At 64.9% G+C, this 55,518-nt stretch carries 56 protein-coding genes, 1 tRNA gene and 1 pseudogene (1 of these 58 only partly in view); 32 read left to right on the forward strand and 26 right to left on the reverse strand.

Features of this window, described 5'->3' with window-relative positions:
• From CAG29_RS28535 to hutC, 3 genes are all read right to left on the reverse strand, one after another.
• Positions 1–126 (reverse strand): hypothetical protein (locus tag CAG29_RS28535; RefSeq protein WP_170930287.1); only part of this gene is annotated, 126 nt, incomplete at its 3' end.
• A 474-nt stretch (positions 127–600) separates the two neighbouring features.
• A complete protein-coding gene (locus CAG29_RS17570) occupies positions 601–1,170 on the reverse strand; it encodes a HutD family protein (protein ID WP_085694881.1) in 570 nt (189 codons plus the stop codon).
• Positions 1,167–1,877 (reverse strand): histidine utilization repressor, encoded by a 711-nt coding sequence (hutC, locus tag CAG29_RS17575; RefSeq protein WP_170930015.1) that lies wholly within the window; start codon positions 1,875–1,877, stop codon positions 1,167–1,169. Before hutC ends, CAG29_RS17570 begins: the two co-directional genes overlap by 4 nt.
• A 146-nt stretch (positions 1,878–2,023) precedes the next feature.
• Between hutC and CAG29_RS17580 the strand changes: the two genes are divergently transcribed.
• A complete protein-coding gene (locus tag CAG29_RS17580) occupies positions 2,024–3,388 on the forward strand; it encodes a formimidoylglutamate deiminase (RefSeq protein ID WP_085657126.1) in 1,365 nt (454 codons plus the stop codon).
• 59 nt (positions 3,389–3,447) lie between these two features.
• On the opposite strand, the gene CAG29_RS17585 is transcribed toward CAG29_RS17580, so the two are convergent.
• Together CAG29_RS17585 and CAG29_RS17590 are read right to left on the reverse strand one after the other, a co-directional pair.
• On the reverse strand, positions 3,448–4,017 hold the full coding sequence (locus CAG29_RS17585; RefSeq protein ID WP_085631998.1) for a lipocalin family protein: 570 nt from the start codon (positions 4,015–4,017) through the stop codon (positions 3,448–3,450).
• Positions 4,018–4,048: 31 nt separating this feature from the next.
• Entirely contained in the window at positions 4,049–4,303 is a 255-nt protein-coding gene (locus CAG29_RS17590) for a hypothetical protein (protein ID WP_085581774.1), read from the reverse strand.
• 292 nt (positions 4,304–4,595) lie between these two features.
• Here CAG29_RS17590 and CAG29_RS29060 point away from each other — a divergent pair.
• Both CAG29_RS29060 and CAG29_RS29065 read left to right on the forward strand, forming a co-directional pair.
• Positions 4,596–5,618: pseudogene (locus CAG29_RS29060) on the forward strand (cache domain-containing protein); the annotation flags it as partial.
• Positions 5,619–5,711: 93 nt separating this feature from the next.
• Entirely contained in the window at positions 5,712–6,476 is a 765-nt protein-coding gene (locus CAG29_RS29065; RefSeq protein ID WP_371856106.1) for a methyl-accepting chemotaxis protein, read from the forward strand.
• Positions 6,477–6,616: 140 nt separating this feature from the next.
• On the opposite strand, the gene CAG29_RS17600 is transcribed toward CAG29_RS29065, so the two are convergent.
• From CAG29_RS17600 to CAG29_RS17620, 5 genes are all read right to left on the reverse strand, one after another.
• Positions 6,617–7,219: a DUF924 family protein gene (locus tag CAG29_RS17600; RefSeq protein WP_085694882.1), complete on the reverse strand. Its 603-nt coding sequence runs from the start codon at positions 7,217–7,219 to the stop codon at positions 6,617–6,619.
• A gap of 4 nt (positions 7,220–7,223) precedes the next feature.
• On the reverse strand, positions 7,224–8,234 hold the full coding sequence (locus CAG29_RS17605; protein WP_085581780.1) for a class 1 fructose-bisphosphatase: 1,011 nt from the start codon (positions 8,232–8,234) through the stop codon (positions 7,224–7,226).
• A 342-nt stretch (positions 8,235–8,576) separates the two neighbouring features.
• Positions 8,577–9,941, reverse strand: coding sequence for a DUF3999 domain-containing protein (locus CAG29_RS17610; RefSeq protein ID WP_085694883.1), 1,365 nt, complete (start codon positions 9,939–9,941; stop codon positions 8,577–8,579).
• Positions 9,938–13,570 carry a DUF2339 domain-containing protein gene (locus CAG29_RS17615; RefSeq protein WP_085694884.1) on the reverse strand — a complete coding sequence of 1,211 codons (3,633 nt, stop codon included), beginning with the start codon at positions 13,568–13,570 and terminating at the stop codon, positions 9,938–9,940. The genes CAG29_RS17610 and CAG29_RS17615 overlap by 4 nt, the downstream gene beginning before the upstream one ends.
• 175 nt (positions 13,571–13,745) lie before the next feature.
• On the reverse strand, positions 13,746–16,196 hold the full coding sequence (locus tag CAG29_RS17620; RefSeq protein ID WP_085581786.1) for a glycogen/starch/alpha-glucan phosphorylase: 2,451 nt from the start codon (positions 16,194–16,196) through the stop codon (positions 13,746–13,748).
• Positions 16,197–16,440: 244 nt separating this feature from the next.
• Here CAG29_RS17620 and CAG29_RS17625 point away from each other — a divergent pair, with 244 nt between their 5' ends.
• On the forward strand, positions 16,441–16,878 hold the full coding sequence (locus CAG29_RS17625; protein WP_085581788.1) for a YkgJ family cysteine cluster protein: 438 nt from the start codon (positions 16,441–16,443) through the stop codon (positions 16,876–16,878).
• A gap of 210 nt (positions 16,879–17,088) precedes the next feature.
• Here CAG29_RS17625 and typA read toward each other — a convergent pair whose 3' ends face one another.
• Together typA and thiI are read right to left on the reverse strand one after the other, a co-directional pair.
• Entirely contained in the window at positions 17,089–18,909 is a 1,821-nt protein-coding gene (typA, locus tag CAG29_RS17630; protein ID WP_085581790.1) for a translational GTPase TypA, read from the reverse strand.
• Positions 18,910–19,048: 139 nt separating this feature from the next.
• Complete coding sequence (gene thiI, locus CAG29_RS17635) at positions 19,049–20,503, reverse strand: tRNA uracil 4-sulfurtransferase ThiI (RefSeq protein ID WP_085581792.1); 1,455 nt, start codon at positions 20,501–20,503, stop codon at positions 19,049–19,051.
• Between the two features lie 328 nt (positions 20,504–20,831).
• On the opposite strand from thiI, the gene glnA reads away from it, so the two are divergent.
• The 6 genes from glnA to CAG29_RS28540 all read left to right on the forward strand — a co-directional run bounded on the left by glnA (position 20,832) and on the right by CAG29_RS28540 (position 26,600).
• Entirely contained in the window at positions 20,832–22,238 is a 1,407-nt protein-coding gene (gene glnA / locus CAG29_RS17645) for a glutamate--ammonia ligase (protein ID WP_085581796.1), read from the forward strand.
• 189 nt (positions 22,239–22,427) lie between these two features.
• Positions 22,428–22,937, forward strand: coding sequence for a DUF4124 domain-containing protein (locus tag CAG29_RS17650; protein WP_085639379.1), 510 nt, complete (start codon positions 22,428–22,430; stop codon positions 22,935–22,937).
• Positions 22,934–23,557, forward strand: a complete 624-nt coding sequence (locus tag CAG29_RS17655) for a DUF4124 domain-containing protein (RefSeq protein WP_085694885.1) — start codon at positions 22,934–22,936, stop codon at positions 23,555–23,557. Before CAG29_RS17650 ends, CAG29_RS17655 begins: the two co-directional genes overlap by 4 nt.
• Positions 23,558–23,787: 230 nt before the next feature.
• Entirely contained in the window at positions 23,788–24,873 is a 1,086-nt protein-coding gene (glnL, locus tag CAG29_RS17660) for a nitrogen regulation protein NR(II) (RefSeq protein ID WP_085581802.1), read from the forward strand.
• On the forward strand, positions 24,870–26,306 hold the full coding sequence (ntrC, locus tag CAG29_RS17665; RefSeq protein ID WP_085581804.1) for a nitrogen regulation protein NR(I): 1,437 nt from the start codon (positions 24,870–24,872) through the stop codon (positions 26,304–26,306). The genes glnL and ntrC overlap by 4 nt, the downstream gene beginning before the upstream one ends.
• A 69-nt stretch (positions 26,307–26,375) precedes the next feature.
• On the forward strand, positions 26,376–26,600 hold the full coding sequence (locus CAG29_RS28540; protein ID WP_170930286.1) for a hypothetical protein: 225 nt from the start codon (positions 26,376–26,378) through the stop codon (positions 26,598–26,600).
• A gap of 231 nt (positions 26,601–26,831) precedes the next feature.
• On the opposite strand, the gene CAG29_RS17675 is transcribed toward CAG29_RS28540, so the two are convergent.
• A complete protein-coding gene (locus tag CAG29_RS17675; protein ID WP_085581805.1) occupies positions 26,832–27,272 on the reverse strand; it encodes a hypothetical protein in 441 nt (146 codons plus the stop codon).
• On the opposite strand from CAG29_RS17675, the gene CAG29_RS17680 reads away from it, so the two are divergent.
• Positions 27,271–27,726 (forward strand): tRNA (cytidine(34)-2'-O)-methyltransferase, encoded by a 456-nt coding sequence (locus CAG29_RS17680; RefSeq protein ID WP_085581807.1) that lies wholly within the window; start codon positions 27,271–27,273, stop codon positions 27,724–27,726. The genes CAG29_RS17675 and CAG29_RS17680 overlap by 2 nt on opposite strands.
• Positions 27,727–27,911: 185 nt before the next feature.
• On the opposite strand, the gene secB is transcribed toward CAG29_RS17680, so the two are convergent.
• From secB to CAG29_RS17695, 3 genes are all read right to left on the reverse strand, one after another.
• A complete protein-coding gene (gene secB / locus CAG29_RS17685) occupies positions 27,912–28,397 on the reverse strand; it encodes a protein-export chaperone SecB (RefSeq protein ID WP_085581809.1) in 486 nt (161 codons plus the stop codon).
• Positions 28,398–28,458: 61 nt separating this feature from the next.
• Positions 28,459–28,713 carry a glutaredoxin 3 gene (grxC, locus tag CAG29_RS17690; protein WP_085581811.1) on the reverse strand — a complete coding sequence of 85 codons (255 nt, stop codon included), beginning with the start codon at positions 28,711–28,713 and terminating at the stop codon, positions 28,459–28,461.
• A gap of 1 nt (position 28,714) precedes the next feature.
• Positions 28,715–29,128 (reverse strand): rhodanese-like domain-containing protein, encoded by a 414-nt coding sequence (locus tag CAG29_RS17695; protein WP_085631986.1) that lies wholly within the window; start codon positions 29,126–29,128, stop codon positions 28,715–28,717.
• A gap of 152 nt (positions 29,129–29,280) precedes the next feature.
• On the opposite strand from CAG29_RS17695, the gene gpmI reads away from it, so the two are divergent.
• The 5 genes from gpmI (at position 29,281) to CAG29_RS17720 (ending at position 35,980) form a co-directional block, all read left to right on the forward strand.
• Entirely contained in the window at positions 29,281–30,810 is a 1,530-nt protein-coding gene (gpmI, locus tag CAG29_RS17700) for a 2,3-bisphosphoglycerate-independent phosphoglycerate mutase (protein ID WP_085581815.1), read from the forward strand.
• A 252-nt stretch (positions 30,811–31,062) separates the two neighbouring features.
• The gene (locus CAG29_RS17705) at positions 31,063–32,355 is read left to right on the forward strand and encodes a murein hydrolase activator EnvC (protein WP_085694886.1); all 1,293 of its coding nucleotides are present in this window, start codon (positions 31,063–31,065) and stop codon (positions 32,353–32,355) included.
• Positions 32,356–32,386: 31 nt separating this feature from the next.
• Positions 32,387–33,706 (forward strand): S41 family peptidase, encoded by a 1,320-nt coding sequence (locus CAG29_RS17710; RefSeq protein WP_085581819.1) that lies wholly within the window; start codon positions 32,387–32,389, stop codon positions 33,704–33,706.
• Positions 33,707–33,708: 2 nt separating this feature from the next.
• Complete coding sequence (locus CAG29_RS17715) at positions 33,709–34,485, forward strand: divergent polysaccharide deacetylase family protein (RefSeq protein WP_085694887.1); 777 nt, start codon at positions 33,709–33,711, stop codon at positions 34,483–34,485.
• A gap of 115 nt (positions 34,486–34,600) precedes the next feature.
• Positions 34,601–35,980, forward strand: a complete 1,380-nt coding sequence (locus CAG29_RS17720; protein ID WP_085694888.1) for a Vps62-related protein — start codon at positions 34,601–34,603, stop codon at positions 35,978–35,980.
• On the opposite strand, the gene CAG29_RS17725 is transcribed toward CAG29_RS17720, so the two are convergent.
• The 7 genes from CAG29_RS17725 to CAG29_RS17755 form a co-directional block, all read right to left on the reverse strand.
• Entirely contained in the window at positions 35,961–36,716 is a 756-nt protein-coding gene (locus CAG29_RS17725) for an ABC transporter substrate-binding protein (RefSeq protein WP_085581826.1), read from the reverse strand. The two genes, CAG29_RS17720 and CAG29_RS17725, sit on opposite strands and share 20 nt — an antisense overlap.
• A gap of 73 nt (positions 36,717–36,789) precedes the next feature.
• Entirely contained in the window at positions 36,790–37,560 is a 771-nt protein-coding gene (gene hisF / locus CAG29_RS17730; protein ID WP_085581828.1) for an imidazole glycerol phosphate synthase subunit HisF, read from the reverse strand.
• A 9-nt stretch (positions 37,561–37,569) separates the two neighbouring features.
• Positions 37,570–38,307 (reverse strand): 1-(5-phosphoribosyl)-5-[(5-phosphoribosylamino)methylideneamino]imidazole-4-carboxamide isomerase, encoded by a 738-nt coding sequence (gene hisA / locus CAG29_RS17735; protein ID WP_085581830.1) that lies wholly within the window; start codon positions 38,305–38,307, stop codon positions 37,570–37,572.
• A 42-nt stretch (positions 38,308–38,349) separates the two neighbouring features.
• Positions 38,350–38,607: a DUF2164 domain-containing protein gene (locus CAG29_RS17740; protein ID WP_085581832.1), complete on the reverse strand. Its 258-nt coding sequence runs from the start codon at positions 38,605–38,607 to the stop codon at positions 38,350–38,352.
• Positions 38,608–39,246: an imidazole glycerol phosphate synthase subunit HisH gene (gene hisH, locus CAG29_RS17745; RefSeq protein ID WP_085581846.1), complete on the reverse strand. Its 639-nt coding sequence runs from the start codon at positions 39,244–39,246 to the stop codon at positions 38,608–38,610.
• Positions 39,246–39,839 (reverse strand): imidazoleglycerol-phosphate dehydratase HisB, encoded by a 594-nt coding sequence (hisB, locus tag CAG29_RS17750; RefSeq protein ID WP_085581847.1) that lies wholly within the window; start codon positions 39,837–39,839, stop codon positions 39,246–39,248. Before hisB ends, hisH begins: the two co-directional genes overlap by 1 nt.
• Positions 39,840–40,111: 272 nt before the next feature.
• On the reverse strand, positions 40,112–41,776 hold the full coding sequence (locus CAG29_RS17755; RefSeq protein ID WP_085581848.1) for an OFA family MFS transporter: 1,665 nt from the start codon (positions 41,774–41,776) through the stop codon (positions 40,112–40,114).
• A 225-nt stretch (positions 41,777–42,001) separates the two neighbouring features.
• Here CAG29_RS17755 and CAG29_RS17760 point away from each other — a divergent pair, with 225 nt between their 5' ends.
• The 6 genes from CAG29_RS17760 to CAG29_RS17785 all read left to right on the forward strand — a co-directional run bounded on the left by CAG29_RS17760 (position 42,002) and on the right by CAG29_RS17785 (position 46,686).
• The gene (locus CAG29_RS17760) at positions 42,002–42,406 is read left to right on the forward strand and encodes an acetyl-CoA sensor PanZ family protein (protein ID WP_085581849.1); all 405 of its coding nucleotides are present in this window, start codon (positions 42,002–42,004) and stop codon (positions 42,404–42,406) included.
• 77 nt (positions 42,407–42,483) lie between these two features.
• Positions 42,484–44,706 carry an AsmA family protein gene (locus CAG29_RS17765; RefSeq protein ID WP_085694889.1) on the forward strand — a complete coding sequence of 741 codons (2,223 nt, stop codon included), beginning with the start codon at positions 42,484–42,486 and terminating at the stop codon, positions 44,704–44,706.
• On the forward strand, positions 44,703–45,770 hold the full coding sequence (mutY, locus tag CAG29_RS17770) for an A/G-specific adenine glycosylase (protein WP_085694890.1): 1,068 nt from the start codon (positions 44,703–44,705) through the stop codon (positions 45,768–45,770). The genes CAG29_RS17765 and mutY overlap by 4 nt, the downstream gene beginning before the upstream one ends.
• Positions 45,767–46,039, forward strand: coding sequence for an oxidative damage protection protein (locus tag CAG29_RS17775; protein ID WP_085631971.1), 273 nt, complete (start codon positions 45,767–45,769; stop codon positions 46,037–46,039). Before mutY ends, CAG29_RS17775 begins: the two co-directional genes overlap by 4 nt.
• A gap of 101 nt (positions 46,040–46,140) precedes the next feature.
• Positions 46,141–46,216, forward strand: a tRNA-Phe gene (locus tag CAG29_RS17780).
• A gap of 125 nt (positions 46,217–46,341) precedes the next feature.
• Entirely contained in the window at positions 46,342–46,686 is a 345-nt protein-coding gene (locus tag CAG29_RS17785; protein WP_085694891.1) for a hypothetical protein, read from the forward strand.
• A gap of 2 nt (positions 46,687–46,688) precedes the next feature.
• On the opposite strand, the gene CAG29_RS17790 is transcribed toward CAG29_RS17785, so the two are convergent.
• Both CAG29_RS17790 and CAG29_RS17795 read right to left on the reverse strand, forming a co-directional pair.
• Positions 46,689–46,964, reverse strand: a complete 276-nt coding sequence (locus tag CAG29_RS17790; protein WP_170930019.1) for a YceK/YidQ family lipoprotein — start codon at positions 46,962–46,964, stop codon at positions 46,689–46,691.
• 93 nt (positions 46,965–47,057) lie between these two features.
• Positions 47,058–47,513, reverse strand: coding sequence for a hypothetical protein (locus tag CAG29_RS17795; protein WP_085631967.1), 456 nt, complete (start codon positions 47,511–47,513; stop codon positions 47,058–47,060).
• Between the two features lie 197 nt (positions 47,514–47,710).
• Here CAG29_RS17795 and CAG29_RS17800 point away from each other — a divergent pair, with 197 nt between their 5' ends.
• From CAG29_RS17800 to vapC, 5 genes are all read left to right on the forward strand, one after another.
• Positions 47,711–48,676 (forward strand): alpha/beta fold hydrolase, encoded by a 966-nt coding sequence (locus CAG29_RS17800; RefSeq protein WP_139831508.1) that lies wholly within the window; start codon positions 47,711–47,713, stop codon positions 48,674–48,676.
• Positions 48,677–48,695: 19 nt separating this feature from the next.
• A complete protein-coding gene (locus tag CAG29_RS17805; protein WP_085581864.1) occupies positions 48,696–49,109 on the forward strand; it encodes a hypothetical protein in 414 nt (137 codons plus the stop codon).
• A gap of 6 nt (positions 49,110–49,115) precedes the next feature.
• Positions 49,116–49,568, forward strand: coding sequence for a hypothetical protein (locus tag CAG29_RS17810; protein WP_085694893.1), 453 nt, complete (start codon positions 49,116–49,118; stop codon positions 49,566–49,568).
• Between the two features lie 158 nt (positions 49,569–49,726).
• On the forward strand, positions 49,727–49,957 hold the full coding sequence (gene vapB / locus CAG29_RS17815) for a type II toxin-antitoxin system VapB family antitoxin (protein ID WP_085582217.1): 231 nt from the start codon (positions 49,727–49,729) through the stop codon (positions 49,955–49,957).
• A complete protein-coding gene (vapC, locus tag CAG29_RS17820; protein WP_085694894.1) occupies positions 49,957–50,364 on the forward strand; it encodes a tRNA(fMet)-specific endonuclease VapC in 408 nt (135 codons plus the stop codon). Before vapB ends, vapC begins: the two co-directional genes overlap by 1 nt.
• A 73-nt stretch (positions 50,365–50,437) precedes the next feature.
• On the opposite strand, the gene gabP is transcribed toward vapC, so the two are convergent.
• Positions 50,438–51,829 (reverse strand): GABA permease, encoded by a 1,392-nt coding sequence (gene gabP, locus CAG29_RS17825; protein WP_085694895.1) that lies wholly within the window; start codon positions 51,827–51,829, stop codon positions 50,438–50,440.
• A 551-nt stretch (positions 51,830–52,380) separates the two neighbouring features.
• Here gabP and CAG29_RS17830 point away from each other — a divergent pair.
• The 5 genes from CAG29_RS17830 to CAG29_RS17850 all read left to right on the forward strand — a co-directional run.
• A complete protein-coding gene (locus tag CAG29_RS17830) occupies positions 52,381–53,154 on the forward strand; it encodes an ABC transporter ATP-binding protein (protein ID WP_007939465.1) in 774 nt (257 codons plus the stop codon).
• Between the two features lie 13 nt (positions 53,155–53,167).
• Positions 53,168–53,914 carry an ABC transporter substrate-binding protein gene (locus tag CAG29_RS17835; RefSeq protein ID WP_085694896.1) on the forward strand — a complete coding sequence of 249 codons (747 nt, stop codon included), beginning with the start codon at positions 53,168–53,170 and terminating at the stop codon, positions 53,912–53,914.
• Positions 53,915–53,992: 78 nt separating this feature from the next.
• The gene (locus tag CAG29_RS17840) at positions 53,993–54,688 is read left to right on the forward strand and encodes an ABC transporter permease (protein ID WP_085581874.1); all 696 of its coding nucleotides are present in this window, start codon (positions 53,993–53,995) and stop codon (positions 54,686–54,688) included.
• A complete protein-coding gene (locus tag CAG29_RS17845) occupies positions 54,685–55,374 on the forward strand; it encodes an ABC transporter permease (protein ID WP_085581876.1) in 690 nt (229 codons plus the stop codon). Before CAG29_RS17840 ends, CAG29_RS17845 begins: the two co-directional genes overlap by 4 nt.
• On the forward strand, positions 55,355–55,518 hold the beginning of the coding sequence (locus CAG29_RS17850) for a methyltransferase (protein ID WP_085694897.1). Its footprint extends 1,072 nt past the window's final position; the window shows 164 of its 1,236 coding nt (coding positions 1–164); it begins with the start codon at positions 55,355–55,357; its stop codon lies off the right edge, out of view. The genes CAG29_RS17845 and CAG29_RS17850 overlap by 20 nt, the downstream gene beginning before the upstream one ends.

The raw sequence follows: 55,518 nt of genomic DNA on the forward strand, positions 1-55,518 counted from the left end.
CGGGTCGAGGTTGTTCATCAGCATGCGCAGCGGCGCTTCGGTCAGCCAGCTCTTGGCGGTCAGCTGGTTGCCGCGGGGGGCGCGGATTTCGACGTCGCGGAACTTGGTAGGCTTTTTGTCAGTCACGAAAAACACTCCTCAGCATTCAATTCAAACCAACCCTGGCGGTGGGCAAGCGGGCCTGTGCGCTTCACTGCACGACAAGCGAATCAGTGGACGCTGCGGAGAGTTTCCTTCAACTCATACGCATACGTCTTTACTTGTACATACAAGCATATGCAATCAAGCGGCCAACTTGTTGAAGGGACGTTCAAGAAAACCTTCGCGCAGAGCTGGAGAGCGCCTGGATCAAGGGCTGCGGCGTGAATGAAATTTTTCGGGAGTGGGGTTTGCGTGCAGGTCGGAGGCTGTTACGTGAGCGGGACATTGCGCCACGCTGGGGCGTTCGGTAACAAATGGGTGCGCCGCAGGAAACAGGAACACCGAAACAAAAATGGCGAGGGAGCCGGCTCCCGCTGGAGGCCGAAGGGTTCCCGACCGATTCGGGAAACGCTTCGCGGACCAGCGGGAGCAAGCTCCCTCGCCACCGTTGTTAAAGGATCAACGTGCGGTCAGTTCAATCACGCAGCACGCGGCATTGACGCTGACTTCCGCCAGCCCGGCGTTACCGTCCAGCTGCAGGCAATCGTGCCGACCCAGTTGCTCGGTGCGGCCATCGACCTGCACCTGCAAAAGCTCGCTGACGTTGAACACCAGCACCGTGCCCGCCGAGCTGAAGAAGCGTTGCTCGCCGTCCAGCCATTGCAGGCGTGCGCTGTAGCGCTGCGGCGCATAGATCAGGTTGAAGTCGCGGATCGCCCCGCCGAGCAGGGTGCAGGACACCTGGCTCTCGCCGCTGAAGGCGAACGGATCGAGGGGTCGCAGCGGGCGGGTGTCGTCACCGTCGACGCACAGGGTCATGCCGTCGCCCTGCAGCACGGTGATCACCCGCTGGTAGCCGGCGAAGGTGGAGAAACCGCCCGACTCGGCGATGTCGGCGATCGACAGGCGCCAGCCGAAGCCGTCGAGGCCGGCGCCGGCGTCGCGGGTGATTTCCTCGGTGCTGCCGCCGCCGTTCTTCCAGGGCATGCGCGGGTAGCCTTCGGCACGTAAAACCTTGATCTGACTCATTTGTGGAACCGACCTTCCAGACTGTGACGGGAACCGGGATGGATCAGGCGCGCCGCCGTCACCGGCTGACGGCCCGACCAGGTGCGGCGGCGGATCAGCAGGCAGGGTTCGCCCTTCTCGATCTGCAGCAGCTTGCATTCGGACGGCTCGGCCAGGATCGCCTCGACCACGTGCTCGCCTTCGGTCAGCGGCGCGACCTGGTTCAGGTAGGCGTAAGGCGTCTGCTGGGTGAAGTCCTGCTTGAGGTACTCCGGCGCCACCAGCGCGTTGACGAAACGGTCCTCGATCTGCACCGGGATGTCGTTTTCGTAATGCACGATCAGCGAGTGGAACACCTTCTGCCCTTCGCGCATGTCCAGGGCCAGCGCCCGCTCGGAGCCGGCGGCCTCCTCTTCGAGGACGATGACCTGGCACGTGTGGCGGTGGCCGCGGGACGCGATCTCGTCGGCGATGTTGTGCACTTCGAACAGCGCGGACTGACTCTTGGGCTCGGCGACGAACGTGCCGACGCCTTGCATGCGCACCAGCAGGCCGTCGGCGGTCATCTCGCGCAGGGCGCGGTTGATGGTCATGCGGCTGAAGCCCAGCTGGCTGACCAGCTCGCTTTCCGACGGCACGCGGTAGTGCGGCGGCCAGTTACCGCTGTCGATCTGCTGGGTGATCATCTGTTTGACGCGGGCGTACAAGGGCGCCGGACTGTCGCCCATGTTCGCGGCCAACGGAGAGACGGGTGGCGGAGTCGGCACGGTGGATCCCTGTTCGTCTGGTGAAAGTTGCTAGCTTGCCGGAGTTTACCGGGCAGGCAAACGTCTGTATATGTATATACAAATAACACACGATGGGGTGCTGAACCATGTCCGCCTTCTTTGCCGAACGCGCGCTGCTGCCTAGTGGATGGGCCAACAATGTACGTCTTGAGGTCAACGCCGATGGCGTGCTGACCAGTGTCCAGGCCGATTCCACCGCAGACGGCGCCGAAAGGCTGGGCGGTCCGCTGCTGCCGGGCATGCCGAACCTGCACTCCCACGCCTTCCAGCGGGCGATGGCCGGCCTGGCGGAAGTGGCCGGCAATCCGAACGACAGTTTCTGGACCTGGCGCGACCTGATGTACCGGCTCGTCGGAAAAATCACGCCGGAGCAACTCGGCGTCATCGCCCGCCAGCTGTACATCGAAATGCTCAAGGCCGGCTACACCTCGGTGGCCGAATTCCATTACGTGCACCACGACACCAGCGGCCGACCTTACGCCGACCCGGCCGAACTGGCCTTGCGCATCAGCCAGGCCGCCGGCGCCGCCGGCATCGGCCTGACCCTGCTGCCGGTGCTCTACAGCCATTCCGGCTTCGGCGGCCAGGCCCCGAACGACGGCCAGCGCCGCTTCATCAACGGCACCGACGCCTACCTCGACCTGCAGGCGCGCCTGCAACCGGTGCTGGCCCAGCAGAAGGCGCAGTCGCTGGGCCTGTGTTTCCACTCGTTGCGCGCGGTCACCCCGCAGCAGATCAGCGACGTGCTGGCGGCCAGCGACAAACAGTGTCCGGTGCACATCCACATCGCCGAACAGCAGAAGGAAGTCGACGACTGCCTGAGCTGGAGCGGCCGCCGCCCGTTGCAGTGGCTGTACGAGAACGTCGAGGTCGACTCGCGCTGGTGCCTGGTGCATGCGACCCACGCCGATCCGGACGAAGTCACGCTGATGGCCAAGAGCCGCGCCATCGCCGGCCTGTGCCTGACCACCGAAGCCAACCTCGGCGACGGGATCTTCCCGGCAGTGGATTTCCTCGCCCAGGGCGGGCGCATGGGCATCGGTTCCGACAGCCATGTGTCGTTGAGCGTGGTGGAAGAGCTGCGTTGGCTGGAATACGGCCAGCGCCTGCGCGACCAGCGGCGCAACCGCCTGTACGGCGCGGATCAGCCGATGGTCGGCCGCACCCTGTACGACGCGGCGCTGGACGGCGGCGCCCAGGCGCTGGGCCAGCCGATCGGCGCGCTGGAGGTCGGCAAGCGCGCCGACTGGATCACCCTCGACGGCAACGATCCGTACCTGGCGACCGCCCAGGGCGACGGCATCCTCAACCGTTGGCTGTTCGCCGGCGGCGACCGTCAGGTGCGCGACGTCATGGTGAACGGCCAGTGGGTGGTACGCGGCGGGCGGCATGCCGCAGAAGAGGACAGCGCCCGGGCGTTCACCCAGGTGCTGCGCGAGCTCCTGGGCTGACGCCGATCAAAATTGTGGGAGCCAGCAAGCTGGCTCCCACAACGGTTTTGCGGTGACGGTCAGTTGGAAGTCTTGGCCATCTGCCGGTCCGAGGTGCGCCAGATCAGCCTTGTAGTGTCGTAACCCTGCTGGCGCGCCTTGCTCAGCAACTCTTCGCGCACCACGCCGTTGACCGTCGGCGTGCGGGACAGCAGCCACAGGTAACGCCGGCTCGGGTCGCCGACGATGGCAGTCTTGTAGTCATCGCTGACGTACAGCACCCAGTACTGGCCCTTGGCGGTGCCCGGGATCAGCCGCGAGAACCACGTATCGAACTCGACCCACAGCTTGTCGGTCTTGCCCGGCACCTGGGGATAGGCCGTGCCCTTGGCCTCTTCCCACTGCCAGTCTTCCGTCAGGCAGCGGTTGAGCACCGCGAGGTTGCCGTCGGGCTGGAGGGTGTAATGGGCTTCGGACTGTGCGCAGTTGCGCTGGAAGTACATCGGCAGACGCGCCAGCTCGTACCAGGTGCCCTGGTAGCGCTTGAGGTTGACGCTGTGGACTGTCTTGGGCGCCAGCGGATCTTCACCGGTGGTGGCGCAGCCGGCCAATACCAGGCCGGCGAAAAGGACAAGCAATAACCGCTTCATTGTTTTTCTCCCGTGGGCGCGCGGCCCCGGTTCACTTCAGGCCTTGGCCGGAAAACATCAACACTTTGTCACCGGCGTACTGCACGCTGATAAAGCTCTTTTCGTCGCCCCAGGTGCAACTGGACATGCCGAGCGCACCCGCGCAATCGGTGGGTTTGCCGAGCAGGGTCTCCACCTCGGCCTTGGCCATCCCGGTCGAAAGCTTCGAGTAGTTTTCCTGATTGATCTTGCTGCAGGCGGCCAACAGCACGCAAAACGACAGCAAGGCGATAGAACGCAGCGACATGTGTAACTCCTGGAGCGGAAGGGGGATGGCCTGGCGCCAACCAGAAGCTTAGAAGAGAAAACCCCTGTCGGGTTCCCTCCCGGACAGGCTATTTGTTGCCCCGCCCGTCTGCCTTTTGCCGATAAATCAGACACTTTGTAAGGCCATTGGGCCTTTCGTCGCCTTTCGCCAAAACGGCCTAATCTTTGGCGCGCAGCAGTCGAAATAAGAGCAGCGCAAAGCCCGAGACTGTGGCAAATTGCCGCCCCTTCTTGACCAGCCCTCCGCGGTAGCTCATTTAATGACCAGAAACATGAAATTCAGCCACAAGATCTTGTTGGCTGCCGCCCTCGTGGTGGCCGTTGCGTTCGCCTGTTTCATTTTGTTCAACGACTATCGCCAGCGCGAAACCCTGCGCAGCAGCACCGAAGCGTCGATGCAGGAACTGGGCAGCCTGACCACCAGCAACATCCAGACCTGGCTGGAGAGCCGCATCCAGCTGCTGCAATCGCTGTCCCAGCAGATCGTCGCCGACGGCAACGCCCCGGCCAGCCTCAAGCGCATCATCGACCTGCCCGCCTACACCGGCAATTTCCAGCTCAGCTACTTCGGCGGCGCCGACGGCGTGATGTTCTCGGTGCCCGCCGGCAACCGCGCACCGGACTACGACCCCCGCGCCCGCGGCTGGTACAAGGCGGCCAACGCCGCACAGCAGACCATCGTCACCGAGCCCTACATCGCCGCCTCGTCGGGCAAGCTGGTGATCACCGTCGCCACCCCGGTGCAGCGCCAGGGCCAGATGATCGGTGTAGCCGGCGCCGACATCGACCTGTCCAGCATCAGCGCGATCATCAACTCGCTGAACTTCGGCGGCCACGGCCACGCGTTCATCGTCAGCCGCGAAGGCAAGATCCTGATCCACCCGGACAGCAAACTGGTGCTCAAGAGCCTGTCCGACGCCTATCCCGACGGCGCGCCGAGCGTCAGCCCCGGCCTGAAGGAAGTCGAGGCGGACGGCAAGACCCAGCTGATCTCGTTCACCCACGTCAACGGCGTGCCGTCGGCCGACTGGTACGTGGCGCTGGTGCTGGACAAGGACACCGCGTTCTCGATGCTCAGCGAATTCCGCACCTCGGCGCTGATCGCCATGGTGATCGCGGTGGTGATCATCATCGCCCTGCTCGGCATGCTGATCCGCGTCCTGATGCAGCCGCTGCTGACCATGGGCCGCGCCATGCACGACATCGCCGAAGGCGAAGGCGACCTGACCAAGCGCCTGACCATCCACGGCCACGACGAGTTCGGCGCCCTGGGCCTGTCGTTCAACCGTTTCGTGGAGCGCATCCACACCTCGATCCGTGAAGTGTCGTCGGCCACCGGCCAAGTCAACGAAGTCGCCCTGCGGGTGGTCGCGGCCTCCAACTCGTCGATGCACAACTCCGACCAGCAGGCCTCGCGCACCAACAGCGTGGCCGCGGCGATCAACCAACTGGGCGCCGCCGCCCAGGAGATCGCCCAGAACGCCGCCCTCGCCTCGCAGCACTCCAGCGAAGCGCGCAGCCAGGCCGAAGACGGCCAGCAAGTGGTGGACAAGACCATCCACGCGATGCAGCAGCTGTCGGCGCAGATCAGCGATTCCTGCGGCAACATCGAGACCCTGAACAGCCACACGGTGAACATCGGCCAGATCCTGGAAGTGATCACCAGCATCTCCCAGCAGACCAACCTGCTGGCCCTCAACGCCGCCATCGAAGCCGCCCGGGCCGGCGAAGCGGGCCGCGGTTTCGCCGTGGTGGCCGACGAAGTGCGCAACCTGGCGCACCGCACCCAGGACTCGGCGCAGCAAGTGCAGAAGATGATCGAAGAGCTGCAGGTCGGCGCCCGTCAGGCGGTCACCATCATGACCGACAGCCAGCGCCAGAGCGAAAGCAGCGTCGGCATCGCCAACCAGGCCGGCGAGCGCCTGGGCAGCGTGACACAGCGCATCGGCGAGATCGACGGCATGAACCAGTCGGTGGCCACCGCCACCGAAGAGCAGACCGCCGTGGTGGAGTCGATCAACGTCGACATCAGCGAGATCAACATGCTGAACCAGGAAGGGGTGGAGAACCTGCAAGCGACGTTGCGTGCGTGCTCGGACCTCGAGCAGCAGGCGGCGCGGCTCAAGCATCTGGTGGGCAGCTTCAGGATCTGAGCGCGGCGACGGCCGTCATCGCTGGCAAGCCAGCTCCCACAGGTTTATCGGGTGTACGCACAATCAGTGTTCATCCCGGAAACCTGTGGGCGGGCTCCGGGCGGCGATCCGACGATGGCGTCAGAGGCCTTGAAGCGGATTCAGAAGCTTGAACCCGGCGTCGAAAGAAACGCCAACTCCTCAGCCGTCGACTCCCGCCCCAACACCGCATTGCGGTGCGGGAACCGCCCGAACCGGGCGATCACCTTCCGGTGCCGTTCGGCATAGTCCAGATTGTCGGCAAACACCGCACGCTCGGCCTGCGGCTGTTCGTCCGTCAGCGCCATGAACCTTGAGACGGCCTCGTTCTGCACCGCAAGGTTCTCGCAGTGCTCGAACACCAGGTAGATGAATACCCGCTGGATCGGCTTGAGTCGCCGGTCGAAATCCGCCGCAATGCCCTGGGCGACCAGCTTCTGGGCGCGGGCATCGCCGGAGAACGCTTGGGGCGTGTCGCGATAGATCATGCGCGGCAACTGATCGAGCAGCAGCACCACGGCCAGCCAACCTTCGGGACATTGCGTCCACCCGGTCAAGCCGCCGGCCAGGGCCTGATCGACAAAGACCCCGAAACGCTCTCGCGCTTCGAGGTCTTGGCTGTCGCGTTTGCCGAACCACAACGCGCCCTTTTGCGCCGATGTTGCGCTCGCCGATCCGGCATGGCCGAACCACCAATCGAGCAACGGCTGCCAGGGCGCGTCCATGGGGTCAGGCCTTGTGGTAGGCCGTGGCGCGTTCGACTTCTTCCTTCGAGCCGAGGAACACCGCCACGCGCTGGTGCAGGCCTTCAGGCTGAATGTCGAGGATGCGCTGATGGCCGTCGGTGGACGCGCCGCCCGCCTGTTCCACCAGGAACGACATCGGGTTGGCTTCGTACATCAGGCGCAGCTTGCCCGGCTTGGACGGCTCGCGGCTGTCGCGCGGGTACATGAACAGGCCGCCGCGGGTCAGGATGCGGTGCACGTCGGCGACCATCGCTGCCACCCAGCGCATGTTGTAGTTCTTCTTCAGCGGGCCTTCTTCGCCGGCCAGCAGTTCCTCAACGTAGCGCTGCACCGGAGCTTCCCAGTGACGCTGGTTGGACATGTTGATGGCGAATTCCTGAGTGCTTTCAGGGATAGTGATGTTTTCGTGGGTCAGCACGAAGCTGCCCATCTCACGGTCCAGGGTAAAGCCCTTGACGCCGTCGCCCAGGGTCAGCACCAGCATGGTCTGCGGGCCGTAGATCGCGTAGCCGGCAGCCACCTGTTGGGTGCCCGGCTGCAGGAAGGCCTTCTCGTTCAGGCTTTCGTTCTGGCTCAGGTATTCGTTCGGGCAGCGCAGCACCGAGAAGATGGTGCCGACCGGGGCGTTGATGTCGATGTTCGACGAACCGTCCAGCGGGTCGAACACCAGGAGGTAGGCGCCTTTAGGATACTTGCCCGGGATCTGGTAGGCATTGTCCATCTCTTCGGACGCCATGCCGGCCAGGTGGCCGCCCCACTCGTTGGCTTCGAGCAGGATTTCGTTGGACAGCACGTCCAGCTTCTTCTGCACTTCGCCCTGGACGTTCTCGGTGCCCATGCTGCCCAGCACGCCGCCGAGGGCGCCTTTGGACACGGCGTGGCTGATTTCCTTGCAGGCACGCGCCACCACTTCGATCAGGAAGCGCAGATCGGCAGGGGTATTGTTGCTGCGGGTCTGCTCAATCAAATAGCGACTCAGGGTAACGCGGGACATGGACGGCTCCGGTGGAATGGGGGGCTGAAAAACCCGCGCAGTTTACAGGGAGTCTGGAAACCTAGCGAGCGGTGACGCCCGTAAACGTGCGTCGGGGCAATTCCTGCCATCTGACGGGATTGGCGGGACAGAGTTCAGGCACGAGGTTGAGCGTAGATTGAAAACGGGACGGGCGGCGGCTCGGTTTTCGCGACCGGGCCGAGATTCCTGTCGGCCATACCGCCGTCATCGCGAGCAGGCTCGCTCCCACAAGGGATCTTCGGTGGACACAAATCCAGTGAACACCCTCTCCTCCTGCGGAAGCGGGCTTGCCCGCGATCCGGCGCCCAGCACCGGCCAACCTCAGGACTTGGCCGGCGGCTTGCGCAACAGGCTGAACGCCATCGCCCCCAGGAACAGCACGCTGAGCAGCAGCACCGCCCACAGCCCGAACTTTTTCCAGTTGGTGTCCGCCGTCGCCGCGGTGGTGGCGGTCGATGTCCGGGTCGCGAGCGCCTCGCCCTGCACCGTGGCCTTGCCCAGCGCCGCCAGTTTCGCAGGAGTGAAATCAGGGATCAGCGTGGACAGCGGCAGGTTCGCGGTCTTCACGCCGGCATTGCCCAGCGCCAGGCTGTAGGGGCCTTCGCCCCGGGCCAGGAAGATCACTTGGGTGGCGCGCACCGCGTACTTGAGGCTCGGCGCCTGCTCACCCAGACCGCCGCCGCGCTCGTCGACCGTCAGCCTGAGTTGCTGGACGGTCTGCCCGTACAGCTGCAATTCGTTCTGCACCACGTCCTGGCCGTTCTGGGTCAGGCGGTAGAGCAAACCGCCGGTCAGCGTCTGCCACGGCAGGCTGGTTTCGCGGCGCCCGGCCAGCGTCACCGGCGCCAGGCTGTTGGCCTGTTTGAGTTCGACCTGCACCCGCTCGACGTTCAGCCCCATCGGCAACTGCCAGGTGTACTCGCCGGCCTTGCCGCGGGTGCCGGCCAACGCCTGCGACCAGACCAACGGCAGCGGCACCTGGCGCGGGTCGCTGCTCTTGAGCTGGGCCGCCGTGAGGGCCGGCGCCGAGGCCGGCGAGTTCCACAGCAGGCGCAGGTAACGGGCGTTCTGGCCCGGCAGGGCCACTTCGTGCTGTTCGACCTGCTCGTCGGCAAAGGTCAGCCGCGCCACCTGCCCTTCGCCCCATGGGCGCCAGTGCTGCAGATCGTCGCTGGCCTCGATGGAAAAGCGCTGGAAGCCGTCCCGCTCGCTGCTCCAGTCGAGGATCAGCTGCTGCAGCGGCGCCTTGACCGCGCTGGCGTCGAGCAACCAGCCGCGCAGGGTTTCCTCGCCCGCCTCCAGATGGCTGGACGGCTGCACCTCGACCAGCGTGCCGCTGGTGGTGGACTGGATGCGCACATTCGGCGCGCGTTCCTGGGCGTCGGCGGCGTCGTACAGCGGGAACCACTTCACGTCGTGCAACTGGCCGTCGTCACGGGTCTGCGCCGATTCACGGGCCAGGGCGTAGGCCTGCGGCTCGCCGGCGGCGTTGAACACCCGCAGATCGCTGAGGTCGGTCTGGCGCGCCTGCAATTGCGCGCTCAACGGCAACTCGAGGCGATACCACGGGCCGTCGCCGGTGACCGCCAACGGGATCTGCACGGCGAAGTCCGCCGGTTTTTCCTGGGCGCCGACCGTCATGGCCACGCCCAGCACCAGCCACCCCAGATTTAGCTTGCGACTCAAGACGACACTCCTTCGGTTTCCGGCGCAGGCTTGTCCGCCGCCGGTGCGGCCTCGGCGCGCTTGGGCGGCAACGGGGCGAAATAGCCCACCACCAGCAGCAACACGCCGACGCCAATGAACGAGACGATCCGGGCCAGTCCGCCACGGTTGCTCAATTCGACGAAAATCAGTTTGGCCACCACCAGCGCGATCAGCGCCGCGCCGATCAGCCACACCTCGCGGCGATGGCGCAGGTGCCCGCCGATCATCAGAGCCAGCGCCATCAGCGTCCAGACGATGGACAGGCCTGCCTGCACCAGCATCGATTCGAGCAGCAGATCCAGCTCGAAAGGGATCCCGGCCCAATGGTGGGCGGCGCGGGTCACCAGCGCCGTGCCGAAGGCGAACAGCGACACCCCGGCGACCGCCTGCGCGGCGAGGCTGGCGTAGTCCTTGCGGATCGCCAGACGCTCGACGGCGCTGCGCGACCAGACGTAGACGCCGAACAGCGCAAACAGCAGGCCCAGCTCCAGCGGGTTGAGCAGCGGCACGTAAGGCAGCGGTTCGGCGTTGCCGTCGCTCACCCCGTTGGCCAGCCAGAACCAGCCGAGCATCAGCGCCGCCAGCGGCGCCGCCGCGTACACGCGGTACTCGCGGGGGAACGCCGCCACCGGCCACGGCCAGTCGCGCGGAGCCGCCATCAGCAGCAAGTACAGGCTCGGCAGGATCGCCCAGCCCAGCCAGCGCCAGGCGTTGTACTGCTCGGACAACAGCAGCAGGCCGTAGCGCAGCTCCAGCGCCAGCACGCCGATCAACAGCCAGCAGCCGAGCACGTGGGCCGTGCTCAGGGCCCGGGCCGGCAGGCTCGGCGCCAGGCGCCGCAGGCTGAAGAAGTGCACGGCGAACACCAACGCCCAGGCCAGCCAGCCGAACTCCGCCGCCGGGTGGTAGCGCGAATGCCAGGCCGCGAGCAGCACCAGACCCGCCGCCGGCGTCAGCAAGGTGCAGACCAACCCCAGCGCCGGCCATTTCAACCGCACGGCCAGCAGCGTCCACACACCGACGCTCAACGCCGCCACCGCCAGCAACAGCGTCGCCTGCAGAGGCAACGGCGCAAAGCGCAGCACTTCGCTGACCCAAGCCAATGCCCACCAGGCGGCGCCCCACACCAGCAACACCTCGGACAGACGATGCAGGCTCAAGCGGTCGAACGCCGAGGCGTGATTGCCCAGTTGCAGGCGCCAGGCGCCGACCAGCGCGGCCACGCCCAGCACCAGCGGCGTCCAGAACCCGCCATGGGCCAGCGGCTTGAGGCCCTCGCCGGACAGCGGCCCGAGCCACTGGGGACCGGCCAGCAGGAACGCCGCCCCGCCGATCACCTGCAACAGCAGGCCGAACACGAAACTCACCGGCTGGCGCAGGTACAGGCTCAGCCAGATGATCAGCAGGCCGCTGGCCGCCCACACCGCGCTCGCCGTCTGCCACGGCAGGACGAACAGCACCGCCAGGTTGATCAGCACCAGCCCCGCCAGCAGCACCACCGACAGCCCCTGGAGCAGACGCACGTCACTGCGCACCATGTCGTCCCGGGCCGCCAGCAGCATGCCGGCGATCAGCGCCAGCCCGATCAGCGAGGCGCCGAGCAGCCCGCTCCAGCCGGCGCTGAACACCGCCGCCGAGTCTTCCCCGGCCCCTTGCAGGCGCAGCAGGAACAGTGCGCCGCCCAGCAGCTGCACGGCGAACGCGGTGAACAGGAAGGTGCGCGATTGCAGGCGCAGGCCGACGAACAGCGTCGCCAGCCCGGCCAGCGCCCAGCTGATCGCGGTGCCGTGGGCGAAGAAGAACAGCGGCGCCAACAGATAAAGGAACGTCAGGCCCAGGCACGCCAGCACCGGCAAGCCGTAGCGTTCCCACGGCTGCGTCTGTGGCGCCGGGGCTTGGCGCAATTGATGGAAACTGAACAGCAGCGCCAGGCCGAGCATCAACGCCCCCAGCGGCGCGCCGTCGATCAGGCTGGCTTCACCGGCGCGCAGCCCGCTGAGGAACGCCAGCGCCGAACCCAATTGCAGCAACAGCGCAAAGCCCCGCGCCAGCAACCGCTGCTGGCGCAGGCCCAGCCAGAAGATCCCCGCGCCTTCCACCGCCCAGGCGGCGGACGTCCAGCGCGCATCCAGCCCCAGCGGAATCGCCAGGCTGGCGAAGATCACGCCCAGCGCCAGGCAGGTTTCCCCGAGCAGCAGCGCCCGGCCGCCCATCAGTGCACGGGCCAGCAGCAGGTAGATCAGCCCCAGCGCCAGGGCGCTGAACGCGGCGGCGAACTCCAGGTGCTGCACCAGCGCCAGCTGCAGCCCGAAGCCCACCAGGGGCGGGCCGAACAGCATCGTGCCGTCGACGTAGTCGCCCTTGCGCGCCGACCAGTGCAGCAGCGCCGCACGGTCGCCGTCCGCCGGAGCGTCCGGCAGGTCCAGCAATTTGCGCCGGGCGAACAGCAGGCCGATGGCCAGGTACATCAGGAAGAACAGCACCAGGAACGGCTCGGTGCTCCACAGCAGTTCCGGCGTGTATGAACGGGCGCCCCAGGCGAAACCAATGCCGAAGGTGCCGACGAAGCCGATCAGGTTGAGCAGGCGCCAGGCCTTGAACCAGGCGATGGCGAGGATGCCGGCGTTGAGCAGGGCGAAATAGCTGAACAGCGCGACGTGGTTGCCGGCGCCGGTGGAAGTGAGGATCGGCGCGGCGAAACCGCCGAGCGCCGCCACGGCGGCCAGGGCCAGCGCATCCTGGGTGATCGCCAGGATCGCGGAAAACACCGTGACCGCCACCAGCAGGCCCAGCGCCGCGGACGGATCGAGCAACGGATGCAGGCGCATCGCCGCGAACACCGTCAGGTACAGCACCGCGATCCCGGTGCCTTGCAGCATCAGCGCATAGCCGCTGTTGCGCCGCCGCAGCCACCAGCCCAGCGCCAGCAGGCCCAAGGCCGACGCCGCGACCCCGGCGTAACGCAACTCCACCGGCACCACCACGCCTTCGGTGGCGTAGCGCAACAGGAACGCCAGGCCGAAGAACAGCAGCACCACGCCGACCCGCAGCACGGTGTTGCCGCCGAACAGCCAGTTGCGGGCAGCGCCGATGGCGCGCTCGATCAGGTTCGGCCCACGGGGCTCGGCAGGGGCTGGCGGTTCGGACGGGGCGGCTTCAGCGCGCCAGGCGTCCTGCGCCAGCGTTGGGCTGACGACAGGAACGGGCTCAAGCTCAGGCGGCAGTTCCCAGACCAGTTCGGGCACCGGCCGGGGTTCGGACTGAGGCGCGAATCGAGGCTCAGGTCGGGGCTCAGGTTGAAGTTCTGACGCGGCCTGCGCCCCGGCGACCGGTTGCGCAGCGGCCTCATCGGCCGGGGCTTCGCTGAATGGGGGCACGGCCTGGGCCGGAGCCCCCTCCAGCCGGAACAGCCGCTGCTCCACGGCCTGCAGCGCCGCGTTGGCCTGTTCAAGTTGCCGTTGCTGCTGCGCCGCCTGCGCGCCGAGCCGGGCGATGCGGATCGCCTGGCCGATCCCCAGCCCCAGCAGCGCGCCCAGCAGCGCGTCGCTGAACGACTCGTCGGCCAGCCAGCCGAGCACCAGCCCGATCAACATGAACATCCATTGCATGGTCGATATCCCTAAGCGGCCCCGGCACGGGGCGAATGCGGCAGTCCAGTCAGTCTAGGCAGCAATTCACCCCCGCAGGGGAAACCGCAAGACCCGGGACTGCCTTTGAAACGGCGCCCAGTATATCGACCCGGCCCGGCGAACGCCGGGCCTTGCGCACAATTCCCGCGAAAAGCTATTCCAGCGCTTTCCAGATGTCCGTGGCGTATTCGCGGATGGTGCGGTCGGACGAGAACCAGCCCATCCGCGCCGTGTTCAGCACCGCCGAGCGCCACCAGTTGTCGGCGTCGTGCCAGAGCGCCTCGACCCGCCGCTGGGCTTCCCAGTACGCATCGAAGTCGGCGCAGACCAGGAAGCGGTCGTAGTCCACCAGCGAGTCGATCAGCCCGGTGTAGCGCGAGGTGTCGTCCGGCGAGAACACCCCCCCGCGGATCGCCTGCAGCACGTCGTTCAGGCGGTGGGACGCGGCGATGTCCGGCACGGCGCTGAACTCGTGGTTCTGCTTGCGCGCCTCGACCTGCTGGGCGCTCAGGCCGAAGATGAACATGTGCTCGGCGCCGATGCGTTCGCACATCTCCACGTTGGCGCCGTCCAGGGTGCCGATGGTCAGCGCGCCGTTGAGGCCGAACTTCATGTTGCTGGTGCCCGAGGCCTCGAAGCCGGCGGTGGAGATCTGCTCCGACAGGTCCGCCGCCGGGATGATGCTTTCCGCCAGGCTGACGTTGTAGTTGGGCAGGAACACCACTTTCAGCAGGCCACGCACAGTCGGGTCGTTGTTCACCACCCGGGCGATGTCGTTGGTCAGCTTGATGATCAGCTTGGCCTGGTGGTAGCTCGCCGCGGCCTTGCCGGCGAAGATCTTCACCCGCGGCACCCAGTCGACCTCAGGTTCGGCGCGGATCGCCTGGTACAGCGCGACGGTGTGCATCAGGTTGAGCAACTGGCGCTTGTACTCGTGGATCCGCTTGACCTGCACGTCGAACATCGCCGCCGGGTTCACCGCGACCCCCAGCCGTTCGTGAATCAGGTAGGCCAGGGCTTTCTTGCTGTGCAGCCGCTGCTCGGCGAAGGCCTTGCGGAACGCAGCCTTCTCGGCGAACGGCTCAAGGTCGAGCAGGCGCTCCTCGGGGTTGTCCAGCACCTGCGGGCCGAGGGCGTCGACCAGCATCGAGGTCAGCTCCGGGTTGGCCTGGTACAGCCAGCGGCGGAAGGTGATGCCGTTGGTCTTGTTGTTGATCCGTTGCGGATACAGCTTGTGCAGCTCGGCGAACACCGTCTTGCGCATCAGTTGGGTGTGCAGCCCGGACACGCCGTTGACGCTGTGGGAGCCGAGGAACGCCAGGTTGCCCATGCGCACCCGCCGGCCGTTGTCCTCCTCGATCAGCGACACCGCCCGCAGCACGTCGAAGTCGTGGATGCCCTTGGCCCGGATCGAATCGATGTGCTGGGCGTTGATCAGGTAGATGATCTGCATATGCCGGGGCAGCATGCGCTCCATCAGGCCCACCGGCCAGGTCTCCAGCGCTTCGGGCAGCAGCGTGTGGTTGGTGTACGACAGGGTCTCGACCGTGACTTGCCACGCCGCGTCCCACGCCACGTCATAGACGTCCACCAGCAGGCGCATCAGTTCGGCGACGGCGATCGAGGGGTGGGTGTCGTTGAGCTGGATCGAGGCGTGATCGCCGAGCGTCAGCACCGAGGTGTGCATGTTGCGGTGACGCCGCAGCAGGTCCTGCAGCGAGGCGGTGACGAAAAAGTATTCCTGGCGCAGGCGCAGTTCCTGCCCCGCTTCGGTGCTGTCGGCCGGGTAAAGCACCCGGGAGATGCTTTCGGCCCGGGCCACTTCGGCCACCGCGCCCAGGTGGTCGCCGGCGTTGAAGCGCTCCAGGTGCAGGTCTTCCATGGCTCGCGCCCGCCACAGGCGCAGGGTGTTGACGCTGGCCCCGCGCCAGCCGACCACCGGGGTGTCGTAGGCGATGGCCCGCACGGTCTCCGACGGCGACCAGACCTGCTTGGCCTTGCCGCTCGCGTCGGTGACCGTGGCCACGCTGCCGCCGAAACCGATGGAGTAGACGACTTCCGGCCGTTCGAACTCCCACGGGTTGCCGAAGTCCAGCCAATGCTCGGTCTGCTCCTGCTGCCAGCCGTCGACGATGGCTTGGCGGAACAGGCCGTGCTCGTAGCGGATGCCGTAGCCGTGGCCGGCGATGCCCAGGGTCGACATGCTCTCCATGAAGCACGCCGCCAGCCGCCCGAGGCCGCCGTTGCCCAGCGCCGCGTCGGGCTCCAGGATACGGATGCGCTCCAGGTCCACGCCCAGTTCCGTCAGCGCCTCGCGGGCCACGTCGAGCAGGCCGAGGTTGCTCAGGCTGTCGTACAGCAGGCGGCCGATGAGGAATTCCAGCGAGAGGTAGTACACCCGCTTCTGGCCCTTGCGGTAGATCTGCCGGGTGTGGTCCATCCAGTGCTCGACCATGTGATCGCGCGCCGCCAGGGCGATGGCTTCGAACCAGTCGTGGTCGAAGGCGTGATCCGGGTCTTTGCCCACCGCATAGGTGAGCTTGGTCAGGACGGCGTCGCGGAATGCGGCCACTTCAGCTTCGCGAACTAGCGGTTCTTGAGTCATCGATAGGACCTCGGGCGAGCGGGGAATGGTCAGAGCCTAGTCGGTCTGACCGACGGCGGCGGCTCTGGTTCGGCTGTTTTTCCGGTGCTGGCAATCGTCGAACGCGCGACGCATCCGATGCAGGGGCCGTGCCGAACCGCTGCGGCAACGGCGCTGCCCGATAAAAAACCGGCGAAAGGTTGTTCAAAAATCCACCGCTCCCGGTATGATCGCGCGCCCTGATGCCTACGCCTGGTAAACACCGATGATGAAGCCCAACCTGATCGCCGCCGCCGAGATCGACCGTCTCGAGACCTGGGCCAAATATTCGGCGCCGATGTGCGGCTCCTGCGTGTCGAGTTGCTGCACGCTGCCGGTCGAGGTCAAGATCAAGGATCTGGTGCGCATCGGCGTGGTCGACGAGTTCGAGCTGGGCGAACCGCCGAAGAACATCGCCAAGCGTCTGCAGAAGGAAGGGCTGGTCGAGCGCTTCAACCAGAAGTCGGGGATCTTCACTCTCCAGCGCATGAGCAACAACGACTGCTATTACCTGGATCGTAAGAGCCGGCTGTGCACCATTTATGACAAGCGCCCGGACACCTGCCGCAACCACCCCAAGATCGGCCCGCGCCCGGGCTACTGCGCGTACAAGCCCAAGGAAGTGGAGCGCGAGCGGCAGTCGCGCAACATCGAGCGGTTCTGATTTCTGTAGCGACTGATCGGCCGCTATCGCCAGCAGGCTGGCTCCCACAGGATTTGCGGTGGCCTGCCATTTCCGCGAACACCGCCGAACCCTGTGGGAGCTGGCTTGCCAGCGATGGGGCCGACACAGACACCGCACAAATTGCGAACAAACAAAAACGCCCCCGGCCTTTCGACCGGGGGCGTTTTCGTTTCAGCTCAGGCTAGATGATCAAGCCTTGGCTTTCTTGGCAGCGCGGGTACGCTCGCCTTCGTCCAGGATCTTCTTGCGAAGACGGATGGACTTCGGCGTGACTTCGCACAGCTCGTCATCCTGGATGAACTCCAGGGCCTGTTCCAGGGTGAAGCGGACCGGCGGAACCAGGGCGATGGTTTCGTCCTTGCCCGAAGCACGCATGTTGTCGAGCTTCTTGCCCTTGGTAGGGTTGACGCCCAGGTCGTTGTCGCGGCTGTTCAGGCCGACGATCTGACCGTTGTAGATCTCCTGGCCGTGCTCGACGAACAGCTTGCCGCGCGCCTGCAGGGTTTCCAGGGAGTAGGTCAGCGCCTTGCCGGTCTCGACCGACACCAGAACGCCGTTCAGGCGGCCGGACATGTGGCCGGACTTCATGGTGTCGTAGCGGTCGAAGATCGAGGTCAGGATGCCTGCACCGTTGGTCAGGGTCAGGAACTGGTTACGGAAACCGATCAGACCGCGAGCCGGGATGTTGTACTCCAGGCGCACACGGCCCTTGCCGTCCGGCGCCATGTTGGTCAGGTCGCCCTTACGCAGGCCCATCTCTTCCATCACCTTGCCCTGGGATTCCTCAGGGATGTCGATGGTCACGTTCTCGAACGGCTCCTGCTTGGTGCCGTTGACTTCGCGGATGATCACTTCAGGACGGCCCACGGCCATCTCGAAGCCTTCGCGGCGCATGGTTTCGATCAGAACCGACAGGTGCAGCTCACCACGGCCGGAGACCTTGAACTTGTCGGCCGAGTCGCCTTCTTCAACGCGCAGGGCAACGTTGTACAGCAGCTCTTTGTCCAGACGCTCCTTGATGTTGCGGGAGGTCACGAACTTGCCTTCTTTACCGCAGAACGGCGAGTCGTTCACCTGGAAGGTCATGGAAACGGTCGGCTCGTCGACCGTCAGCGGCTTCATCGCTTCGACGTTGTTCATGTCGCACAGGGTGTCGGAGATGAACAGCTCGTCGAAACCGCTGATGCAGACGATGTCGCCGGCAGCGGCTTCTTCGACGTCAACGCGGTGCAGGCCGTGGTGACCCATCAGCTTCAGGATGCGGCCGTTGCGCTTCTTGCCTTCGGTGTCGATGGCGACGACCGGGGTGTTCGGCTTGACGCGGCCACGGGCGATGCGGCCCACGCCGATCACGCCCAGGAAGCTGTTGTAGTCCAGAGCGGAGATCTGCATCTGGAACGGACCGTCACGGTCAACGGCCGGAGCCGGAACGTTGTCGACGATCGACTGGTACAGCGGGGTCATGTCTTCGGCCATCTCGGTGTGGTCCAGACCGGCGATGCCGTTCAGGGCCGAGGCGTAGACGACTTTGAAGTCCAGCTGTTCGTCGGTGGCGCCGAGGTTGTCGAACAGGTCGAAGATCTGGTCCAGGACCCAGTCAGGACGCGCGCCCGGACGGTCGACCTTGTTGATCACGACGATCGGCTTCAGACCGGCTTCGAAGGCCTTCTTGGTCACGAAGCGGGTTTGCGGCATAGGGCCGTCCTGGGCGTCGACCAGCAGCAGCACGGAGTCGACCATGGACATCACGCGCTCTACTTCGCCGCCGAAGTCGGCGTGGCCCGGGGTGTCCACGATGTTGATGTGGTAGCCGTTCCAGTTGATGGCGGTGTTCTTCGCCAGAATGGTGATGCCGCGCTCTTTTTCCTGGTCGTTGGAGTCCATCACGCGCTCGTCGTTGAGCTCGTTGCGCTCCAGGGTGCCGGATTGGCGCAGCAGTTTGTCGACCAGGGTGGTTTTACCGTGGTCAACGTGGGCGATGATGGCGATGTTGCGTAGATTTTCGATCACGTGTGTATCTCGATCAGAGGATTCGGTGTGCTGACAAGTCATGGCAGCGATTGACAGTAGTGTCCGGCATGGCCGTTACAGCTTGACGGCGGTGTCGGGGGGCCGGTGACGCAGGCCACAGGCAAACAGCCCCGGGCACTTAGCTCGGTCGATAAACGCGCACATTGGCATGCCCCTCACTGAGCAGATGGTGGGCATGCAGGCGACTCATCACGCCTTTGTCGCAATACAGCAGGTACTGGCGGGTTGGGTCCAGTTCCTTGAAACGAGCGTTCACTGCATAGAACGGCATCGTCTGTACCTCTACGCCGGGAAGCTCCAGCGGCTCGTCCTCGGCGGCATCCGGGTGACGGATGTCGAGGACGATCTGGCCGGCCAGCGCTTCGCCGACTTCTTCGATCTGCAAGTCCTGGCCCAATTCGTCGATCACCCGATCGATCGGCACCAGCCTGGCGTTCTCGAGCGCACGCTCGAGCACCGCCATGTCGAATTCTTTCTCTTCGTGCTCGACCCGGTAACGCTTGGCGGCGGTCTTCGGGTTGACCGAAATGACCCCGCAGTACTCCGGCATGTGCCGGGCGAAGTCGCCGGTGCCGATGGCGTCGGCCGTGTCGATGATGTCCTGCTTGTGGCTGGCGATCAGCGGACGCAGGATCAGTTTCTCGGTGACGCAGTCGATCACCGACAGGTTCGGCAGGGTCTGGCTCGACACCTGGGAGATCGCCTCGCCGGTGACCAGCGCGTCGATGTGCAGGCGGTCGGCGATGCTCGACGCGGCCCGCACCATCATGCGCTTGAGCACCACGCCCATGTGGCTGTCGTCGACCTTGCCGAGGATCTCGCCCAGCACTTCCTCGAACGGCACACTGACAAATAACACGCGTTGCGAGCTGCCGTACTTCTTCCAGATGAAATGCGCGACTTCCATCACGCCCAATTCGTGGGCACGGCCGCCCAGGTTGAAGAAGCAGAAGTGCCCCATCAGGCCGCGGCGCATGATCTGGTAGGCCGCCACGGTGGAGTCGAAGCCGCCGGACATCAGCACCAGCGTCTGCTCCAGGGCGCCGAGCGGGTAGCCGCCGATGCCGTTGTGCTGGCCGTGGATGACAAACAACCGTTGGTCGCGCACTTCGATGCGCACTTCGACTTCAGGCTTCTTCAGGTCGATCCCGGCGGCGCCGCACTGACGGCGCAGCTGGCTGCCGACGTACTTCTCGACGTCGATCGAGCTGAACGGGTGCTTGCCCGCGCGCTTGCAGCGCACCGAAAAGATCTTGCCGGCCAGCGCGTCGCCGTAGTGCTGCTTGCACTTCTCGACGATGTCGTCGAAGTCGCCCAGCGGGTACTCGTCAATCTGCAGGAAATGCGCGATGCCCGGCATGCAGCTCAGGCGCTCGCCCATCTCCTTCAGGGCCTTGGGATCGGTGACGCGGGTTTCCAGCTCGAGGTTGTCCCACACGCCGTTCACCACCACGGCCGGATCCAGATCGCGGAGCACGGCGCGGATGTTCTTGGCCAGCTGGCGGATGAAACGCATCCGGACAGGGCGGCTCTTGATGGTGATCTCGGGGAAGACTTTTACGATTAGTTTCATGAAAACTGCGCGCGCAACGCCAGCCTGAAAAAGTGGGGCGCGGATTATAGCGGAAATTGCTCAAGGTTTAACCAGTTAATGTGCAGAAGGTTTTGCGTGCACCAAAACGGGTCGTTTTCGGATTCCAACGCTACATTAGAGGGCGGGATTTTCGCCGTTTCGGCGCCCTGCACCTTTATAAGCGTGAATTTGGGGCAAAAAACCCATGCTGGGGCACTGGCATGCAATTTGCTCCCTTGTGAGGCAGGTTGCCTTGGCAGAGTATTCGCGCCGGCATCACCAATACAGAAGGGCATCCATTACCGCCCTAAGCCACCCGGAGGACACTATGTCGAAGTCGGTTCAACTCATCAAAGATCATGACGTCAAGTGGATTGATCTGCGCTTCACGGACACCAAAGGCACTCAGCACCACGTGACCATGCCGGCTCGCGATGCGCTGGAAGATGACTTCTTCGAAGTCGGCAAGATGTTCGACGGTTCCTCCATCGCTGGCTGGAAAGGCATCGAAGCCTCCGACATGATCCTGATGCCGGACGACGAAACCGCCGTCCTGGATCCGTTCACCGAAGAGCCGACCCTGATCCTGGTGTGCGACATCATCGAACCTTCGACCATGCAGGGCTACGACCGCGACCCGCGCGCCATCGCCCGCCGCGCCGAGGAATACCTGAAGTCCACCGGCATCGGCGACACCGTGTTCGCAGGTCCAGAGCCCGAGTTCTTCATCTTCGACGAAGTGAAGTTCAAGTCCGACATCTCCGGCTCGATGTTCAAGATCTACTCCGAGCAAGGCTCGTGGATGTCCGACCAGGACGTGGAAGGCGGCAACAAAGGCCACCGTCCAGGCATCAAGGGCGGCTACTTCCCGGTTCCGCCGTTCGACCACGACCACGAAATCCGCACCGCAATGTGCAACGCCCTGGAAGAAATGGGCCAGACCGTCGAAGTCCACCACCACGAAGTGGCGACCGCCGGCCAGAACGAAATCGGTGTCAAGTTCAACACCCTGGTGAAAAAAGCTGACGAAGTTCAGACCCTGAAATACGTCGTGCACAACGTTGCCGACGCCTACGGCCGCACCGCGACCTTCATGCCGAAGCCGCTGTACGGCGACAACGGCTCGGGCATGCACGTGCACATGTCCATCGCCAAAGACGGCAAGAACACCTTCGCCGGCGAAGGCTATGCCGGCCTGTCCGACACCGCCCTGTACTTCATCGGCGGCATCATCAAGCACGGTAAGGCCCTGAACGGCTTCACCAACCCGGCCACCAACTCCTACAAGCGTCTGGTGCCAGGCTTCGAAGCCCCGGTGATGCTGGCCTACTCGGCCCGCAACCGTTCCGCCTCGATCCGCATTCCTTACGTCAACAGCCCTCGCGGCCGTCGTATCGAAGCCCGTTTCCCGGATCCGGCCGCCAACCCGTACCTGGCCTTCGCAGCGCTGCTGATGGCTGGCCTCGACGGTATCCAGAACAAGATCCACCCAGGCGACGCCGCCGACAAGAACCTGTACGACCTGCCGCCTGAAGAGGCGAAAGAGATCCCGCAGGTGTGCGGCAGCCTGAAGGAAGCCCTGGAAGAGCTGGACAAGGGCCGCGCGTTCCTGACCAAGGGCGGCGTGTTCTCCGACGACTTCATCGACGCCTACATCGCGCTGAAGTCCGAAGAGGAAATCAAGGTTCGCACCTTCGTGCACCCACTGGAATATGAGCTGTACTACAGCTGCTGATCCGGTGGCGCCGCCCCGCGCGGCGCGACACAAGAGAGGCCTCCTTCGGGAGGCCTTTTTTGTTGCCCCGACGACACCCTCCAGCAGGCTCGCTCCCACAGGGAATTGCGCCAGGACATGTCCCGGATTGGGCCAACCGCCGCGACTGGCCTATGCTGCACCCCATCGCTTTCGAATCCGGTCGATGCCATGGGTCGCACCTTCCTTTGTCTCCTGCTGCTGATCGCCCTGCCCGCCGCCGCGCAGATCTACAAGTACACCGACGCCAACGGCCACACGGTCTACAGCGACCATTCCCCGCAGGGCGTGCCGTCGCAGCCGGTGGAGCTGCCGCCGCTCAACCAGGTCGGAGCCCAACCGCCCGCCGCACCGCCCGCGGATGCGGCCACGCGCGAACCCGCCCGCAGCGCGTATGAAACCCTGGAGCTGACCGGCCTGCCCAACGAAGAGGCCCTGCGCGCCAACAACGGCACCTTCACCGTCGGCGTGCTGATCAAGCCGCGCCTGAGGCCGCCGCACCAGTTGCGGCTGCTGCTCGATGACGAACCCTATGGCCAGCCCAGCAACCTGCCGACCCTGCAGTTGGTGAATGTGGATAGGGGCGAGCACCGCCTCGCGGTGCAGGTGATCGACGGCCAGTCGGTGATCCAGCAGAGCCCGCCGGTGACCTTCACCGTGCAGCGGGTGCACAAGCCATGATCCGCCCGCTGCTCGCCCTCTGCCTGACGCTGATCGCGTTCGGCGCATCGGCCGAGGTGTTCACCTACACCGATGCCCAGGGCAACCGGGTCTACACCGATCAGCCGCGGGGCAACGCCAAGCGGGTTCAATTGACCACCAGCAACCGCATGCCGGCCACATCCGTCGGCACCCCATCCAGCGGTCCGAAAAACCCGGTGCCGGAGCCGCCGGCGTTCCGCTACGACATGCTGCGGGTGCTGATCCCCGAGCCGGACGCGACCATCCGCAGCAGCGCCGGCGAGCTGATCGTCAGCGTCACCAGCGAGCCCGGCCTGCAACCGGGCCACCGCTACCGTCTGCTGCTGGACGGCCAGGCCACCGGCGAACCCGGCCCCAGCCCGGTGTTCCCGCTGAGCGACATCGACCGCGGCAGCCACAACCTGTCGGTGGAAATCCTCGACGGCCAGGGACGCACCGTCGAGCGCACCGCCAACCAGCCGTTCCACATGCAGCGGATATCCCTGGCGCAGAAGCGCCAGGTCAAACCCTGCGCGAAGGACGACTACGGCGTGCGCCCCGAGTGCCCGCTCAAGGACAAGCCCCCCGAACCGAAAAACCCTTTCCTGCGGTTCTTCTAACGCCCTCGCGCATTGCGCACTATATTGGTGCAACAGTCTGCACCTTACTCACATTCCAACCCATTTTGGTTCGATTCTTCCCGTCAACGCGCAGGGAATGCCACGCAAGCGAGCGTCAAACGCCCGTTTCAGGCGTCGGACGCTTCTTTTCGGAGCCTTGGTTTGGTTTTTGCATTTTCCCCGCATCAGCGCTTTATCCCTGCGCACGCCATGCTCCAAAAGAGGTCCTCATGACCATCAGTGACGCACTGCATCGCTTGTTGCTCGACAACCTGACCACCGCCACGCTGCTGCTCGACGACGAACTGCGCCTCGAGTACATGAACCCGGCGGCGGAGATGCTGCTGGCCACCAGCGGCCAGCGCAGCCATGGCCAGTTCATCAGCGAGCTGTTCACCGAGTCCACCGAGGCGCTCAACTCGCTGCGCCAGGCGGTGGAGCAGGCGCATCCGTTCACCAAGCGCGAAGCGATGCTCACAGCCCTCACCGGCCAGACCCTGACGGTGGATTACGCGGTGACGCCGATCCTGAGCAACGGCACGACCCTGCTGTTGCTGGAGGTCCATCCCCGCGACCGCCTGCTGCGGATCACCAAGGAAGAGGCCCAGCTGTCCAAGCAGGAAACCAGCAAGATGCTGGTGCGCGGCCTGGCCCACGAGATCAAGAACCCCCTCGGCGGCATCCGCGGCGCCGCCCAGCTGCTGGCCCGCGAACTGCCGGAAGACAGCCTGCGCGACTACACCAACGTGATCATCGAAGAGGCCGACCGCCTGCGCAATCTGGTGGACCGCATGCTCGGCTCCAACAAGCTGCCGTCGCTGGCGCTGTGCAACGTCCACGAAGTGCTGGAGCGGGTCAGCCAGCTGGTCGAGGCCGAAAGCCAGGGCTGCATCACGCTGGTGCGCGACTACGACCCGAGCATTCCCGACGTCCTGATCGACCGCGAACAGATGATCCAGGCCGTGCTGAACATCGTGCGCAACGCCATGCAGGCCATCGGCAGCCAGAACGAACTGCGCCTGGGCCGCATCACCCTGCGCACCCGCACCATGCGCCAGTTCACCATCGGCCACGTGCGCCACCGCCTGGTGACCAAGATCGAGATCATCGACAACGGCCCCGGCATCCCGGCGGAACTCCAGGAAACCCTTTTCTTTCCCATGGTCAGCGGCCGCCCGGACGGCACCGGGCTGGGCCTGGCCATCACCCAGAACATCATCAGCCAGCACCAGGGCCTGATCGAGTGCGACAGCCACCCCGGCCACACCACGTTCTCGATCTTTCTGCCACTGGAACAAGGAGCCACATCGACATGAGCCGTAGTGAAACCGTGTGGATCGTCGATGACGACCGTTCTATCCGCTGGGTCCTCGAAAAAGCCCTGCAACAGGAAGGCATGACCACCCAGAGCTTCGACAGCGCCGACGGCGTGATGAGCCGCCTGGCCCGCCAGCAGCCGGACGTGATCATTTCCGACATCCGCATGCCCGGCGCCAGCGGCCTGGACCTGCTGGCGCGGATCCGCGAGCAGCACCCGCGCCTGCCGGTCATCATCATGACCGCCCACTCGGACCTGGACAGCGCCGTCGCCTCCTATCAGGGCGGCGCGTTCGAATACCTGCCCAAGCCGTTCGACGTCGATGAAGCGGTGTCGCTGGTCAAGCGCGCCAACCAGCACGCCCAGGAGCAGCAAGGCCTGGAAGCGGCGCCGTCGCTGGCCCGCACCCCGGAGATCATCGGCGAAGCGCCGGCGATGCAGGAGGTGTTCCGCGCCATCGGCCGCCTGAGCCACTCCAACATCACCGTGCTGATCAACGGCGAATCCGGCACCGGCAAGGAGCTGGTGGCCCACGCGCTGCACCGCCACAGCCCGCGCGCGACCGCGCCGTTCATCGCCCTGAACATGGCGGCGATCCCCAAGGACCTGATGGAGTCCGAACTGTTCGGCCACGAGAAAGGCGCGTTCACCGGCGCGGCCAACCTGCGCCGCGGGCGATTCGAGCAGGCCGACGGCGGCACGCTGTTCCTCGACGAGATCGGTGACATGCCGGCCGACACCCAGACGCGCCTGCTGCGGGTGCTGGCCGACGGCGAGTTCTACCGCGTCGGCGGCCACGTGCCGGTCAAGGTCGACGTGCGGATCATCGCCGCGACCCACCAGAACCTGGAAACCCTGGTGCACGCCGGCAAGTTCCGCGAAGACCTGTTCCACCGCCTCAACGTGATCCGCATCCACATTCCGCGCCTGTCGGACCGTCGCGAAGACATCCCGACCCTGGCCCGGCACTTCCTCAGCCGCGCCGCGCAGGAACTGGCGGTGGAGCCGAAGCTGCTCAAGAACGAAACCGAGGAATACCTCAAGAACCTGCCGTGGCCGGGTAACGTGCGCCAACTGGAGAACACCTGCCGCTGGATCACCGTGATGGCCTCCGGACGCGAGGTGCACATCAGCGACTTGCCGCCGGAACTGCTGAGCCTGCCGCAGGACTCGGCGCCGGTGACCAACTGGGAGCAGGCCCTGCGCCAGTGGGCGGACCAGGCCCTGGCCCGGGGCCAGTCGAGCCTGCTCGACAGCGCCGTGCCGGCGTTCGAGCGGATCATGATCGAGACCGCGCTCAAGCACACCGCCGGCCGCCGCCGCGATGCCGCCGTCCTGCTGGGCTGGGGGCGCAACACCCTGACGCGCAAGATCAAGGAGCTGGGGATGAAGGTCGACGGCGGGGATGAAGACGAGGGGGATGAGGGCTGATCGAGCCTCACGATCTTCGCTGCACGATCAATCCAATCGCGGGCAGGCTCGCTCCCACAGGTGAAATGCATGCGCCTGTGGAGCGAGACTGCCCGCGATGCTTTTCAGCCCGGCGTGCACCGCAACGATGCACCCCGACCCGCAACCGCGCAGGGCCAGCCGCTTGCCTTTGCACCGGGCAACCTCCGGAATTCCATCCCCGAACACGCAAAAGCCCCGGATTCCGGGGCTTTCAGCTTCTGTCGCAATAATTTTGTTTCAAGAGAAGAAAACCTGGCACGCGCCCTGCAATAACCCTCTCAGGTGATTCGATTCACCCACCCGGTTTCGGGGACCTTGGTACAGGCAGGCCGGGGATTCCCCTCTTTAATCCGGATCCGCACCGCCCATGCGTCGGATCCTGCCGCTTTGGGGCCCTTGATACAGGCAGGTCAGGGGTTCCTTCTTTACGCCGGGCCCGTCGCCCTTGCGACCGGCCCGCCCCTTTCGGGAACCTTGGTACAGGCAGGCCGGGGATTCCCTCTTTTATTGCTCTCGCAAGTGGATCTCCAGCCGCCAGCGGTCATCGACCTCGCTGGCGGCCCAGTCGCCCTGCAGCGGCCGGGCCGCCACCAAGGTCAGCAGCAGGCCGCCGTCGCTCAGGCGCGTTCGCCAGTTCACGTCCTTGCCGTTGAGCTTGAGTTGCCCCTTCTGCGGTTTGCCCTCGGCGCCGAACAGCAGCGCCAGCGAACCATCGACGACTTCGCCGTGCAGTTTCGGCTCGTTGTTGAACCACACCACCAGGCCGCCGTCGATCACGTCCACCTGCTGCAGCACGCTGGGGTCCGGCGTGGTCAGGCGACCGATCATCAGGCCGACCATCACGCCGAAGATCGCCAGCGACCCCATCACCCGCGGGAATAGTTTCGAACGCGGATCCGCTTGCGGCGTAGAATGCGCGTCATCTTTACCTTCGGAGCCGTGCATGTTTCACGTCATCCTTTTCCAACCGGAAATTCCGCCGAACACCGGCAACGTTATCAGGCTGTGCGCCAACAGCGGCTGCCACCTGCATCTGATCGAACCGCTGGGCTTCGAGATGGACGACAAGCGCCTGCGCCGCGCCGGTCTCGACTACCACGAGTATGCCACCCTGCAGCGCCATGCCGACCTGGCCAGTTGCCTGGAAAGCCTGGGCCAGCCCCGCCTGTTCGCATTCACCACCAAGGGATCGCAGCCGTTTCACGACGTGGCGTTCGCCCCGGGCGACGCGTTCCTGTTCGGCCCGGAAAGCCGGGGCCTGCCGCCGGAAGTGCTGGACGCGCTGCCCGCCGGCCATCGCCTGCGCCTGCCGATGCGCGAAGGCTGCCGCAGCCTGAACCTGTCCAACACCGTGGCGGTGGCCGTCTACGAAGCGTGGCGGCAGAACGGCTTCAACTGACACTGACGCCATCGCCAGCAGGCTGGCTCCCACAGGGGCTCGGCTGAACACAGCCTCTGTGTCCACCTCAAAACGATTGTGGGAGCGGGCTTGCCCGCGAATGCGCCGTGTCAGGCGACATCGATGTCCTCTGACAGACCGCGTTCGCAGGCAAGCCCGCTCCCACAGGGGTGTTGCGTGACCGCTTACTGAACGGTCGGAGCCTCGCCGGCTTCCTGCATGCGCTGCACTTCCTGCGCGTACAGGGCGTCGAAGTTCACCGGAGCCAGCATCAGGGCCGGGAACGAACCGCGGGTCACCAGGCTGTCCAGGGCTTCGCGGGCGTACGGGAACAGGATGTTCGGGCAGAACGCGCCCAGGGTGTGGCTCATCGAACCCGCATCCAGGTTCTTGATCAGGAAGATGCCGGCCTGCTGCACTTCGGCGATGAACGCCACTTCCTCACCGTTCTTCACGGTCACCGACAGGGTCAGCACGACTTCGTAGAAGTCGCCTTCCAGGGCCTTCTGGCGGGTGTTCAGATCCAGCGCGACGCTCGGGTCCCACTGCTGGCGGAAGATCGCCGGGCTTTTCGGGGCCTCGAAGGACAGGTCGCGCACATAGATGCGCTGCAGGGAGAATTGCGGTGCGGTTTCTTCTTCGCTGGCTGCAGTGTTCTGTTGGTCAGTCATCTCAGATCCTTTCTGATCTCGGGTCTTTTAGGGTTCTTGTTTCGGCGAAGCGTGCAGCAGTTCAGGCCTTGAGCAGCGCGTCGAGCTTGCCGGCGCGCTCCAGGGCGTACAAATCGTCGCAACCGCCGACGTGCTTGCCGCCGATCCAGATCTGCGGCACGGACGTGCGCCCCGCCTTCTGGGCCATCTCGGCGCGCACCTGCGGTTTGCCATCGACCTTGATCTCATCGAAGGCCACGCCTTTGCTCGCCAGCAAATGCTTGGCCCGCGAGCAGTAGGGGCAGTAATCGCTGGAATAGACGACGACGTCACTCATGTCACTTCACCAGCGGCAGGTTGTCGCCTTTCCAGCTGGAGATGCCGCCGGACAGCTTGGCGGCGGTGAAGCCGGCCTTCATCAGTTCGCGGGCGTGGGTGCCGGCGGTCTGGCCCAGGGCATCGACCAGGATGATGGTCTTGGCCTTGTGCTTCTCCAGCTCGCCGACGCGGGCGGCCAGCTTGTCCTGGGGGATGTTCACGGCACCGACGATGTGGCCGGCGGCGTATTCCTTGCTCGGACGGATATCCACCACCACGCCCGCTTCCTTGTTGACCAGCGCGGTCAGCTCGCCGGTGCTCAGGCTCTTGCCGCCGCCCTGCATCGTGTGGGCGATCAGCAATGCCAGCAGTACGACGAAGATACCGACAAGAATGTAGTGGTTAGTGGCAAATTCAATCAGGTGAGCAACCATCGAAGGAGGTTCCAGGGCATTAAAATGTCGGCCAGTATACACAGCCGGTATGGTGGGCCAAACCCCGTCCGGCGGTGACGCCGGCGGAACTTGGCTTTAAACTCCTACTCCCTTTTTCATCGCTTCCTCTAACTTTCGCCAGAGTGGATTCCATGACTACCACGCCCAAACCTTTGGTCCTGATGATTCTCGACGGCTTCGGTCACAGCGACAGCCCCGAGTCCAACGCCGTCTACGCGGCCAGGAAGCCTGTGCTGGATCGCCTGTGGGCCACGGTGCCGAACGGCTTGATCTCGGGCAGCGGCATGGACGTCGGCCTGCCGGACGGCCAGATGGGCAACTCCGAAGTCGGCCACATGAACCTGGGCGCCGGCCGCGTGGTGTACCAGGACTTCACCCGTGTGACCAAGGCGATCCGCGACGGCGAGTTCTTCGAGAACCCGGTCATCTGCGCCGCCGTGGACAAGGCCGTGGCCGCCGGCAAGGCCGTGCACTTCATGGGCCTGCTGTCCGACGGCGGCGTGCACAGCCATCAGGACCACCTGGTGGCGATGGCTGAGCTTGCCTTCAAGCGCGGCGCCGAAAAGATCTACCTGCACGCCTTCCTCGACGGCCGCGACACCCCGCCCAAGAGCGCCCAGTCGTCCATCGAACTGCTCGACGCGACCTTCCAGGCCCTCGGCAAGGGCCGCATCGCCAGCCTCGTCGGCCGCTACTACGCGATGGACCGCGACAACCGCTGGGATCGCGTGGCCGCCGCCTACAACCTGATCGTCGACGGCCAGGCCGAATTCCACGCCGCCACCGCCCAGGAAGGCCTGCAGGCCGCCTACGAGCGCGGCGAGAGCGACGAGTTCGTCAAGGCCACCACCATCGGCGAGCCGGTGAAGGTCGAGGACGGCGACGCTGTGGTGTTCATGAACTTCCGCGCCGACCGCGCCCGCGAGCTGTCCCGGGTGTTCGTCGAAGACGGCTTCAAGGAATTCGACCGCGCCCGCCAGCCGAAACTGGCCGGCTACGTGATGCTGACCCAATACGCCGCCAGCATCCCTGCGCCGTCGGCCTTCGCCCCCGGCAGCCTGGACAACGTGCTGGGCGACTACCTGGCGAAAAACGGCAAGACCCAACTGCGCATCGCCGAAACCGAGAAGTACGCCCACGTGACGTTCTTCTTCTCCGGCGGCCGCGAAGAGCCGTTCCCCGGCGAAGAACGCATCCTGATCCCGTCGCCGAAGGTCGCCACCTACGACCTGCAGCCTGAGATGAGCGCGCCGGAGGTCACCGACCGCATCGTCGAGGCCATCGAGCAGCAGCGCTACGACGTGATCGTGGTCAACTACGCCAACGGCGACATGGTCGGCCACAGCGGCGTGTTCGAGGCGGCGGTCAAGGCCGTGGAATGCCTGGACACCTGCGTCGGCCGCATCGTCGACGCCCTGGAGAAGGTCGGCGGCGAGGCGCTGATCACCGCCGACCACGGCAACGTCGAGCAGATGGCCGACGAATCCACCGGCCAGGCCCACACCGCCCACACCACCGAGCCGGTGCCGTTCATCTATGTCGGCAAGCGTGACCTCAAGGTGCGCGAAGGCGGCGTGCTGGCGGACGTGGCGCCGACCATGCTCAAGCTGCTGAACCTGGAGAAGCCGGCGGAAATGACCGGCACCTCGATCCTGGTCTGACCCCGGCCACGGAACACCGCAAGACCCTGTGGGAGCGCGCTGGCCCGCAATGGCGACCTGACAGCCAACAGCTATGTTGAATGATCGGACGCCATCGCGGGCCGGCCCGCTCCCACAGCCGTTCATGGAGTTTTCGAAATGGATTCGGCCCGGACGCCCGCTCCAGTTATCACACAACCCCATTTGGGCGTTTTTTTTGCAGCGTCGGGCGGGCATACTAGGCCGTCCCTTACCCTGGTGCCGCCCGCCCCTATGCTTCGCCTCCTGATCGCCCTCGCTCTGACCTGCCTGCTCCAACCGGCCTTCGCTGACGAGCGCGCGCAAACCCAACAGCAGTTGGACGCCACGCGTCAGGACATCGCCGAGCTGAAGAAAATGCTGGGCAAGCTCCAGGAAGAGAAGTCCGGCGTGCAGAAAGAGCTCAAGGGCACCGAGACCGAGATGGGCAAGCTCGAAAAAGAAGTCGACGCCCTGCAGAAAGAGCTGAAGAAAAGCGAATCCGAGCTGCAACGGCTCGATGCGGAGAAAAAAAAACTCCAGAGCGCGCGCACTGAACAGCAGCGACTGATCGCCATCCAGGCCCGGGCGGCCTACCAGAACGGCCGTCAGGAGTACCTCAAGCTGCTGCTCAACCAGCAGAACCCCGAGAAGTTCGCCCGCACCCTCACCTATTACGACTACCTGAGCCAGGCCCGCCTGGAGCAGCTGAAGAATTTCAACGAAACCCTGCGCCAGCTGGCCAACGTCGAAAAGGACATCGGCCTGCAGCAAGCGCAGCTGCTGGTGCAGAAGAGCGACCTGGACACCCGGCGCGACGAGCTCGACAAGGTGCGCAAGGAACGCCAGCAGATCCTGGCCAAGCTCAACGACGACGTGAAGGCCCGGGACCAGAAGCTCGCGGCCCGCGAGCAGGATCAGGCAGACCTGTCTAAAGTCCTTAAAACCATTGAGGAAACCCTGGCCCGCCAGGCCCGAGAGGCAGAAGAAGCGCGGCAGAAAGCGCTGATCGCCCAGCAGGAAGCCGAAAAAAAGCGGTTGCGTGAGGCCCAGGCAGCGGCGGACGACAGCGATGCCCCGCGCAAGCCGGCCCGGCCGACGCCCGGCGCGCTGGTCTCCAGCAGCGGCGAAACCTTCGGCGGCCCGTTTGCCGCCACCCGGGGAAAACTTCCGTGGCCGGTCGATGGTCGACTGTTGGCGCGCTTCGGCGAAACCCGCGGCGACGACGCCCGCACCAAGTGGGACGGCGTGATGATCAGCGCCTCCGCCGGCAGCCAGGTGCATGCCGTGCACGGCGGACGCGTGGTGTTCGCCGACTGGCTGCGGGGTGCGGGCCTGCTGGTGATCCTCGATCACGGCAACGGTTTTCTGAGCCTTTACGGCCACAACCAGACGCTGCTCAAGTCGGCGGGCGATGTGGTCAAGGCCGGCGAGTCCATCTCCACTGTGGGCAACAGTGGCGGCCAGGACACGCCGGCGCTGTATTTCGCAATTCGTCAGCAGGGTCACCCCAGTGATCCGGCGCAATGGTGCCGCGCGCAAGGATAAGCGCGCCGCCTAATTCAGGAGTCCGTTCGACATGCTGCATCTGTCCCGCCTTACCTCGCTGGCCCTGACGATCGCCCTGGTGATCGGCGCGCCCCTGGCGTTCGCCGCCCAGCCGGCCCCGGCCGTCGCTCCGGCAGGCACCGCCGCCACCGCCAAGGCACCGCTGCCGCTGGAGGAGCTGCGCACCTTCGCCGAGGTCATGGACCGGATCAAGGCCGCCTATGTCGAGCCGGTGGACGACAAGACCCTGCTGGAGAACGCGATCAAGGGCATGCTCAGCAACCTCGACCCGCATTCCGCCTATCTGGGGCCTGAAGACTTCGCCGAACTGCAGGAAAGCACCAGCGGCGAATTCGGCGGCCTGGGCATCGAGGTCGGCGCCGAAGACGGCTTCATCAAGGTCGTGTCGCCGATCGACGACACCCCGGCGTCCAAGGCCGGCATCCAGGCCGGCGACTTCATCGTCAAGATCAACGGCCAGCCGACCCGCGGCCAGAGCATGACCGAAGCCGTGGACAAGATGCGCGGCAAGATCGGCCAGAAGATCACCCTGACCCTGGTGCGCGACGGCGGCACGCCGTTCGACGTGACCCTGGCCCGCGCGGTCATCCAGGTCAAGAGCGTCAAGGCGCAGCTGCTCGAATCCGGCTACGGCCTCATCCGCATCACCCAGTTCCAGGTCAAGACCGGCGAGGAAGTCTCCAAGGCCCTGGCCAAGCTGCGCAAGGACAACGGCAAGAAGCTCAACGGCATCGTCCTCGACCTGCGCAACAACCCGGGCGGCGTGCTGCAGGCGGCGGTGGAAGTGGTCGACCACTTCATCACCAAGGGCCTGATCGTCTACACCAAGGGCCGGATCGCCAACTCCGAGCTGCGCTTCTCCGCCACCGGCAAGGACGAAAGCGAAGCGGTGCCGATGGTGGTGCTGATCAACGGCGGCAGCGCCTCGGCCTCGGAGATCGTCGCCGGCGCCCTGCAGGACCAGAAGCGCGCCGTGGTCATGGGCACCACCAGTTTCGGCAAGGGCTCGGTGCAGACCGTGCTGCCGCTGAACAACGACCGGGCGCTGAAGATCACCACCGCGCTGTACTTCACCCCCAACGGCCGCTCGATCCAGGCCCAGGGCATCGTGCCGGACATCGAAGTGCGCAAGGCCAAGATCACCAACGAGGCCGACGGCGACTACTTCAAGGAAGCCGACCTGCAGGGCCACCTGGGCAACGGCAACGGCGGCGCCGACCGTCCGAGCGGTTCCGGCGGCAAGGCCAAGGCGATGCCGCAGGATGACGATTACCAGTTGGCCCAGGCCCTGAGCCTGCTCAAAGGGCTGAGCATCACCTCCGGCCGTTGAGGATGGGTCTGCGCTTCATCCTCGTCCTGTTGTGCTGCCTGGCGGGCGCCGCTCACGCGGAGTCTGCCGGGCCGGTGCCCCACAAGGCCTACCTGAGCCTGATCATCGACGACCTGGGGCAGAGCCTGCCCCGGGATCGCCGCGTCCTCGCCCTGCCCGGCCCCGTGACGGCGGCGATCATGCCGGACACCCCGCACGCCACCGAATTCGCCCGCGAAGCCCACCGCGCCGGCAAGACCGTGATCCTGCACATGCCCATGGATCCGGCCACCGGGCCGTTCGCCTGGCACCCCGAACTGCCTGTCGAAGAACTGGCCCGGCGCCTCGACGCCGCCTTCCGGCAGGTGCCCTACACCGCCGGCATCAACAACCACATGGGCAGCCGCATGACCGCGCAGCCGGCGGCCATGGCGTGGCTGATGGAGGAATTGCAGCGCCGCCACAAGTTCTTCGTCGACAGCCGCACCAGCGCCCAGACCGTGGCGGCGCAGCAGGCGCAGAAGATCGGCCTGGCCAGCGTCTCGCGGGATGTGTTCCTCGATGACGAACGCACCGAGGCCGCCATCTTCACCCAGTTGCAGACGGCGATCAGCCTGGCGCGCAAACAGGGCTCGGCGGTGATGATCGGCCATCCGTATCCCCAGACCCTGGCCGTGCTGGAGCGCGAACTGCCCAAGCTCAAAGCCCAGGGCATCGAGTGGATCGACATCCGCCAGATGATCAGCATGCGCGGCAACCGCGCCACGGCGGCCCACGGCAAGGACGGCGTCTACCGCTGAACCGTCTTGCCCGCGCGATACCCGGCTACCGCCAGACGTCCCCCGCGATTCCCGATAGTGAAGCCTGCAACAGGCCGCGGCCCCCTTGGGTCGCCTTTCACCATCAGGACCTTTCATGAACACACACGAAGACACCGCATTGCCGACCCGGCCAATGCAACCCCTGCGATTCGACAACCTGCTGATCAACTTCGCGACCGAGTTCTACCGGGTCTGGGACACCCGGGGCTCACGGGCCAAACCCGCCGCCTTCTGGCGCCCTGCGCCGGCCCCGGACCTGCTGCCCGGCTATTTTCCGCTGGGCGATGTGGTCGCCACTGACTTCGACAACATCAACGGCAAACGCGTAGTGGCCGTGGTCTGCGAAGCGGATGCGCACACCAAGGATCCGGCTCAAGCCAACGCACTGAGCCAGCCTGTGGACTACGAGCTGATCTGGAACGACAAGGGCACGAAATCGAAGATAGACGGCGCGCTGTGGCGCCCGATTCCTGCGCAAGGCTACGTCGCGCTGGGATCGGTGTGCACCAACGATCACGAAAAGCCTTCGCTCAACGCCGTCCGCTGCGTGCGGGCCGACCTGGTGATCGCATCGCGGGTCGACGAGCTGATCTGGAACGACAAGGGCAGCGGCTCCAGGCACAAATTCAGCGCCTGGCGCATCACGCCGCCCCATGCCCCGTCCGGGGAGATCCACCTGGCGCCCGGCACCTTTGCCGCCGACGGCAGCTACGACCGGCCGGAGCTGGGCAGCGTGGCCTATTCGTTGCGCCTGCCGGTTCCGCTTCAGGTCAGCCCCCAGCCGACAGCGCCCCAACTGACCGGAGAGCCGCCGGCCCCGCCGGTGGAGCCGGCCAAGCTCACCCACACGGCCAGGCTGCCCTGGTTCACGGTCAAGGATCCCTTGCTGTCGCCCCTCGAACAGCTGCGCCGCTCGCCCAGCTACCGACTGGAAAGGACGGATCAGTACATGCTCATCGGCTATGGCCACAACACGGAAAGCCAAGGCAGGACGTTCAGATGGACCGCGCCCCGCGCGCAAAGGGCCGAGCACCTGCGAGCATTCGCGGAACTGACGACGGTTGAGTTCGGCCGCCAATGGCCGACGGCGGAGCCGGCACCTTTGCGGTTTTCGGCGAGGCTGGACGAAGACTTCGTCCAGTGCGGCGCGCAAGCGAACGAGTGGCCCAATGACCGTCCCCTTGATGTCATCACGCTCGCCGCCGGGCAGAAATCCATCGCGGTCTACCTGGTGCAGAGCAACTTCACGCTGCTGCGCGAAGACGGCACGCCGGTGACCGACACCGTCAGCTACACCGATGGCAACCGCTTGCACCTCTGCGAACACTCGCCGCAAGAGACGGTGTTCGTCTGCCCTCCGATCCCGTCGCCGGTTCCTGCGCCGGCTCCTGCTCCGGCGGACAAGCCGGCCACCGAACAGCCCTCGCCGGCAGATGTTACGGACGTGACGGACGTTACAGATACCGTCCCATGATCTCGTCGACCACGCCGTCCTTGCGCATCTGATCCAGGGCGGCCTGGAGCCGGGCGACCGTTTCGTCCGGCACTTCCTTGTTCAGCGCCAGGTACAGCTGGGCGCTGTTGAAGCGCAGCACGGTCTTGAGGCCGGTCACGCCGTCCTGGCGGGCCAGGTAGCGCCCGGCAGGGTCGCCGGTGGCCCACAGGTCGATCTGGCCGTTCACCAGTTTCTTCGCGTTGTCCTGATCGCGCAGCACCACGGTCGGCTTCAGGCCTTGCTTGGTCAGGGTCTCCGCGATCGCATCGCCTTTGTAGGCGCCGATCTTGTACTTGCGCGCGTCGTTCAGGGTTTCGAGGGTGATCTTGCTGTCAGCCCGGGCCAGCATGATCCAGTCGTCCGGGCCGATGGGGCCGACCCATTTGAACAGCCGTTCGCGGTCAGGCAGCCGCGCCATCACGAACGCACCGTAACCGGGATTCTCCAGCGCCAGCTTGTAGACCCGCTCCCAGGGGAAGCGCAGGGTCAGGCTGTAGGTGAGGCCGGCCCGCTTGAACATCTCGCGCACGATGTCCGTGGCGATGCCGTCGATGTTCTCGTCCTGGGCGAAGTTCTTGCCGTTCTTCGCCATGTTGTACGGCGGGAAGTTTTCGGTGAGGAGCACCAGACCGGTGTCGGGACTGTCCTCGGCCCGGGCCGTGTTGAACAGCAACACCGAAGCGCTGGCGAGGACGAGAAGCAGGCGTTTGATCATGTCGGGCTACCGGAATCCATGGCGTGTTCAAGAGTGCCCTGAGCACGCCATGCTGTCCACTGGCCTGTACGGCTTAGCGCATCACGATGCCGCGATGGGCCATGTAGGCCTTGGCTTCCTGCACGGTGTATTCGCCGAAGTGGAAGATGCTCGCCGCCAGCACCGCGCTGGCGTGGCCTTCGAGGATGCCGTCGGCCAGGTGCTGCAGGTTGCCGACGCCGCCGGAGGCGATCACCGGGATGTTCAGGGCATCGCTGATGGCACGGGTCACGCCCAGGTCGAAGCCGTTCTTCATGCCGTCCTGGTCCATGCTGGTCAGCAGGATCTCGCCGGCCCCCAGGCCTTCCATCTTCTTCGCCCACTCGACCGCGTCGAGGCCGGTCGGCTTGCGGCCGCCGTGGGTGAAGATCTCCCAGCGCGGGGCCTCGCCCGGGCCGGACACCTTCTTGGCGTCGATGGCGACGACGATGCACTGCGAGCCGAAGTGCTCGGCCGCTTCGCCGACGAATTCCGGGTTGAACACCGCCGCGGTGTTGATCGACACCTTGTCGGCGCCGGCGTTGAGCAGGTTGCGGATGTCCTGCACGGTGCGCACGCCGCCGCCCACGGTCAGCGGGATGAACACCTGGCTGGCCATGCGCTCGACGGTGTGCAGCGTGGTGTCACGGCCGTCGACGCTGGCGGTGATGTCGAGGAAGGTGATCTCGTCCGCGCCCTGCTCGTCGTAGCGGCGGGCGATCTCCACCGGGTCGCCGGCGTCACGGATGTTTTCGAACTTCACGCCCTTGACCACCCGGCCGTTGTCCACGTCCAGGCAAGGGATGATGCGTTTGGCCAGCGCCATGGTCAGTCCTCAGCCTTTGTACGAATCGCAGAAGGCCTGGGCCTCTGCGACGTCGAGGGTGCCTTCGTAGATCGCCCGGCCGGTGATGGCGCCGATGATGCCCGGCGCTTTCGCGTCGAGCAGCGACTTGATGTCACCCAGGTTGTGGATGCCGCCGGAGGCGATCACCGGGATCTTCGTGGCTGCTGCCAAGGCGGCGGTGAACGGCACGTTGCAGCCCTGCATCATGCCGTCTTTGGCGATGTCGGTGTAGACGATGGCGGACACGCCGTCGGCTTCGAAACGCTTGGCCAGGTCGATCACCTGCACGCTGCTGACTTCGGCCCAGCCGTCGGTGGCGACGAAGCCGTCCTTGGCGTCGAGGCCGACGATCACCTTGCCCGGAAACGCACGGCAGGCCTCGGCGACGAACTCAGGCTCCTTCACGGCCTTGGTGCCGATGATCACGTAGCTCACGCCGGCCTTGACGTAGTGCTCGATGGTTTCCAGGGAGCGGATGCCGCCGCCGATCTGGATCGGCAGGTTCGGGTAGCGCTTGGCGATGGCGGTGACCACTTCGCCGTTGACCGGCTGGCCTTCGAAGGCGCCGTTCAGGTCGACCAGATGCAGACGGCGGCAGCCGCCCTCCACCCACTTGGCAGCCATGCTCACCGGGTCATCGGAGAACACCGTGGAATCTTCCATGCGGCCCTGGCGCAGACGTACGCAGGCACCGTCTTTAAGATCGATAGCGGGAATAATCAGCATCTGGCAAACCTTCAGATTTGAATGTTCAGCTTGGCTCGGGAATCAGTTTTTCTCGAGCGCCCACAGGTCGCTTTCGATGCTTTCAAACCGCTCCTTGAGGTGGGTCTGCACATCGAAGATCGCCCTGTTGTAATAGTGCGGTGCGATTTCACGGGTAAACAGGTCAAGAATCTCCGCCGCCTCGAACGAACCCAGGTCCAGTTCGAAACGGTCCTCCATGAACCGCTGGATCTTGCGGCTGGCCTCACTCTCCTGTTCGGGCGTGAGGGTGAGGATCGGCGGTTTCTTCTTGACGGCCATTTACCAGCGACCGTCCCACGCCGCGAAGTTCTGCAGCAATTGCAGGCCGTGGGTATGGCTCTTCTCGGGGTGGAACTGCACGGCGAAGCGCGAGCCTTCGGCCAGCGCCGCCGCGAAATCGACGCCGTAATGGCCGCTGCCCACCACCTGCCGCGCGTTGCCGGCAGCGATGTAGTAGCTGTGCACGAAGTAGAACCGCGCCAGGTCCGGAATGTTGTGCCACAGCGGGTGATCCACCGACTGCTTCACTTCGTTCCAGCCCATGTGCGGCACCTTCAGGTGCTCGCCGTCCTCATGCAGGTCCTTGCCGAAGAACTTCACCGCGCCCGGGAACAGGCCGATGCAGTCGACGCCGTCGTTCTCTTCGCTGGTGTCGAGCAAGGCCTGCATGCCGACGCAGATGCCGAGGAACGGACGGTCCTGGCTGACCTCGCGCACCAGCGAATCGAACCCCAGGCGACGGATCTCCGCCATGCAGTCGCGGATCGCGCCGACGCCGGGAAACACCACCCGGTCGGCTTCGCGGATCACGTCCGCGTCGCTGGTGATCAGCACCTTGCCGGCGCCGACGTGCTCGAGGGCCTTGGCCACCGAGTGCAGGTTGCCCATGCCGTAATCGATAACCGCCACTGTCTGCATTACAGCACGCCCTTGGTCGATGGCATCTGCCCGGCCATGCGGTCGTCCAGTTCCACGGCCATGCGCAGCGCGCGGCCGAAGGCCTTGAACACGGTCTCGATCTGGTGGTGGGTGTTGTGCCCGCGCAGGTTGTCGATGTGCAGGGTGACGTTGGCGTGGTTGACGAAGCCCTGGAAGAATTCCTGGAACAGGTCGACGTCGAAGCCGCCGACGGTGGCGCGGGTGTACGGCACGTGCATCTGCAGGCCCGGACGGCCGGAGAAGTCGATCACCACGCGCGACAGCGCTTCGTCGAGCGGCACGTAGGCGTGGCCGTAGCGGCGGATGCCTTTCTTGTCGCCGATGGCCTGGGTGAACGCCTGGCCGAGGGTGATGCCGACGTCTTCGACGGTGTGGTGGTCGTCGATATGCAGGTCGCCCTTGCACTCGATGTCGAGGTCGATCAACCCGTGACGGGCGATCTGATCCAGCATGTGCTCAAGAAAAGGCACGCCGATATCGAATCGGGCCTTTCCGGTGCCATCAAGGTTGATCGAGGCTTTGATCTGGGTTTCCAGAGTGTCGCGCTCGACAGACGCCTTACGTTCGGCCATCACCAGCTCCGCAAAATCATTGGGCGAAAAAGGCAGCCATTATAGGGGCGCGGGCGGGAAACAGAAACACAGGAGGTGAGATGACTGACGGACAGGACGCCCGGCTGTCGCGGGTAGACATGTCCATACAAGCCATTGCGGATGCGGGACAGGTCGGCGTAGCGAGGGAGCTTGCTCCCGCCGGGGTGCGCAGCGGCCCCAAACGGTCTGCGGCCGAAGCGGGCGCGGACTCTTCGCCACAAGAGCCCGCGCCCGCCCGGTGGATACGGCGCTTAGTGGAACAGCACCGCCGTCTTCTGCAGGGTCACCCACACGCCCCACGCCAGCGGAATGCCCACCGCCAGCCACGCGGCGATCGCCAGCGGCTTGCTGCCCGGCGCGGCTTTCCACTCAAGCACGGTGGTGGCGTCGGCGCCCTTGTCGTGGCCCAGCGCCTGTTCGGCGGCCAGTTCGGCGTCGGTCATGAAGTACTTGTCGGCCACCGGACGCACCAGCAGGTTGCACAGGAACCCCAGCACCAGCAGGCCTGCGAGGATGTACAGGGTGATGTCGTAGGCGGCGGCGCGCTCGACGCCGATGCTCAACTGGTACTCGCGCAGGTAGTTCACCAGCACCGGGCCGAGCACGCCGGCAGCGGCCCAGGCGGTCAACAGGCGACCGTGGATCGCGCCGACCATCTGCGTGCCGAACAGGTCGGCCAGGTAGGCCGGAACGGTGGCGAAGCCGCCGCCGTACATCGACAGGATGATGCAGAACGCCGCCACGAACAGCGCGACGTTGCCCAGGTGGCCGAGGTTCGGGATCAGCGCGTACAGGGCAAAGCCCAGGGCGAAGAACACGAAATAGGTGTTCTTGCGGCCCAGGTAGTCCGAGAACGAGGCCCAGAAGAACCGGCCGCCGATGTTGAACAGGCTCAGCAGCCCGGTGAAGCCGGCGGCGATCGCGGCGATCGAAGCCAGTTGCGAAGCGTCGAGCTGGCCGAACGGCAGGTCGTTGCCCAAAAGCTTGCCGCCGAACACTTCCTGCAGCAGCGGCGAAGCCATGCCGAGGATGCCGATGCCGGCGGAGACGTTCAGGCACAGCACCAGCCACACCAGGCGGAACTGCGGGGTTTTCCAGGCCACGTTCACGTGCACGTGACGGTGGGTGATCATCGCGTTCGACGCTTTCTTCGCCGGCGCGGTCCAGCCTTCAGGCTTCCAGCCGGTCGGCGGAACGCGGTAGGCCAGGGCACCGCCGATCATGAACACGAAGTAGATCGCGGCCATCGCCACGAAGCTCTGCCAGACGCCCACGCCTTGCGGCGAAGCGAAGTGGCTCATCAGCGCGGTCGCCAGCGGAGCGCCGACCATCGCGCCGCCGCCGAAGCCCATGATCGCCATGCCGGTGGCCATGCCGCGCTTGTCCGGGAACCACTTGATCAGGGTCGAGACGGGCGAGATATAGCCCAGGCCCAGACCGATGCCGCCGATCACGCCCGAACCGATCCACATCAGCCAGATCTGGTGGGTGTAGATGCCCAGCGCAGAGATCAGCAGACCGCCGCACCAGCACAGCGCCGACACCACGCCGGCCTTGCGGGGGCCTGCGTGTTCGAGCCAGCCGCCCCAGATCGCCGCCGAGCAGCCGAGGAAGATGAAGAACAGGGTGTAGATCCAGCCGAGCATGGAGATCGGCCAGTCGCACTGCGAAGAGAAGACCTGTGCGATGAAGCTCATGTCCGGTGCGCAGGCCACCGGCGCGGTGATGCCCAGCGCCTTGGACAGCGGCAGCCAGAACACCGAGAAACCGTAGGCCATGCCGATGCACAGGTGGATGGCCAGCGCGGCCGGTGGAACCAGCCAGCGGTTGAAGCCGGGCTTGGCGATGATGCGTTCCTTGGACAGGAACGCGGGCTCGGCGGCGCGAAGGCCGTCCGCCGTGATGCTCGTGCTCATTGTGTATCCCCCAATTATTAGAATGGTTCGCCAGCCACTGCTCACCCTCGGCCTTGATGCACGCAGGCATGACCGTTGTTTTGGGGTGAAGCTCCTTGATGGCGCGACGTTAAGTCGCAGAAGGACGGACGAACGGGCGAAGGTTACCATTTGCAGGTGACAGAAAAACCAAACTGACATCACCTTTTTCACGTCATCTGATCTCGTATCACTCAGGAAAACCCCATGCCGATCATTGTCCAAGCGCTGAACGCCGCCGATTCCCGCGATCGGGAGGATTTAGAGAAGATCTACCGCGATGCGCCGCCGTGGCTGTTCGCGCCGTTTTCCGGGGCTTTGCAATTGACCGAAGAGGCCCTGGCCGACGGCACGCTCATCGCCGGGCGCTTCAATGACCGCCTGCTGGGCGCGGCACGTCTGCGACCCCAGGGCAGCGTCTGGTACTTGTCCCATTTGTGCGTCAGAAAAGTCACCCGCCGTCGTGGCGTTGCCGAGCGGTTGGTGAACGAAGCGCGGAAAATGGCGTCGCAAGCGGGGGCCCAATTGCGCCTGCAGGCCCCGGCCGGCCATCTCGAGGCCCAGGCGCTGGCGGCCAAGCTGCACCTGCCGCTGGACGTGCTGCCCGCGTGAAGCCACACCAGCCGGAGGGCATGCGGCGCTATACTCCCCGGCTAAATTACGAATTCGACTAACACAAGGACTCGCCCATGAAAGCGTTCGGCAAAATCCTGGGTCTGGTGCTTCTGGGTCTGTTGCTGATCATCGTGGCGGCAGGCTTTGCCCTGACCCACTTCTTCGATCCCAACGACTACAAGGACGAAATCCGCCAGATTGCCCGCGACAAGGCCCACATCGAGCTGACGCTCAACGGCGACATCGGCTGGAGCCTGTTCCCGTGGCTCGGCCTGGAACTGCACGAGGCCAGCGTCGCGACCCTGGCCAAGCCTGCCGAACCGTTCGCCGACCTGCAGATGCTCGGCCTGTCCGTGCGCGTGCTGCCGCTGCTGCGCCGCGAGGTGCAGATGAGCGACGTGCGCGTCGAAGGCCTGAACCTGCGCCTGAGCCGCGACAAGACCGGCCACGGCAACTGGGAAGACATCGGTAAGGTGCCGGCGCCCGCCGGCAGCACCCCGCCGCCTGCGCCAGGCACGACCGCCGCCGAAGCGCCGGCCCAGCCGGAAAAGCCGGCGCAGCCGATCCGCCTCGACATCGACAGCCTCACCGTCAACAACGCCCGCGTCGAATACAACGACGAGCAGACCGGCAAGCAGTTCAGCGCCGAAAGCATCCAGTTGAGCACCGGCGCAGTGCACGATTCGACCAACATTCCGGTGAAGGCCACCGCGTTCCTCGGCACCAACCAGCCGGTGCTGCGCGTGCGAACCGAACTCAACGGCGAACTGCGCTTCGAGCGCGCGCTGCAACGCTACAAGTTCGAAGACCTGAAGCTGAGCGGTGAGCTGGCCGGCGACCCGCTGCAGGGCAAGACCGTCACCTTCGCCGCCCAAGGCCAGATGCTGCTGGACAAGGCCGCGAACGTCGCCGAATGGACCGGCATCAAGATCTCCGTGAACCAGTTGCGCGCCTTGGGCGAGCTCAAAGCCAACGACCTCGACAAGACGCCGCAGATCAGCGGCGGCATCTCCATCGCCCAGTTCGACCTGGCGAAGTTCGTCGACAGCATCGGCCAGACCCTGCCGGCCATGGCCGAAGGCAGCCTGAGCAAGGTCGAGCTGGTCAGCCGCGTCTCGGCCACGCCGACCAGCGCGGCGTTCGACAACATCAACCTGAAGCTCGACGACAGCAGCTTCAGCGGCCGCATCGCCGTCGAGGATTTCGCCAAGCAATCGCTGCGGGCGATCCTCAAGGCCGACACATTCAACGTCGACCGCTACCTGCCGCCCAAGTCCGCCCAGGCCAGCAGCGCCGCCCAAGTGCGCCAGGCCGAAGTCGCCAGCACCGAGGCCGACGCCATGGCCGGCGCCGGCTCCACGCCGCTGCCGGAAAAACCGAGCAAGAGCGCCTGGAGCACCGAGCGCCTGTTCCCGGTTGAGCGCCTGGGCAAACTTGACATGGACGCCGACCTGACCTTCGGCCAACTGACCCTGGACAAGCTGCCGATCCAGAACGCCGCGCTCAAGGCCACCGGCCAGGGCGGCCTGCTCACCCTGGAGAACCTGCGCGGCGAGCTGTTCAACGGCGACTTCGAAGCCAAGGGCACCCTCGACGTGCGCCCGAGCGCGCCGGTGCTGAACCTGCAGACCCGGATCAACCGCGTCCCGGTGGAGAAGATCCTCGAAAGCCAGGGCAAGAACCCGCCGGTCAAAGGGCTGGTCAACCTCACCGGCAATTTCACCGCCAGCGGCAACAGTCAGCAGGCGCTGGTCGAGACCCTCAACGGCAACGCCGGGTTCGTGATCAACAACGGCGTGCTGCTCAACGCCAACCTGGAACAGCAACTGTGCAAGGGCATCGCCACCCTCAACCGCAAGACCCTCAGCGGCGAGCCGCGGGGCAAGGACACCCCGTTCCAGGAGCTCAAGGGCAACCTGACCTTCCGTAACGGCTTGGCCAGCAACCCGGACCTGAAGGTGCGTATCCCCGGCATGACCGTCAACGGTGACGGCGACGTGGATCTGCGGGTGCTGGGCATGGACTACCGCGTGGGCATCATCGTCGAGGGCGACACCAGCGCCATGCCGGATCCGGCCTGCCAGGTCGGCGAGAAGTTCGTCGGCGTCGAATGGCCGCTGCGTTGCCGCGGGCCGCTGGAGCTGGGCGCCAAGGCTTGCCGGGTGGACAACGAACGGCTGGGCCAGGTCGCCAGCAAACTGGCCGGCGACCGGATCAGCGAGAAGATCGACGAAAAACTGGGCGACAAGGTCAGCCCTGAACTGAAGAACGCATTGAAGGGGCTGTTCAAGCGATGAGAGCGGAGCAGTTTTCAACGGCGGTGCTGGACTGGTACGACCGCCACGGCCGCCACGACCTGCCTTGGCAGCAGGGCATCAACCCGTACCGGGTATGGGTGTCGGAAATCATGCTGCAGCAGACCCAGGTCAGCACCGTGCTCAACTACTTCGACCGCTTCATGGCCGCGCTGCCCACGGTGCAGGCGCTGGCCGAGGCGCCGGAGGACGAAGTGCTGCACCTGTGGACGGGCCTGGGCTACTACACCCGCGCCCGCAACCTGCAGAAGACCGCGAAGATCGTCGTCAGCCAATACGGCGGCGAATTCCCGCGGGATGTGGAGAAGCTCACGGAGCTGCCGGGCATCGGCCTGTCCACCGCCGGGGCGATCGCCAGCATCAGCATGGGCCTGCGCGCGCCGATCCTCGACGGCAACGTCAAACGGGTGCTGGCGCGCTTCACCGCCCAGGAAGGCTACCCGGGCGAACCGAAGGTGGCCAAACAGCTGTGGGCCGCCGCCGAGCGCTTCACGCCCCAGGATCGGGTCAACGCCTACACCCAGGCGATGATGGACCTGGGCGCCACCCTGTGCACCCGCAGCAAGCCGAGCTGCCTGCTGTGTCCGCTGGAGAAAGGCTGCGAAGCGCACATGCTGGGCCTTGAGACCCGCTACCCGATCCCCAAGCCGCGCAAGGCGATCCCGCAGAAGCGCACGCTGATGCCGATGCTGAGCAACGGCGAGGGCGCGATTCTGCTTTACCGCCGTCCGTCCACCGGGCTGTGGGGCGGCCTGTGGAGCCTGCCGGAGCTCGACGGCCTCGACGACCTGCAGCACCTGGCCGACCAGCATTCGCTGGCGCTCGGCGAACAGCAGGCGCTGCCCGGCCTCGTCCACACCTTCAGCCACTTTCAGCTGTCCATCGAACCCTGGCTGGTGCACGTCCAAGAGACCGGCCATCACGTGGCCGAGGCCGACTGGCTCTGGTATAACCTCGCCACCCCGCCGCGCCTGGGCCTCGCCGCCCCGGTCAAGACCTTGCTCGAACGCGCGGCCGCCGTATTGAATGCAGGAGTGTCGCCATGACCCGTACCGTAATGTGCCGCAAATACAAAGAACAGCTCGAAGGCCTGGAGCGTCCTCCGTACCCGGGGCCCAAGGGCCAGGACATCTTCGAGCACGTCTCGGCCAAGGCCTGGGCCGACTGGCAGAAGCACCAGACCCTGCTGATCAACGAAAAGCGCCTGAACATGATGAACGCCGAAGACCGCAAATTCATCCAGGGCGAAATGGACAAGTACTTCTCCGGCGAGGAATACGCCAAGGCCGAAGGTTACGTTCCGCCTGCCGAATAACCCGCCGCAACGGGGCCGGAACGTAAGCGACGGAATAATTTAAAATTTTTTTGAAAACTTGCTTGACGCCCCCCTGAAAAACCCGTTTAATGCGCCCCGTTGCCCAGATAGCTCAGTCGGTAGAGCAGGGGATTGAAAATCCCCGTGTCGGCGGTTCGATTCCGTCTCTGGGCACCACATACCGAAAACCCTGAATCGAAAGATTCAGGGTTTTTTTATGCCCGTGATTTGCTGAAGGCTGGTTTAAGCCGCATCAATCGCGGTACTTTGGCCGCCCCTTACGGAAGAGGGTTGCCTGCCCGATGAACCAGAAACGCACCCGCATCCCCCTGCCCCATCCGCCGCCCTACCGCGAAAGCCGGGTCTCGTTCTGGCTGACCGTACTCGTCGGCGTGATGCTGGCCTTCGCCATCGGCGCGCCCCTCTACCTGATCGCCGATAGCCTCATCAGCGGCTCGGTCACCACGATGAACCGCACCGGCCCGCGCCAGACCTACACCTTGGCGTCGCAGCCCGGCAGGTACTGGTTCGAGATCGTGTGGCAAGGTTTCTTCACGCTGATGCTGCTGGGCATCGTGTCGTTCGGATGGTGGATCCGGCGCAAGACGCGCCCGCGCGGTGCGCGGAACAAGCGCACCAGGCGATGACCCTACAGGGTGTTCACGTAATCCACGGGAAGCAGGACGGTGTCCAGCGCAGCATCCACCGGCATCGATACGACGGTGACCAGCGGACAGACGATCATGAAGTAGCAAATGATCGCCGCCGGCTTGCCGTCATTGCCGGTCACGCCGAGCAGTTGAAGATCCCCGTCGACGCCCTTGTAGTAATCCACGTCGGACATGCCTGTACTGACCCGCCCGATCATGGTGCCGCACGCGGTCTGCAACACCACCAGACCCGCCATCAAACCCACACGCAACATCCCTTTCAAAACCGACATCCTTGCATCCACAAAAACAGGAGGGGCGGGATTTTATCCGCATCGGTGCGCAAACTCCCGCCCCGCAGAACGCCGCTATTGGGTCGGCTCCCAGTTCCAGTGGAACACCAGATTGCGTGCAGGCCCGTTGCCGATGTCAGCCATGTCGCGCCGCACTTCGCCATTGCGGGTGGCGACCACGGTGTATTTGCCCGGAGGCAACTGCGCGTAGAGCAGCGGCCCGATCTGGTTGAGGCTGAGCACCGGTTGCCCGGTCGCTTTCTGGATGACCACATCGACATCCGAGGTGTACAGGTTCTGCACGCCGACGGCGAAGGTCATGTGCAGGTTGTAGCCGGCGGACTGCTGAATGGCCCGCGATTCGTCCAGGCCGATCCCGCCGGACAGGTAGTTGATGCCGTTCTGCTGCTGTTGCTGGACTTGCACGCCGGCGCTGTCGATCGGCTCCAGGCTGGTGGCCTGCACCATCACCGGAAACAACAGCGCAACCACGGCGGCGACGGGCAGCATGCATGCAATCACGCGTTTCATGATGCGACTCCCGGGTTCGTTCAGAACCCCTTCGTTACATCTCTTTAGATTTTGCGGGGCGGGTCGGGTTTTAGATTGTTTGGGAGTTGGGTCGGGTACTAAACGGACTACGACGTTGCCGGCCACCGGTTCGAGCGCATTGCAAAACCTTCCGGGGAACGTTCATGCTCGCCTATCCAACGCCAGTCACGACCGCCATGACCCTACCCAGCGCATCGCCGACACGTGCCCAAACGCCCGACAAGGAAAGCGTGCCGTTCCATGAGCCCGCCGCCGACGGCTATCCCTTGGGCGGCTTCACCTGGCGCCACGCGCTGCCCGATGCGCGGCGCCCGGTGGTAATCATCAACGCCGCCACTTCGGTGCGCTGCCGTCACTACTCGCGCTTCGCCGCCTACCTGTTCGCCAACGGCTTCGATGTGATGACCTACGACTACCGGGGCATCGGCGAATCGCGGCCGTCCGTCATGAAGGGCCTGGAAGCCTCCTGGACGGATTGGGGCGCGCTGGATTTCGAAGCGATGCTCAAGCGGGCGCAACGGGAGTTTCCCGGCCAGCCCATCGACGTGGTCGGCCACAGCTTCGGCGGCTGCGCGGCAGGCTTGGGCGCCTCCGGGCAGGCGATCCGACGATTGGTCACCGTCGGCGCGCAGTTCGCCTACTGGCGCGATTACGCGCCGGCGCACCGCTTGAGGATGCTCGGCAAATGGCACGTGCTGATGCCGCTGCTGACGCTGTTCTGCGGCTATTTCCCCGGCAAGCGCCTCGGCTGGCTGGAAGACACCCCCGCTGGCGTGGTGCGCGACTGGAGCACGCCCACGCCCCGCTACGAAGGGCGCCCGAGCGGCCGCAGGCTGCTGGCGGAAAACGGCCGGCTGCCCTTCGCCGACGTACGCGCGAAGGCGCTGGCGATCAGCATCGGCGACGATCCCTACGGCACGGTGGCGGCCACGGAACGCCTGCTCGGCTACTTCAGCCAGGCCGAAAAGACCCACCTGCGCATCGAGCCGCAGGACATCGGTGAACAGGAAGTCGGACATTTCGCCTTTTTTCGCAGCGCATACCAAGCCACACTATGGCCCATCGCCCTGACCTGGCTGCAGAGCGGCGAACTGGCCCCCGGCACGCCGGGGCGGCAGATACCGCGCAGCCAACCCCTTTAACGCATCACGGAACACACCCATGGCCTCCGCCAACAAGCAGCAGAAACGCGCCTCCCGGGCCAAAGCCAAGGCCAAGCAGAACCGCACCAAGCGCGCCGAGGCGCCGGTTGAGCTGGATCCGAACGACGACCGCATCGACTTCGAGTCGGTGGACCTGACCGAACTGTTCAAGAAAATGATCGACGCCGAAAAGATCAGCCAGCAGGCCATGTGCACGGCGTTCCTCGAAGACCCGCTGCTGGAGATCGTGTACGAGCAGGAAGGCGAGGAAGGCGCGATGGACTTCATCCTCGCGGCCCTGCTCGAGTACCGCCAGTGGGCCACCGAGACCGACGAGGCCGGCGCCCTGGCGTGGATCGAATCCCCGGCCTTCCAGGCCGACTATGTGGCGGCGTCCGACGCGATCGCCGCGCAATCCCAACAGAAAGACTGAGTTCCCATGGCATCCCTGAACAAGCAACAGAAACGCGCCAAACGCGCCAAGGCCAAAGCCAAGCAGATCCGCATGGTCGGCCGCAAACCACTGGCCCAGGACGACGACCTCGGCCACCTGGCCGAGCCGATCCCGGAATACACCCTGGCGATGTTCAGCAAAATGCGCGAAGCCGAAGCCGTCAGCCGCAACGACATGCTGCTGACGCTGCTCAGGGAGCTGGCGTTCATCATCGTCGACCACCCTGAACTGCTGGACATGGAAAACGCCGACGACGAAGGCATGGCCGCCACCCACCTGGCCGCCGACATGCTGATCGACTACCGCATGTGGGCCGACGGCATGGACATCGAGGCCGCCCAGGCCTGGCTGAGCCAGCCGCAGTTCATCACCGACTTCGGCATTGCGCTGGACGCCTACGGGCAGTCGCAGCAAGCGCAGGATGAGAAGAGCGAGTAATCCCTCGCCCGCCAACGAAAACGGCCGCCCGTCATCACTGACGGGTGGCCGTTTTCGTTGGCGCATCCCTTGGTCGGAGCTCAAGCATATCCCGTTGACATATCCCTTCCCGCCTCTATCCTTTGAAGCCACAGATGCACAAAGAACAGGAGAACATCATGGAGCAGACAACGATCTTCATGAACAACAGAAGCCAGGCCGTTCGCCTTCCCAAGGCTGTCGCGATGCCTGTGGACGTCAAACGGGTGGACGTTGTCGCCATCGGCAGGACACGCATCATCACGCCTGCCGGCGAAAGCTGGGACAGTTGGTTTGACGGGGACGACGTGACCGCGGACTTCATGACCGACCGCGGACAACCCGCCGACCAGGAGCGTGAATCGTTCTGATGATCAAGTTCATGCTCGATACAAACATCTGCATCTTCACGATCAAAAACAAACCACAGATCGTGCGCGAGGCCTTCACCCGTCACCACGGCCAACTGTGCATCAGCACGGTCACCTTGATGGAGCTGATTTACGGCGCAGAAAAATCCGCAGCGCCAGAAAGGAATCTCGCGGTCATCGAAGGCTTTGCCGCCCGCCTTGAGGTCTTGCCCTTTGATGACGAAGCCGCCGCCCACACCGGCATGATCCGATCCGAATTGGCCAAGGCAGGCACGCCGATCGGCCCCTACGACCACATGATTGCAGGGCATGCGCGCTCACGGGGTTTCATCGTGATCACCAACAACGTCCGGGAGTTTGAACGTGTTCCAGGGCTGCGCGTAGAAGACTGGGTCAATCCTCGCTGACTCAACGCCCGCCAACGAAAACGGCCGCCCGTCATCACTGACGGGCGGCCGTTTTTGCATCAGGCGCTGCGGATCAGCTCAGGACGGCCGCACCGCCCTTCTCCAGCTTGCGGCGGCGGGCCACCAGCAGGCCGGCGGCGACCACCAGCAGGCTCAGCAAGCCGGTCGCGAGGATTTCCACGCGGTGGGCGTCCTGGAACAGCATGATGGTCAGGGCCGCGATGATGAAGGCGATCACCGCGTAGGTCAGGCCCGGGAACAGCCACATGCTGAAGGAGATCTTCTCGCCGCGCGCCATGCGCTGCTTGCGCATGCGCAGTTGCGAGAACGCGATCACCAGGTACACCAGCAGCGCGATGGCGCCGGAGCTGGCCAGCAGGAACTCGAACACCGCAGCCGGGGCCACGTAGTTGGCGAAGGTGCACAGGAACGCCGCGCCGGTGGACAGCATCACCGCCCAGTAAGGCGTGCCGCTGTTGTTGGTGCGGGTGGCCATGGCCGGGGCGTCGCCGCGCTTGCCCAGGGAGAACAGCATGCGCGAAGAGGTGTACAGCGCCGAGTTCAGGCAGCTGGTCACGGCGACCAGCACCACGATGTCGACGATCATCTTCGCGTTCGGGATGCCCATGCGCTCAAGCACGGTCTGGTAGGAGCCCAGGTTGGCCAGCGACGGGTCGTTCCACGGCACCAGGGCCACGACGATGAAGATCGACACGAGGTAGAACAGGCCGATCCGCCAGATCACCGAGTTGGTGGCCTTGGAGATCTGCTTGCCCGGGTTCTTCGATTCCGCGGCCGCGATGGTCACGATCTCGGTGCCCATGAAGGAGAACATGGTGGTCAGGATGGCGCCCAGCACCGCGCCCATGCCGTTGGGCAGGAAGCCCTGGGTGTCGAAGATGTGCGACACGCCGCTGACCTGGCTGTTCGGCAGCAAGCCGAAGATGGCCATGATGCCGACAATGATGAAACCGATGATCGCCACCACTTTGAGCAGGGCGAACCAGAATTCGAACTCACCGTAGTTCTTCACGCTGAACAGGTTGGTCACGGTCAGCAGGAAGGTGATGATCAGCGCGAACGCCCAGATCTCAACGCCCGGGAACCACGCGTGCAAGATGGTGGCGGCGGCGTTGGCTTCCAGCGGGATCACCAGTACCCAGAACCACCAGTACAGCCAGCCGATGGTGAAACCGGCCCAATGGCCGATGGCGCGGTCGGCGTAGGTCGAGAACGAACCGGTGTCCGGCGAGGCCACAGCCATTTCGCCGAGCATGCGCATCACCAGCACAACCAGCAGGCCGGCGGCGGCGTAGGCCAGCAGCACGGCGGGACCGGCGGCGGCGATGGCGTGGCCGGAGCCGACAAACAGACCTGCACCGATCACACCGGCGATCGACAGCATGGTCACATGACGCGGTTTGAGCCCCTGTTCGAGGCCATTGGAGCTATGGGTACTGCTCATTGAAACTACCTTTGCGAGGAAAGCGATTCAGTCCGTCCCGTCTGGCGTTCCTTCTCGTAAAAAGAATCCAACGGGCCGTTCCAGATTCTGCACGCAAATATTGCGCCAAAATGTTTCAAAAGCTTCTGGCCTGCGGTTTCCAGGCTGACCGGACAGTCATCGCAACCCCTTGAGATGACTGGCCTTTCGCCAGAGCGTTACCCTGCGACTCACTTTTCAAACGATCGGGCGCACCATAAACACACTGAAAAAGTGTGTGTTGCACAATAAAAGGGCGAATCCGCAACGTTCGGCCGGTTAGCGCTTCCAACACCCCGCCAAAGGTGGCAACATCGCGCCTTTTTTTACGCGACACCCACGGGAATCCGCGTTCAAACACCCGTTCGGTTGTTGATGGGGCGACAGTCTGCTGTGCCGATGCGACAACCTGCCACACGCCATCCGTTTACCGCCCGAAGCGCTGTTGGCTGCCATTGAAACGCTATGCTAGCTTGGCCGCCTCGCCAGGAAGGCCACAGACAGCTGGAGCGCAACACATATGAGGAACGCACATGGCTGAGGCCACGCCCGCGCTTGAAATCCGCAACTTGCACAAACGCTACGGACAGCTTGAGGTGCTCAAAGGCATCTCGCTGACCGCCCGTGACGGCGACGTGATCTCGATCCTGGGTTCTTCCGGTTCCGGCAAGTCCACGTTCCTGCGCTGCATCAACCTGTTGGAAAACCCGCACCAGGGCCAGATCCTGGTCGCCGGGGAAGAACTCAAGCTCAAGCCCGCCAAGAACGGCGAACTGGTTGCCGCAGACGGCAAGCAGATCAACCGCCTGCGCTCCGAGATTGGTTTTGTGTTTCAAAACTTTAATCTGTGGCCGCACATGAGCGTGCTCGACAACATCATCGAAGCCCCGCGCCGCGTGCTCGGCCAGAGCAAGGCCGAAGCCATCGAAGTGGCCGAAGCCCTGCTGGCCAAGGTCGGCATCGCCGACAAGCGCCACGCTTACCCTGCGCAGCTGTCCGGCGGCCAGCAACAGCGCGCGGCCATCGCCCGCACGCTGGCGATGCAGCCCAAGGTGATCCTGTTCGACGAGCCCACCTCCGCCCTTGACCCGGAAATGGTCCAGGAAGTACTTAATGTCATCCGCGCACTCGCCGAGGAAGGCCGCACCATGCTGCTCGTCACCCATGAGATGGGCTTCGCCCGTCAAGTCTCCAGCGAAGTGGTGTTCCTCCACCAGGGCCTGGTAGAGGAGCAAGGATCGCCGCAGCAGGTGTTCGAGAACCCGCTTTCGGCGCGCTGCAAACAATTCATGTCCAGCAACCGCTAACGGAGCTACCCGCATGCAGAACTACAAAAAGGTCTTCCTGGCCGCCGCCGTCACCCTGGCCTTCAGCGCCGGTGCCATGGCCGAGACCCTGAAGATGGGCATCGAGGCGGCTTACCCGCCGTTCAACAACAAGGACGCCAGCGGTAACGTGGTCGGCTTCGACAAGGACATCGGCGAAGCCCTCTGCGCCAAGATGAAGGTCGAGTGCAGCGTGGTCACCTCCGACTGGGACGGCATCATCCCGGCCCTGAACGCCAAGAAGTTCGACTTCCTGATCTCGTCGATGTCGATCACCGACGAACGCAAGCAGGCGGTGGACTTCACCGATCCGTACTACTCCAACAAGCTGCAGTTCATCGCGCCGAAGGACAAAGAGTTCAAGACCGACAAGGACTCCCTCAAAGGCAAAGTGATCGGCGCCCAGCGCGCGACCCTGGCCGGCACCTATATGGAAGACAACATGCCGGGCGTCGAGGTCAAGCTGTACGACACCCAGGAAAACGCCTACCTGGACCTGGCCTCCGGTCGCCTGGACGGCATCCTCGCCGACAAGTACGTCAACTACGAGTGGCTCAAGAGCGACGCCGGCAAGGCCTATGAATTCAAGGGCGACCCGGTGGAAGAAAGCGACAAGATCGGCATCGCCGTGCGCAAGAACGATCCGATCCGCGAGAAGCTGAACGCCGCGCTGAAGGAAATCGTCGCTGACGGCACCTACAAGAAGATCAACGACAAGTACTTCCCGTTCAGCATCTACTGATCCTGACCGGCCGGATCGGCGCCGCCTGCGAGCGGCGCCGGTCCCCGGCCTTGCCTGCCGCGATTTGAAAAGAATTCCATGATTATCGACCTCTACGGATTCGGCCCGGCGCTTGCCGCCGGCGCGCTGATGACCGTCAAACTGGCGCTCTCGGCCCTGTGCCTGGGGCTGGTGCTCGGCCTGCTCGGCGCCTTGGCCAAGACGTCCCCGTACAAGCCCCTGCAATGGCTGGGCAGCACCTACTCGACCCTGGTGCGCGGCGTCCCGGAACTGCTCTGGGTGCTGCTGATCTACTTCGGCACCGTCAACGCCATGCGTGCCCTGGGCGAATACTTCGGCAACCCGGAGCTTGAGCTCAGCGCCTTCGCCGCCGGCGTCATCGCCCTGGGCCTGTGCTTCGGCGCCTACGCCACGGAAGTGTTCCGCGGCGCGATCCTCGCCATCCCCAAGGGCCACCGTGAGGCCGGCGTGGCACTGGGCCTGTCGAAATGGCGGATCTTCACCAAGCTGATCATGCCGCAGATGTGGCGCATCGCCCTGCCGGGCCTGGGCAACCTGTTCATGATCCTGATGAAGGACACCGCGCTGGTGTCGGTGATCGGCCTGGAAGAAATCATGCGTCACGCGCAGATCGGCGTGACCGTCTCCAAACAGCCGTTCACCTTCTACATGGTGGCCGCGTTCATGTACCTGGGCCTGACGGTGCTGGCGATGATCGGCATGCATTTCCTGGAAAAACGCGCCGCACGCGGCTTCGCGAGGAGCGCTCAATGAACTGGGACGTCATCATCAAGTGGCTGCCGAAACTGGCCCAGGGCGCGACCCTGACCCTGGAGCTGGTGGCCATCGCCGTGATCGCCGGGCTGCTGCTGGCGATTCCGCTGGGCATCGCCCGCTCGTCGAAGCTGTGGTACGTGCGCGCTTTGCCCTACGCCTACATCTTCTTTTTCCGCGGCACGCCGCTTCTGGTTCAGCTGTTCCTGGTCTACTACGGCCTGGCGCAGTTCGACGTGATCCGCAACAGCTCGATGTGGCCGTACCTGCGCGATCCGTTCTGGTGCGCCACCGCCACCATGACCCTGCACACCGCCGCGTACATCGCCGAGATCCTGCGCGGCGCGATCCAGGCGATTCCGCCGGGCGAGATCGAGGCGGCGCGGGCCCTGGGCATGTCCAAGCCCAAGGCGCTGTTCTACATCATCCTGCCGCGCGCCGCGCGCATCGGCCTGCCGGCCTACAGCAACGAAGTGATCCTGATGCTCAAGGCCAGCGCCCTGGCCAGCACCGTGACCCTGCTGGAACTGACCGGCATGGCCCGCACGATCATCGCCCGCACCTACCTGCCGGTGGAGATCTTCTTCGCCGCCGGCGTGTTCTACCTGGTCATGGCCTACGTGCTGGTCCGCGGCTTCAAGCTGCTGGAACGCTGGCTGCGCGTCGATGCCTGCCAAGGGCGCTGACGCTGCCCACGTGCTGACGGGCGAGGCCCTCCTCGCCCGGTTCACGGCACTGGATGCCTTTCTCACCGCCCATCAGGCGCTGTGGAAACCCCGCCCGTTCACCCATCTGCACCTTCCTTGGGAAACCTCCCACCCGGAACTGGC

The sequence above is a fragment of the Pseudomonas sp. B7(2017) genome, from assembly GCF_002112745.1.
Classification (GTDB): Bacteria; Pseudomonadota; Gammaproteobacteria; order Pseudomonadales; family Pseudomonadaceae; genus Aquipseudomonas; species Aquipseudomonas ekonensis.

Excerpts from the sequence above, each read along its gene's own strand:
- CAG29_RS17570 (WP_085694881.1), bottom strand. The coding sequence starts at position 1,170 with ATGAGTCAGATCAAGGTTTTACGTGCCGAAGGCTACCCGCGCATGCCC.
- hutC (WP_170930015.1), bottom strand. The coding sequence starts at position 1,877 with ATGGGCGACAGTCCGGCGCCCTTGTACGCCCGCGTCAAACAGATGATC.
- CAG29_RS17580 (WP_085657126.1), top strand. The coding sequence starts at position 2,024 with ATGTCCGCCTTCTTTGCCGAACGCGCGCTGCTGCCTAGTGGATGGGCC.
- CAG29_RS17585 (WP_085631998.1), bottom strand. The coding sequence starts at position 4,017 with ATGAAGCGGTTATTGCTTGTCCTTTTCGCCGGCCTGGTATTGGCCGGC.
- CAG29_RS17590 (WP_085581774.1), bottom strand. The coding sequence starts at position 4,303 with ATGTCGCTGCGTTCTATCGCCTTGCTGTCGTTTTGCGTGCTGTTGGCC.
- CAG29_RS29065 (WP_371856106.1), top strand. The coding sequence starts at position 5,712 with ATGCACAACTCCGACCAGCAGGCCTCGCGCACCAACAGCGTGGCCGCG.
- CAG29_RS17600 (WP_085694882.1), bottom strand. The coding sequence starts at position 7,219 with ATGGACGCGCCCTGGCAGCCGTTGCTCGATTGGTGGTTCGGCCATGCC.
- CAG29_RS17605 (WP_085581780.1), bottom strand. The coding sequence starts at position 8,234 with ATGTCCCGCGTTACCCTGAGTCGCTATTTGATTGAGCAGACCCGCAGC.
- CAG29_RS17615 (WP_085694884.1), bottom strand. The coding sequence starts at position 13,570 with ATGCAATGGATGTTCATGTTGATCGGGCTGGTGCTCGGCTGGCTGGCC.
- CAG29_RS17620 (WP_085581786.1), bottom strand. The coding sequence starts at position 16,196 with ATGACTCAAGAACCGCTAGTTCGCGAAGCTGAAGTGGCCGCATTCCGC.
- CAG29_RS17625 (WP_085581788.1), top strand. The coding sequence starts at position 16,441 with ATGATGAAGCCCAACCTGATCGCCGCCGCCGAGATCGACCGTCTCGAG.
- thiI (WP_085581792.1), bottom strand. The coding sequence starts at position 20,503 with ATGAAACTAATCGTAAAAGTCTTCCCCGAGATCACCATCAAGAGCCGC.
- glnA (WP_085581796.1), top strand. The coding sequence starts at position 20,832 with ATGTCGAAGTCGGTTCAACTCATCAAAGATCATGACGTCAAGTGGATT.
- CAG29_RS17650 (WP_085639379.1), top strand. The coding sequence starts at position 22,428 with ATGGGTCGCACCTTCCTTTGTCTCCTGCTGCTGATCGCCCTGCCCGCC.
- CAG29_RS17655 (WP_085694885.1), top strand. The coding sequence starts at position 22,934 with ATGATCCGCCCGCTGCTCGCCCTCTGCCTGACGCTGATCGCGTTCGGC.
- glnL (WP_085581802.1), top strand. The coding sequence starts at position 23,788 with ATGACCATCAGTGACGCACTGCATCGCTTGTTGCTCGACAACCTGACC.
- ntrC (WP_085581804.1), top strand. The coding sequence starts at position 24,870 with ATGAGCCGTAGTGAAACCGTGTGGATCGTCGATGACGACCGTTCTATC.
- CAG29_RS28540 (WP_170930286.1), top strand. The coding sequence starts at position 26,376 with ATGCGCCTGTGGAGCGAGACTGCCCGCGATGCTTTTCAGCCCGGCGTG.
- CAG29_RS17680 (WP_085581807.1), top strand. The coding sequence starts at position 27,271 with ATGTTTCACGTCATCCTTTTCCAACCGGAAATTCCGCCGAACACCGGC.
- CAG29_RS17675 (WP_085581805.1), bottom strand. The coding sequence starts at position 27,272 with ATGCACGGCTCCGAAGGTAAAGATGACGCGCATTCTACGCCGCAAGCG.
- secB (WP_085581809.1), bottom strand. The coding sequence starts at position 28,397 with ATGACTGACCAACAGAACACTGCAGCCAGCGAAGAAGAAACCGCACCG.
- grxC (WP_085581811.1), bottom strand. The coding sequence starts at position 28,713 with ATGAGTGACGTCGTCGTCTATTCCAGCGATTACTGCCCCTACTGCTCG.
- CAG29_RS17695 (WP_085631986.1), bottom strand. The coding sequence starts at position 29,128 with ATGGTTGCTCACCTGATTGAATTTGCCACTAACCACTACATTCTTGTC.
- gpmI (WP_085581815.1), top strand. The coding sequence starts at position 29,281 with ATGACTACCACGCCCAAACCTTTGGTCCTGATGATTCTCGACGGCTTC.
- CAG29_RS17705 (WP_085694886.1), top strand. The coding sequence starts at position 31,063 with ATGCTTCGCCTCCTGATCGCCCTCGCTCTGACCTGCCTGCTCCAACCG.
- CAG29_RS17710 (WP_085581819.1), top strand. The coding sequence starts at position 32,387 with ATGCTGCATCTGTCCCGCCTTACCTCGCTGGCCCTGACGATCGCCCTG.
- CAG29_RS17715 (WP_085694887.1), top strand. The coding sequence starts at position 33,709 with ATGGGTCTGCGCTTCATCCTCGTCCTGTTGTGCTGCCTGGCGGGCGCC.
- CAG29_RS17720 (WP_085694888.1), top strand. The coding sequence starts at position 34,601 with ATGAACACACACGAAGACACCGCATTGCCGACCCGGCCAATGCAACCC.
- CAG29_RS17725 (WP_085581826.1), bottom strand. The coding sequence starts at position 36,716 with ATGATCAAACGCCTGCTTCTCGTCCTCGCCAGCGCTTCGGTGTTGCTG.
- hisF (WP_085581828.1), bottom strand. The coding sequence starts at position 37,560 with ATGGCGCTGGCCAAACGCATCATCCCTTGCCTGGACGTGGACAACGGC.
- hisA (WP_085581830.1), bottom strand. The coding sequence starts at position 38,307 with ATGCTGATTATTCCCGCTATCGATCTTAAAGACGGTGCCTGCGTACGT.
- CAG29_RS17740 (WP_085581832.1), bottom strand. The coding sequence starts at position 38,607 with ATGGCCGTCAAGAAGAAACCGCCGATCCTCACCCTCACGCCCGAACAG.
- hisH (WP_085581846.1), bottom strand. The coding sequence starts at position 39,246 with ATGCAGACAGTGGCGGTTATCGATTACGGCATGGGCAACCTGCACTCG.
- hisB (WP_085581847.1), bottom strand. The coding sequence starts at position 39,839 with ATGGCCGAACGTAAGGCGTCTGTCGAGCGCGACACTCTGGAAACCCAG.
- CAG29_RS17755 (WP_085581848.1), bottom strand. The coding sequence starts at position 41,776 with ATGAGCACGAGCATCACGGCGGACGGCCTTCGCGCCGCCGAGCCCGCG.
- CAG29_RS17760 (WP_085581849.1), top strand. The coding sequence starts at position 42,002 with ATGCCGATCATTGTCCAAGCGCTGAACGCCGCCGATTCCCGCGATCGG.
- CAG29_RS17765 (WP_085694889.1), top strand. The coding sequence starts at position 42,484 with ATGAAAGCGTTCGGCAAAATCCTGGGTCTGGTGCTTCTGGGTCTGTTG.
- mutY (WP_085694890.1), top strand. The coding sequence starts at position 44,703 with ATGAGAGCGGAGCAGTTTTCAACGGCGGTGCTGGACTGGTACGACCGC.
- CAG29_RS17775 (WP_085631971.1), top strand. The coding sequence starts at position 45,767 with ATGACCCGTACCGTAATGTGCCGCAAATACAAAGAACAGCTCGAAGGC.
- CAG29_RS17785 (WP_085694891.1), top strand. The coding sequence starts at position 46,342 with ATGAACCAGAAACGCACCCGCATCCCCCTGCCCCATCCGCCGCCCTAC.
- CAG29_RS17790 (WP_170930019.1), bottom strand. The coding sequence starts at position 46,964 with ATGTTGCGTGTGGGTTTGATGGCGGGTCTGGTGGTGTTGCAGACCGCG.
- CAG29_RS17795 (WP_085631967.1), bottom strand. The coding sequence starts at position 47,513 with ATGAAACGCGTGATTGCATGCATGCTGCCCGTCGCCGCCGTGGTTGCG.
- CAG29_RS17800 (WP_139831508.1), top strand. The coding sequence starts at position 47,711 with ATGACCCTACCCAGCGCATCGCCGACACGTGCCCAAACGCCCGACAAG.
- CAG29_RS17805 (WP_085581864.1), top strand. The coding sequence starts at position 48,696 with ATGGCCTCCGCCAACAAGCAGCAGAAACGCGCCTCCCGGGCCAAAGCC.
- CAG29_RS17810 (WP_085694893.1), top strand. The coding sequence starts at position 49,116 with ATGGCATCCCTGAACAAGCAACAGAAACGCGCCAAACGCGCCAAGGCC.
- vapB (WP_085582217.1), top strand. The coding sequence starts at position 49,727 with ATGGAGCAGACAACGATCTTCATGAACAACAGAAGCCAGGCCGTTCGC.
- vapC (WP_085694894.1), top strand. The coding sequence starts at position 49,957 with ATGATCAAGTTCATGCTCGATACAAACATCTGCATCTTCACGATCAAA.
- gabP (WP_085694895.1), bottom strand. The coding sequence starts at position 51,829 with ATGAGCAGTACCCATAGCTCCAATGGCCTCGAACAGGGGCTCAAACCG.
- CAG29_RS17830 (WP_007939465.1), top strand. The coding sequence starts at position 52,381 with ATGGCTGAGGCCACGCCCGCGCTTGAAATCCGCAACTTGCACAAACGC.
- CAG29_RS17835 (WP_085694896.1), top strand. The coding sequence starts at position 53,168 with ATGCAGAACTACAAAAAGGTCTTCCTGGCCGCCGCCGTCACCCTGGCC.
- CAG29_RS17840 (WP_085581874.1), top strand. The coding sequence starts at position 53,993 with ATGATTATCGACCTCTACGGATTCGGCCCGGCGCTTGCCGCCGGCGCG.
- CAG29_RS17845 (WP_085581876.1), top strand. The coding sequence starts at position 54,685 with ATGAACTGGGACGTCATCATCAAGTGGCTGCCGAAACTGGCCCAGGGC.